Here is a 56345-nt window from a genome sequence, read left to right as displayed (position 1 = left end):
CGAGATGAACAGCGAGTTCGCGGTGCTCAACTCCGGATGCCCGATGAACGCGTAGCACCAACTCGTCGTGGTGCTGGCGCAGCCCGGCAGCACCGCTTCCGCGCCGGCCGTCCACGGGCCGGTCGGTGCCGTGGCGGTCCAGACCCGGTAGTGCCCGGCGATGGTGGTCTGCTCGATCGCGACGTAGCCGCGCCCCGGGAAGACCCGCACGTCGATCCCGAACGGGCGCGCGCCCGGCAGCGCCGACGTCGCGGCCGCCGGGTCCGCCGACCACGTGGTCCCGGTCCAGTACCGGTAGCTGCTCCCGGTGGACCAGCCGGTGCTGGACGACCACGGCGTGCGCGCGAGCGCGACGGTCCCGGCACCGCACGCACCGAACGCCGACGAGGTGCACAACGACGTGTACAGATAGAGGTACCCGTCCGCGGCGAAGGTCGGCGAGCCGAGCCGATACTGCCAGGCCAGCTCACCGGCGGCCGGGCGCGGGAAGACGGTGGCCGGTCCGACCAGCTGGTTGGTCACCGGGTCGTAGAAGGTCACCCCGTAACTCTGCGTGGTCCAGGCGTTGTTATAGACACAAACATTTGTGTACGTCAGGAAGAGCAGCCCGGAGCCGCTCCGCCCACTGATCACCCGGTTCGGTCCACGGGTGAGGCCGGTGATCCACGACGCGGCGTAGGACTGCGTGCCGCTCGCCCCGCACGCCGTGGTGGTACCCGGCAGCACCAGCCCGGACGGCGTGGGCAGGAACGGCGCCGGCCCCCGCGTGCTCGGCACCGCCGGCGCGGCGGGCGGCGTCGGCAGTTCGCTCAGCGTGGTGGGCACCTGGCCGGCCACGTACGACCCGACCGCCGCGGTCGACCCGCCGATGAACCCGATCACGGTGCCGGCCGGGTTGATGACCGCCGTGTCGCAGAACGTCCACAGCGCCTGCCCACTGGCGGACGGCAGCGGCGCGCTGTATCCGCAGTCGCGCCCGATGCTGTTGCCGCTGGCGGTCTCGTACCGTGACCCCACCTGCGCCGGTGGCGGCACGTCGGCCAGTGCCACACCGGGCACGGTCAGCGCCGCGCCCACGACGAGTACGCCCAGAAGTGCTCTGCTGATCCGCATGATCCCCCGATCATCCAATCATCATTGTCGATGCCAGGATGGCACGTGCCCGCAGCTCGCGGAACCGCCTGCGGCCGTCGCGTCGCCGACCGCAGGAGCGCGGCCCGCCGGACCAGTGACCCAGGTACTCCGAATAGAAGTTTGCTGATTTCTGTTGTCGGCGTGTTCCCCGAGCATCCACTTCCTGCAGAGCCAGGTGCGTCCTCACCTGGCGCGTCCTCAGGAAGGAGATCTCGATGTCCGGGACCTCCCCGCGACACCGACGCCGGTTGCTCGGCCTCGTTGTCGCTCTCGCTCTCCCCGCCGCGGCCGTCATCGCCGTCGCCCTGCCCTCCGCGGCGGCGACGGCACCGGCTCCGGGCGGTGTCTACACGCTCGCCTCGGGTTCCAGCGGCAAGTGCGTCGACGTGACCGGCGCGTCCACCGCCAGCAGCGCCCTGCTCATCCAGCTCGCCTGCACCACCACCGCCAAGAACCAGCAGTGGACCGCGAAACAGCAGAACACCGGCCAGTTCCAGCTGGTCAACGCCAACAGCGGCAAATGCATCGACGTACCCAGCTCCTCCAGCACCTCCGGCACCCAGCTGCAGCAGTACAGCTGCGGCGACAACACCAAGAACAACCAGCTCTGGACGTTCACCGCCTCCACCGCGGCGACCGGAAAGTACCTGGTCAAGAGCGTCGCCACCGGCCTCTGCCTCAGCAACAAGGACGGCTCCACCGCCGGCAACAACCCGATCGTCGAAGAGACCTGCTCCGACATCGCCCGCATGCAGTGGACGTTCACGCAGGTCGGCGGCGGGTCGCGCTGGTCGAATACGGCTGACGGGTTCGCGTCCACCGGCGGCGGGACCACCGGCGGCGCGGCCGGCGCGTCGGTCACGGTCACGACGTACGCGGATCTGCTGAAATATGCGACAGCGGTCGAACCGTATGTGATCAGGGTCAGCGGCACGATCACCTACCCCACCTACGGCTCCGAGCTGCGGGTGACGTCGAACAAGACGATCGTCGGGGTCGGCACGAGCGGCCGGATCAAGGCGGGCGGGTTCTTCCTGGCCACCGGCGTGCACAACGTGATCATCCGGAACCTCACCATCGGGGACACCGCGATGACCGACGACGACCCGGACGACAAGACGTATGACTACGACGGCATTCAGATGGACACCGCCGACCACGTCTGGATCGACCACAACACGTTCCAGAACATCAACGACGGCTACATCGACTCGCGCAAGGACACGTCGTATGTCACCGTCTCGTGGAATCGGCTGGGCAACCACAACAAGACGTTCGGCATCGGCTGGACCGACAACGTGACGGCCCGCGAGACCATCCACCACAACTGGTTCTTCAACACCAACCAGCGCAACCCGAGCGCCGACAACCTGCAGTACGCGCACCTCTACAACAATTACCTGCAAAACATTTCATCGTACGGAAATCTGTCGCGCGGCAGCACAAAAATGGTGCTGGAGAACAGTTACTTCGACGGCGTCGCCAACCCGTACAACATCGACGACACCTCGAAGGGACAGCTCAAGCAGAGCGGCAGCATCGTGGTCAACTCCACCGGCAAGCAGGTGACCGGCGGTTCCGCGTTCACCCCGAGCACGTTCTACGCCTACGTGCTGGACGCGGCGGCGGACGTGCCCGCACTGGTCAAGACCTACTCAGGCCCCCAGGCCGACATCACCATGTGACAAACGCCGGGCACGGCGCTCCCCTGAACGCCGTGCCCGGCGATCGCACTACCTCCGCCCACCAAAAGTCCAGCAGTGCACCTCGATGGAGTCATATCGCTCCCGGGTCAGCACCGCGCACGCCTCATCCGGACCCGGCGCGGCGATCAGTAGTGCCGTGCCCAACCAGGTCACCCCGTCGTCGGCCAGCAGCGGCCCGTAAGCGATCAGATCATCCCGGCCCGCCGGCACCTCGAGGTCGGCCGCCGCCCCCGCGCCGAAACCGAGCACCAGGTACCGATCGCCCTCGGCCGCACCACCGGGGAAGTCCCACATGGTGCGTCCGAGCGCGTTGCGCCACCGCCGCAGCAGCACGTCCCGATACACACCGGCCTGATAGGTGGGTTCGTCAAAGGCGAACGCCCGAGCCGCGGCAGGATCGGGAAGCTCGACGATGTGCAGGCTGCCGGTCGGGGTCTCACCGTCAGCGGCCAGGGTCGGACCCCGGGCGATCAGCTCCGCCTCGAACCCGTCCATGTAGGCCCAATGGGCCTCACCCAGCTCGTACCGCAGCGCCAGCGAGCCGGGCCGGTCGCGGTGATAACACAGAAACTCCATACCCACAGCCTTCCAGCCGGGCCGTCAGGTCAGCCGGCCGAGGAGCCCCGGGCGGGGGCTCGATGCGATCACGCTGAGGGCATTCGGATCGACGCTCCAGGCCGCGGCGCCCCGCATGACGTCGTCCCAGCCGGTCTCCGTGCCGTCATGGAGGCCGATCGCCGCGGCGATCTGCTCGACCGTGCCGCCCCGCACCGCCAGCCAGGTCCGTTTGACGCCGAAGCTCACCCCGGCGGGAGTGCCGGGCGGCAGGTGCTCCACCGGAAGATCCGCGATCATCCGCACCGCTGCGGCGCACACCGTGGCCAGGTCGTCGGCGCGGCCCAGCCAGGTCTGCCCGGCGACGGGCTGGTTGCCGGCACTGCCCACGCCGGTGAGCCGGACCTGACGACCGGCATGACGATCAGCCGGCCGACGGCGGAGGTGACGATCGTTGCTTGACGGATCGTCGGCCACCGTGGCGGGACCGCGTCGAGCACGCGACGGACCGTCGCGCCGAGTTCGTGCGCGACGCCTCCGGAATGACGTGAAAGACAAGCCCGAGCTGCTCAGTTGATCGCCGCCGACTCTGGGCGTCCCAGCGAAGTCGCCGGCTGTTGCTGGCCGAGGGGCGCGGTCCGCAGGAGGACGCCTCCCGCTTTGTCGTCATCCGGATCCCCCGCATCGAGCAGGGTGCCGACGGAACTGCAGCTCCGACTCGCCCATGCACATCCTCGATGCGCTCCAGGACGGCCCGAATCAATCAATGGGTGTTCGGGCCTACCAAGGCGACGAGGTCGGCGGTCTTTGGGCTACCCATGAGCCCTGTGAAGGCCGAGGTAGCAGCTTTTGTGGCGACTCGAGGCGAGATCCGCCTGCCGGACGGTCGATACCCAGAAGCGAATCTTGACCCACCGCTGTCCTAATGCGAGGCTCCCCACAGTCCAATGTCGATCTTGCGTATTGACGACCTCCCTTCTCTCGACGAGGTTCCTTTGCATGTTTTCCCTGAGCAGCGACACCGGCCGGATATGGCCGGGTCCCTGCTGATGTCCCGGCGACCCCAGCCGGGGCGGCGAGCGGTCGCCCGGTGGGCTGCGCTGCTGATGCTGGTCGGCGCCGGAACGGTGGAACCCGCCCACGCGGCAGCCGCGGCCGAGCCGGCCAGCAAGGTTTCGGGATCGGTGCCTGAGTCGTATCAACGATCCGACGAGGTGTCAGCATGGCTGGCTTCGACGGCGACGAACCACGAAATTCTGATCACCGATGCGACGACCGCGACATCCTTGACGTACGCACGGCCGGACGGCACGACGCGCACCGAGATCACGACCACGCCGGTGCGCGTGAAACAAGCCGGCGGCGCGTGGGCAGACGTCGACTACAACCTGACCGCGGTCGACGGCGGGTTCGCGCCGAAGGTGTCTCCGGTCGATGTGGTGTTCTCCGCTGGTGGCAGCGGTCCGGCGGTGAGCCTGGATCACGGGTCGCGCAGTGCCGATCTGTTGTGGGCGAAGTCGCTGCCCGCGCCGACGATCGACGGTCCGAACGCGTTCTACCAGTTGACCGATAACGAACAGCTGGTTCTGACGGCGACCTCGGACGGGTTCGAGCAGTCGCTGAAGCTACTCGCCCCGCCGGCCACGGCGCCGAAGCTGCGGCTGGGCTTCGACATGACCGGGCTGACTATGGTCGCCAACGACAACGGCGGCTACGACTTCGTACAGACCCGTGACGGTAAGGCCACCTCGACCGTGGTGTTGACCATGCCGAAGCCGAAGATGTACTCCTCGCTGGTGGTCGAGGAGGAACGCACCCAGGTGCAGAGCCTGCCGGTGACTCTGTCCGCCGACGATGACGGCACCCAGTACGTCGACCTGAGCGTGGGCATGGCGTTCCTGACCGATCCGGCCACGGTGTACCCGGTGTGGATCGACCCGGCCGTGTCGTCGGTGTCGCGCTACGGCGACACGTACGTCACCCAGGCCGATTCGGACTCGCACTGGTCCGACAGTGAGATTCGTATCGGTGCGTCGACGTCGGGCAACATCCGCCGGTCGCTGGTGCGGTTCAACACCGCCAACAGCGTGCCGAAGGGCGCGCACGTCACCTCGGCCGCGTTGAAGCTGTGGAACTTCTACTCGGGTACCTGTACGGCCCGGGCGATGAACGCCTATCCGATCACCGCGGACTTCTCCACCGTGACCTGGGCCACCCAGCCGTCGTATACGACCTCTTACGGCGCCTCGGCCTCGTTCGCCAACGGCAACGAGGACATCGGCTGCCCGAACGCCGCCGGGTCGCTGAACGTCGCCGGCATGGTGCAGGCGTGGGTGTCGGGCACGATCGCCGACTACGGCATGCTGCTCAAGGCGACCAACGAGACCGACACCACCTATGCCAAGTACTTCTGCTCGATGAACGTCGACGCCACCGCGGTGACCAGCTGCACCACCACCGCCCGGTACCCGACGTTGAGCGTCGTCTACAACACCTACCCGGGCACCCCGGCCGGCGTCACCTTCTCCCCGAAGGTGTTGGGCACAGTCACGGACACCTATACCAAGGCCGCGAAGATCTTCTCGACGTCGCTGACGCCGACGTTCGCCGCGAAGGTGACCAACGCCGACGGCGGCAAGGTGTCGCTGCAGGTGAAACTGTCGCGCGACCTGAACTTCACCGGTGAAGGCACCGGCGAGATCGCCACGTACACCTCGGCAGCGACCACCCCGGGCTCGACGGCGAAGGTGACTGTGCCGGCCGGGGTCCTGACCAACGGCTCGCACGTCATGTACCAGATGCGTTCGCGGGTGACCAACGGCGCCGGCGGATACGACTACTCGGCGTGGACCCCGGCCAGCCTGGCCTCCACCTCGACAACAAAGTTGCAGCTCAACACGGATGCCCCGGCGGCGCCGACGGTCAGCTGCGGTGCGTACCCGGCGGGCACGTGGAGCACGCAGGCCGCGGCCACGACCACCTGCTCGATCGACACCACGGCCGCGGACGGGGCCGGCTACTACTGGGGTCTCGACGACCCGGCCACCCCGAACCTGGCCAACGACACCAGTAACACCGGCGCGGCGGTCACCGCCACCGTCCCGACCACCCCGGGCTGGCACACCCTGTACGCCCGCAGCCGCGACACCGCGCTGCACCTGTCCAGCGGGGCCACCGCGTACACCTTCGGCGTCGGGCCCGGTGGAGTGCTGAGCCCGGACACCCACGCCTCGACGGCTAAGGCTGTAGCGCTGTCCGCATCGGCGAACTCCGCTCTTACACAGGTCACCTACCAGTGGGCCGCAGGCACCACCAGCGCCACCTGGAGTGACCTTCCCCTCGCCGATGTCACCCCCAACGGCTCACCCACGCCGGTCAGCGGATGGCCGCTGACCGGCGTGTCCTCCGGAAACCTGACGACCTTCGCCGGCTACAACTGGAACGTCGCCAGCACGTTGGCCGCTGCCGGACAGCCCGACGGCGCTCTGCGGATCCGGGCGAAGTTCACCACAGCGACAGGAGCTGCTTCCTACTCCACCGAGAGGATCTTCATCCTGGCTGCGACGACGTTCGGACAGAACGCCGCCACCGAAGACCTGGGTCCCGGCATGGTTTCGTTGACTACCGGCGACTTTCAGGTCGGGGCTGCCGACGCAGCTGTCGGCGGGCTCAGCATCGGGCGTACCGCGACCAGCCTGGCTCCGGCCGCTGCATCAACCGGCGCGACGGGAATCTTCGGAGCCGGGTGGCGTGCAGCGACGCCAGGTTCAGAGGCGGGTCTGGGCGACAGCGAACTCATCGACAACTCCGCGGTCGGATCGATGACGTTGCAGGCCTCCGATGGCACCGAGTCCGTCTACGTCAAGCAACCATCAGGCAGCTACCTCGGCATCGGTAACGCCGATGACGGCAGCGCTCTGATCAAGTCAACATCGATCAAGAATCCGGCCGATGCGTCCGATACCACCGCCTATACCGGCTGGCAGCTGACAGACATCGATGGCGTCGTCACTACCTGGGTCAAATCCGGTAGTGCCTGGCTGGTCAAGTGGATCGACCAAGCCGGCGACGAGGGCGAGACGACGTATGCCCGGGACAGCAACGGGCGAGTGACCACGATCCTGGCACCGACTCCGGTCGGCGTGACCTGTACCACCTCGTCGTTCACGAGCCCTGGTTGCACGGCCTTACGGGTGACCTACGCTTCGGCAACCAGCGCTACCGGTACCGAGGAGTCCGCTTGGGGGACCTACGCCGGCCTGGTCTCCGGCATGTCCTGGACCGGCTATGACCCGGCCACCGCGGCCATGACCACGAAGCAGGTTGCGGCATACCTGTACGACTCCACTGGCCACCTGCGCGTCAGCTGGGATCCTCGATTGGCCATTCCGCTGAAGACGCGTTATGCGTACGACACGGCCGGCCGGATCGCGACCGTGTCCCCACCCGGACAGAACCCCTGGGTTTTGCGGTACGACACCACTGGGCGGCTGGCCGATGTGTCACGCACCGACCCCGCACATGGAACCGCAACCCAAGCGATCGTCTATGACCTTCCGGTGTCAGGCAACGGCGGAGCCCCCGACGTCTCCGGACCTGCCACGGCGACGTGGGGTCAGGTTTCCGACCTGGCGTACTCGGGAGCCGCAACCTTCCCGTCCTCGCACGTGCCCCCGGCGAATCCGACGACCCACGCATACACCGCAGGCACCGGCGACTGGCCCTACGCGCACATCACCTACACCGACGTCAACGGGCGTGTGGTGAATACCGCCGCCTACGGTGCGGGCAACTGGCAGATCACCTCGGACCGGTACGACGACGGCGGTAACGTGACGTGGTCGCTGAGCGCCGGCAACCGGGCGCAGGCCCTCACCCCGAACGCCGACACCGATCCCTTCGTGGCGTCGCAGACCTCATCGGCGGCCCGTGCGGACCTGTTGGCCACCATCACCACCTACAGCAGTGATGGTGTCGATCTGCTCAGCTCACTCGGTTCGGCGCACCCGGCGCAGCTGTCCAACGGCAGTACCGCATCGGTACGAGTGCAGACGACGAACACCTATGACGACGGGGCACCCACCACGGACGCCTACCACCTGGTCACCAAGGTTGTCGGCACACCGATCGCTCTGGACGGCACCACCGTTCCCGCCGACGAGACGGAAACGACGGTCTACGGCTTCGACCCGATCGATGGAGCAGGCCGGACCGCTGACACGTCCGGGTGGACCCACATGGTTCCGACGACGGAAACAACCTGGATGGGAGCCACGGCCTCCTCGAACGACCTGACGACGAAGTTCCGGTTCGACAGTTCCGGACGCGTGGTCGAGGAGCGCAAGCCCGGCGGCGCGGCCACCGACGCCAACACCATCGTCACCACGTATTACACGACAGCGACGAACGCGACCTACCCTGCCTGCGGCGGCAAGCCGTACTGGGCTGGCTTGAAGTGCCGCACCGGCGCCGGCGGCGGTCCGCCGGTGCCATCGATCATCTACACCTATGACCTGTACGGGCAGGTGGCGACGATTGCGGAAACCTCCGGCTCCGTGGTGCGCACCACCACCACTCGGTACGACGAGGCTGGTCGCAGTATCAATACCAGCATCAGCGTCGCTGGCTTGCCTACGTCGACAGCGGTTCAGGCGACCAGTCTGGGCTTCGATCCGGCCACAGGTGAGTTACTCACCACCACCCAGGGCTCGACGGTGATCACCAGCACCTACGACGCACTCGGCCGGAGAATGTCCTACACGGACGCGAACGGCGTGAAGACCACCTACACCTATGACATCGATGGCGACATCACTGCGCTCGACGACGGAAAGTCGGTGACCACCTATACCTATGACTCGAATATCGAGCACCGCGGCGTGGTCACCGCGATCAATGCTGGTTTCGGGGTCCTGTCCACCTTCTCCGGCGACTACGACGCTGCGGGAAACTTGAGCAAGCAGACCTATCCCAACGGCATGACAGCCGCATACGCCTACGACAACCTCGGTAACGCCACCGCTCTGACCTACGAACTGCCCGCAGTGCCCGGTGGGAGTGCTGCCAGCCTCACCTTCTCCACCGCGAACGACGCCACCGGATCCACGGTTCGGTCGCAGTCACCGCTGTCGGTGCAGGAATATGTCTACGACAACGAAGGACGGCTGACGAGCGTCCACGACACCATCGACGGCGCCTGCACCACGCGGGTGTACGGATTCAGCCAGCAATCCGACCGCACATCGCTGGCGACCTACGGCGCCGACGACGACGGCAACTGTCAGAAGACCACCGCCACGAGCACTGTCACCAGCACCTATGACACGGCCAACCGGGTTACCAACGCCGGCTACGCCTACGACCCGCTCGGCCGGACCATCACCGTTCCGGCTGTTTCCCTCGCTTCCGGTACCGACCCGCTCAGTGTCGCCTACTACGACACTGACATGGCAGCCCGCCTGACCCAGGGTGCTGCGGCCAAGGCGTTCACCATCGACCCGGCCGGCAGGTACCGAAGCGTCACCGACACCACGGACGGCGCCGAGAAGAAGCGGGTGCTCCACCACTACGCAGCAACATCCGACTCGCCGTCCTGGACCGAGACCTCCACCGACGGCGGTGCGACGAACACCTGGCAACGCAACGTCGCCGGCATGGACGGGGCACTCGCTGCCATCCAGAAATCCAGCGGTGACGTGGACTTGCAGATCACCAACCTGCACGGCGATGTCGTCGCGACCGTCCTGAACCACACCCCCACGACCGATGACATCTCGGGTGCGGCAACCACCAGTTACTTCGAGACGACGGAGTACGGTGCGTCCCGGGACGGGGCGGTCACCCGACCGTACGGCTGGCTCGGTGGCGCGCAACGTTCCAGCGATGCTCTTGCCTCGATAGTGCTCACTGGCGTCCGACTCTATAACCCGGCTGGCGGCCGGTTCCTGCAACGCGACCCCGTCCTCGGCGGAAGCGCCAATGACTATGACTATTGTTCCGGCGATCCCGTCAATTGCCAGGATGCGAGCGGAAAGTCGAGCGAAGTAACTTACAAGAAGTCGAAGATGAACCCGGCGGAGGTAAAGCGATGCAAGAAGCGCGTAGCCGAATGCTCTACCTATCTCTCTGTCGGTAAGCAGGTCCTCGACAGAGTGGCCAAGGTATTCAAGGGCCAGAACCACACCAATGGTCGTCGCAATGCATACCGGCACTGCATCTGGCAGGGCCTTCTCACCTACTGGCTCGGCGAGTCCAGGGCCAAAGCCTGGGCCAAAGCGCATGAGAACGGCGCCACGGGTGACGATCACGATGCTGACATGTTCAACAACATCTCCGGGCGCAACATCGGAAAGGAGTCCCAGAAGTACTGGGGGCAGGAGCAGGGCGGAAAGAAGGCGTGGAAGTACATCTGTAAGTGGTGCTGGGACGTGTTGCGGCGTGGCTATCTTGATACGTCATCACCACGGGAGTGACGAGCTGGGTAACCGCTGAACACCGTCCGGACTAGTGGCGGGGTTGGCGCGCGTCAGCCGCGGCGCCAACCCCTGACCCAACAACTGCGTTCTCACCCTCCACCTAGGATGACATCCCCATGCGGCGACCGTTCTTGATAGCTATTACCGGGCTTGTCCTTGCCTGCGGCCTGAGCTCCTGCACCGGCGGCGACGCCGACGATCCGGGCGGCGAGGTGTTTTCCAAAGAGCCGTGCCTGCAGCCCGAGGAGCTCCGCGACATAGCGAAGCTGCCAATCCTTTCCCAGCAGCCCGCCGACACGCGTCTCATGAACACCTACGAGGACTGTGACATCGACGGACTGACGATCGCTGCACGGACCTTCGAGACCGGGGAAAAGGCCGGCGCTATCGCCGAGTTCTACCGCGCGAGCGCCAAGAAGTACGGATGGACCACGAACCGGCCTGACGCCTCCCCCTACCCGGACGGCCAGGTTGACGGAGATGACTTCTACTGCGCCTCCGCAAAGTGGAAAGGCTCACCTGTCTATCTGGAGGTGCAGTGGCCTGATGCCGACTCAGGGATATTGGACGGGCGTGAGGAGGGCACGGTCTTCCAACTCACGCTAGGACGGCAGCCCCGCTATCCGGCAGCATGTCCGCCACCTGCGGCGTAGTCACGTTGACGGCCACCGGCACGATCTGGCGGAGGTCGACCGACATCACGGGATAAGCCCTGTCCTCGTGGTGGAACGGGCCGGTGCCGCCGGGGAGCGGCGCCGGCCCGTCGGCCGATGGACGCGGCCGTGTTCACAGCTGCCGGAGGATGATCGGGTCTTTGATCTTCTGGTCGGCGGCCAGCAGCAGCGCCTTGCTGATGATCTCGGAGAGCCGGCTGTCGCCCTCGAACGGCAGGAACACGTCGGGTTCGGCCGCGCGTTTCGCCGACGCCGGGATGATGCACAGGTAGCGGTCCTGCGGCGCGATCAGGATGTTGCCCGAGCCGCAATGGATCCGGTACGTGTGCAGGTCGCCCCGCACCTCGAGGAACTTGTCGGTGAGAGTGCACCGCCCGGCGATCGCCAGTCGCGGGATCAGCGCGGCCAGCACCTCCCGGCGGGTCTCGCCGGTCGGGGTGAGCGCGCCGAAGCTGGTCTTGGCCCAGTAGTCGCGGTACCTGCCGTGCGGGCCGCCGTCGAACCAGTTCGGGTCGCTGCCGACCCCGGCCACGGCGACGAACAGGTCGACGTCGCGCATCACCTCGCTCAGCACGACTGCCGGGACCTGCTCCAGTGCGACGGAGGTGCCGTCCTCGTCGAGGAACCGCAGCTGGTCGGTGGCCATCGTGTCGAACACCCCGTCGTCGCGGGCGTCGATCCCGGCGATGCTCAGCTCGGCGCGCAGGCCCCGATCCGGCAGGGCCAGACGCGGTGACTCCCGGGAGTACGCGTCGTCGCGCCACTGCTGGTACGACCAGCCGCGCCGCCCGAGCAGCGCGTTGAGCCGGTGCTGCAGGACGACGTGCGCGGCGAACCGGTTCGAGTACGTGCCGGTGGCCCGTTCCGCGTCGGTGAGCAGATACTGCTCGCGGTGGGCCTGCTTGAACGGCTGGGTGATCTCGTGACGGGCCAGGAAGTCACGCCACGCGCCGACCGCGTCAGGGTGCTCGCCGGCCGGGTGCCACAGTCGTACGATCGCATCGTCCTTGACCGTCACAACCGCGTCGTCCACGGTGCGCACGGCGTCCGTGGCCCAAGCGCAGGTCACGCCGTCCACCGTCCAGATCAGGCGGCGGGCCAGGGTCCGGGCCAGCGGGTGGTCGAGGAACCGGTCCCGCCACTGCTCGCCGGTCCACTGCCGGTCGCGGCGCAGCAGCCCGTCGAGGCGGTCCCGGGTGGCGATCAGCGTGGCGCCGATGTCCTTGACCGTCGCGGTGAGCTCCTTCAGCTCCTCGCGATGGTCGGCGCGCACCTGAGCCGGGACCGCCCTGACCACCTTGCCGCCCGCGTTACGCCAGGTCACGACCGCGTCCGTGCCGTGGATCTCGACCTCGTAGGTGCCGTCGCCGAGCTTGTCGGCCAGCGGGAGCCCGTAACCGGGCAGGGCCATCTCCTCGACGTCCTCACGCGCGATGCCGAGCGCGGTCGCGCGCGCGTCCAGGCCCTTCTCGACCAGCCGCAGCGTGCTCTTGTACGTCAGCCGCGAGGCCAGCCGGGCCAGCTGCGCGACAGCGGCGGGATGATCGGTGTCGGTCAGTGCGGCAACTGCCGCGTTCGCCAGTTTCGGACTGGCCGGGCCGTGGCCGGAGATCTTGCGGGTGGCCCGCTCGGCGATCTGGCCGAGGTGCCGCACGGCGTCCGGCGTCGGCGGGCACAACGCACGGGCCCAGAGCAGCCCGGAGAGCAACCGGACGTTGTACCGGTCGGGCATCCGCGGCGAGCCCGGGGCGTGCCGGAACCCGGAGTAGCTGATGACGACGTGCGCCGGCCGGCTGCGGGGCGCGCCGGCCAGCGCGAGCCAGCCGTCGACGCGGGCGGCGAACTCGTCGGCGCCGACCGCGGCGAGCAGCGGCCCGGCCTGCTTGCGCCAGGCCGCCGACGGCCGCGCCTGATCCTTGTCGGGCACGCAGTGGGTGAGCAGCGCGTGCCAGGCGGCCCGGCGCTCCCCGGGCATCGCCTCGACCTCGGCGATGGCGCGGTCGGCCCAGGGCTCGCCCGGGCTCGGGACCGGCCACAGCATGGCGCCGGTGTCGGCCTGCCAGTACTCGATCTGCATCCGGCGCCAGGTGGCCAGCGCCCACGGGTGCGGACGGCCGGCGGCGTGCTCCGCCTTGACGAGATCACCGGTCCAGTCACCGCAGGACAGCTGGTAGAAGAGGCCGAACCGGTCCAGTCCGGCCGTGCCGTCCACGCCGCCGGCCGCCAGCAGGCTGCCGATCAGCTGGCCCAGCGAGCCGCGGCCGGGATGGTGCGGGCCGTCGGTGGCCGTCCACGCGTCGAACAGCGTCTGCCGCACCGGGGCCGGCTGCACACGCAGCAGCTGCCGGGCACGGTCGTGCATCGCCGCCGCGGCGGCGAACCACTGATCGCCGTTCGGGTAATAGGCGCTGCCGACGATGCCGGTGCTCAGCTGGCCGACCACCGTCTGCGCCGCGGCCACCCGCTGGTCGTGACTCGCGTGGTCGCTCTCCAGCACCGCCACCGCGTCGAGCAGCTGGCGCGCGAGCCGTTGCAGCTCCGGGAGCACCGCGCGCTGCGCGGGCAGAAGCGGGTACGTCACGTCCAGCTCGGCGAGCAGCCGCTCCCCCACGCCGGCCGGTGCCCAGCCGCACACCATGGCCGCGTGCTCGGCGAACTGCCGCAGCTCGTTGTCTGAGGCGCCGGACCGCCGGTGGTGCTGCTCCAGGACCGCGATGCTGCCGGCGACCAGGCGCATGGTCACTGGCGGATCGAAGGTGGCCATCAGCCACCCACCAACGGTACGAGCTTGAGGAAGGTGACCCGCGACCCGGCGCTCAGGTGGACCTCGTCGTCCAGCTCGGTCACCTGCCGGTCGTCGACGAGCACCACGAACGCGTTGCGGGTGAACGCGGCGAGCGCCGTGCTGGTCTTCTCCTGCGGGTCGGCCGCCGTGCCGGACTCGGCGACCTCCTGGAAGATCCGGCGGCGGATGAGCTCGTCCAGCCGCACCGTCTCCTCGAAGATCTCCATGGCCCAGGCGGGCGTCTTCGGCCCCGTCGTCGTCTCGTCCGAGATCGAAATGATCGGCATCGACGGAAGGTAACAGGGGCCTACGACAGAACCGCCTCGCTCAGCAGTCGCGTTCTCGTTGGTCGAGCTTCGACTCCCGTTCGTTGGCGATGTCCTCCCGGATGTCCTCCCACTGCTCGTGGTGCCGGACACTGCGCTGTCGCTCGTCCAGGAGCCGGCCGCGTTCCTCGTTGAGGAGTTGCAGGTCCCTGGCGTGTTCTTCGCGCTCGCCGACTTGTCGCTCACGCTCGTCGGCTCGCCGGTCCCGTTCGTCGGCGCGCCGGCCCCGGGCCTCGGGGGTGTCGCTCGGCGTCACCTGCGACGGTACGGCCGGGGGGTGACCACCGAGCAGCGGCGTCGTCGAGTCGAGGCGCCGCAACAGTGAGACCAGATAGGGCGATGGCCGGCGTACGGTCAGCGTGACGCCGCGCCGGGCGCCCCGGCGGCAGGCCTGCGACAACACGCGCAGGCTCGTCGCGTTGATGAAGCTGACCTCCGCCAGGTCCACATCGACGAACGGGTGGGTGCCGTCCACGGCGCCGTTGAGCAGCTCGGCCAGTGAGGGTCTGCTCAACAGGTCGATCTCACCGTTGAGTGCCAGGATCATGTGATTGCCGTCGATCTCCACGGTGAAATGCAGCGGAACGGCATCTCCGGTCATGGCTACGGTCGCCCCCCATCGCCCTCGTTGCGTAAACGCACGGCGAGGGCTGGGCCGCATCGAGCGATTAACTGTACCGCCGCGCCGACCACCAGGGCCGTGCCACCGGCACCGCTCGTTCCGGTCTTTCTGTCAGCATCTGTGTGCCGATCCGCAGGGCGGCACCGTGAGCGGTGTATCGTCCACGCCAGAATCACTAGCTATCTGACAAGCTGCTGCCCTGCTTCCCGGCGGTCCCGGTCAGGGGGAAGGCGCAGCCATGAACAGTCACTGGTATCCCCACGTTGCCCCTCGCCGGCACGGCTCAGGGACGGACACACTCCGTGGATGAGCACATCGAGCGGGTCCTGCGCCTGATCGCCGATGAACCGGGGCGCACCACCGACGGCGGCGGCGTGGTGGGCACGTTACGGCGGTTGTGCAGTGCCGCCGCACGGTCGCTGCCGGCGTCGGGAGTGGGTGTGAGCATGATTGCCGAGGCCGGCATGCGCGGGGTGGCGGCGGTGTCCGGACCACCCTACGAGCAGATCGAGGAGTTGCACTTCACCCTCGGTGAAGGCCCTTGCCTGGACGCGTTCGCCTCCCGCCGGCCGGTGCTGGTGCCCGATCTGACCGACGGCGCGACACACCGATGGCCCGGTTACACGGCCGCCATTCATGAGCACGGGCTCCGGGCGGTGTTCGCGTTCCCGTTGCAGATCGGCGCCGCCCGTCTCGGTGTCCTCGACGTGTTCCGCGTCGAGCCGGGCTCGCTGCCGGCGAACAAGTTCCGTGAAGCGCTGACCTTCGCCGACGTGGCCGTCACCACGCTGCTCGACGGCCAGGAGCAGGCCGGGCCGGGGGCGGCGGCCGACGGCCTCGACGAGGTGATGGGTCAGCGAGCCGAATTGTTTCAAGCCCAGGGCATGGTGGCCATGCAACTCGGCGTCTCGCTGAGTGACGCGCTGGCGCGGCTACGAGCTCACGCCTACACCCAGAACATCCCCTTGGGAGACGTGGCTCGCGACGTTACGGCGCGTAGGCTCATCTTCGACAGTGACCAGTCGTGACCGCCGTTGGCACGGAACCCGGAGAAAGGCGGTAGGCCACCGATGTCCACTGTTTCCACCGAACGTCTCGCTGCGGTGTTCGTCGAATTCGCTGACACGCTCATCGACGACTTCGACGTGATCGAGTTCCTGCAGATGCTCACCCAGCGCGTCGCCGGGCTGTTCGCCACCGGTGAGGTGGGGTTGATGCTCGCTGACCATCGGGACCGGCTCACCTTCATGGCCGCCTCCGACGAGAGCGCACGGCTCATGGAACTCTTCCAGCTGCAGTACAACGACGGCCCGTGCCTGGACGCGTTCCGCACCGGCCGGCCGGTCACGAACGTCGATCTCGCCGCGGCCGCCGACCGATGGCCCCGATTCGCCCCCCGCGCCACCGAAGCCGGCTTCACGTCCGTGCACGCCTTCCCGCTGCGACTACGCAAGCAGGTCATCGGCGCGATGAGCATCTTCGGTGGCGCCAGCGAACTGATGGAAGCCGACACGCGCATCGTGCAGGCGCTGGCCGACGTCGCGGTCATCGGGCTGCTGCAGGAACGCGCCATCCGTCGCGGTGAGCACCTCACCGAGCAGCTTCAGGGAGCGCTGACCAGCCGGATCGTCATCGAGCAGGCAAAAGGCATCATCGCCCAAGCGCACGGTGTCACCCCCGACGAGGCGTTCCACCTGATCCGCGACTATGCCCGCAGCCACAACCGCCTTCTCAGCGACGTCACCGGCACGATCGTCAGCGACCTGCCCCGCTCCGCCAGGCTTCTGCGCCAATGACGCACGCCTGATCCCGGTTGCCCCGTCCGGAGTACAGACATTCGGCGGGGAACCGACTAACGTCGATGCCGCGATCGTCGGCTCAGACCCCGCCACGTATCGCCGACGTGTCTGTCCCGGCGTCGGGAGTTTTCCCGGCACGGCGACGCCCGAGCGGCGAAAGGGGTCCCTACTGTGACGTTGCCAGGTGCTGAAAATTTCGACGACCGAGTCGTACTGCAGATGATCCTGCGAGAGGACACCGATCGTACGACGGTGGAACTGACCGGTGAGCTCGACCGTTTCAACGCCCCCCGGCTGGCCGAGCTGTTCGGCGCCCTGGCGGATCGCCGAGTCCGCCACGTGGACGTGGACATGGCACGGGTCAGCTTCATCGACGTCGGCGGTCTGCGCACCCTGGCACAGGCGTTCCACCTCGCGGCGCGGCGGGGCGCGACACTGGCCCTGCGCCGGCCGTCACCGCAGATCGTCTGGCTGATGCGCGCCACGGACACGACAGCGCTGTTGCTCGGCGACGCTCCGCCGGCCGATGGCGCCGCGTGGTCGCCGCCCCGGACGAGTTCTGCGCCCTCCTGAGCAGCCGTCGGCGGCGTACGGGATCGGTGTTCCGCATCACAGCAGTGGCCTCACCGGACGACCTGTGCGACTACCGACATGGAGCCGGCCGGATAAAGATGGTCAAGTGTCGTGCGTCCATGCGTACCCATCGATCACTGTCTAGGATCGCGGCAGTATCCGTCGTTCGTCTGTCCGGTGTCACTCGCGCCCGAGCCGCGCCAGCCGAATTCGCTGATTCGGGAGACACCTGCTGTGGACAACACCCATCTCGTCGCGGGCACAGCTCAGGTCAGCGCGGTCAACACCATCGAGGACGGTGTGACCGTGGTGAGCGTGAGCGGCCGGTGGAGCAACCACCTGCGCTACACCGCGGCGCGCCAGCTCAAGGCGTGCATCGCCGAGACGCCCCGCGCCATCATCGTGGACCTTGCCCAGCTGTCCGATCCGACCGGCGCATCGCTCGCCACGTGGCGCGACGCCGGCCGGTCAGCCGCCACTCAGGCCTGGGGCGTCGACCTGATCCTCGCCGCCGTGCCGGCACCGCTGCTGAGCCGCCTGCAGGACACCCTCGTCGAGGCCACCACCGCCGCCTCCGTCGCCACCGCCCACGCCCGGCTGGAACAGCCACGATGGGCCCACCGGCGCCGGATCGCGCTGTCCCCCGACGGGATCTCGGCCGCTCGGGCCCGCATGATGGCCGGTGACGCGTGTCTGGCCTGGGCTCTGCCCCACCTGTTCATCTCCGCGATGCTGATCGTCTCGGAACTCACCGGCAACGCCGTCGACCATGCGGGTACCGACATCACTGTCGCGGTGTCGCTGCGCGGGCACCTGTTGCACCTCGCCATCCACGATCAGGATTACGACCTGCCGCGACTGATCGAGGCTCAGACCCACGTGCCCGGCGCCCTGGTCGAGCAACGCGGCGCGGGATTGCGGCTGATCCGCAGCGTGGCCGAGGCATGGGGCGCCGTCGCATGCCAGGACGGCAAGGTCGTCTGGGCCACACTGGACATCCGCACCACACCGACCTGGCTGGACAGATAGACACCGGGACGTGCCGACGCGTGGCACTCCATTCGTACAAAAAAGGATTTGTTGAATTGGCTCTCCGGGTGTGACAGTCGCCGGGTGAAAATGCATGCCGGCCAGGTCGACATCACCGCGGACACCGTCGCTGCCCTGGTCGGGAGCCAATTCCCGGGCTGGCGTGGCCTGCGGGTGCGGCCGGTCGCCTCGGGCGGCACGGTCAACGCGCTGTTCCGGCTCGGTGACGACGTCGTCCTGCGGTTCCCGCTGCAGCCGTCGCCGGCCGACGCGCACCGGCAGGACCTCCTCGACGAACAGGTCAACGCGCACCGCCTCGCCGGCCGGGTGCCCGCCGCCGTGCCCGAGCCGCTGGGCATCGGTGAGCCGGGGCCTGGCTACCCCGGGCCGTGGACGGCGTTCCGCTGGATCCCCGGCGAGATCGCGGACGGTTCCACGATCGGCGATCCGGACGTCTTCGCCGCCGACCTGGCCGCCTTCGTGACCGCGGTGCACACGCTCGACACCGGTGGCCGGCCGTGGAACGGCGAGACCCGCGGCGGCCCGCTCGCCGACCAGGACGACGAGGTCCGTCAATCCCTGGCGCTGAGCGCCCACCTCACCGACACCGCCCGGCTCGCCGTGATCTGGCGGGAGTGCCTGGACGCGGCCCACGACGACCGGCCGCCGGTCTGGCTGCACGGCGATCTCATGCCGGGCAACCTGCTGACCACCGGCGGGCGCCTCACCGCGGTGATCGACCTCGGCGCGATGGGCATCGGCGACCGCGCGGTCGACCTGATGCCCGCCTGGAACCTGCTGCCCGCGCCGGCCCGGAACACCTACCGCGACGCACTCGGCGCCGACGACGCGACCTGGCAGCGCGGCCGGGGCTGGGCGCTGGTCCAGGCGATCGGCGCGCTCCCCTATTACGCCGACACCAACCCGTCGATGGCCGCGACCGCCCGATTCACCCTCAACGCCCTGATGGAACAGGTCTGATTAAACCCCATTTGGTACGAATACCGGGCGCACGTCCGTAGGCTACAAGCCACGTCCCGTGACAGTCTCGCGCCAGGTCCGCGCCACCCCGGACCGTGACGCGCCTCCGGCGGCGATCACACGCCCTCACCGGGGTCCTTCAGGGAACGGATCATGCCCTGCAGGAGGGTGTACGCGGCCGCCCGCTCCGCCTCGCTCATCCCGCCGAGCATCCGGACCTCGACGGACCGGACCGCCGCCGAGGCCGCCGCGAGGCTTCGCCGGCCGCGTGCCGTGAGCCGCGTCGGCAGCACCTTGCCCACCGGCGCCGCCGCCGGCCTGCTCACGTACCCGTCTCTTTCCAATGCCTGCAGCAGCACGTTCATCGACTGCCTGGTCACGAACGCGCCCCGGGCCAGCTCGGAGTTCGACAGGCCCGGCCGCTGCGCCAGCAGCTCGAGGCAGGAGTAGTGCGTCACGGTCATCCCCAGCGGCCGCAGCACCGCCTCCATGGCGGCACGGAGGGCGCTCGACGCCTCCTTCAGCAGGTAGCCCAGTGACGTTTCCAGGTCCACCGCGGCGTCGTCTTGACTCATGTCAGCAGTCTGACATACCTTGGTGCGTGTCAGAATACTGACACGAACCGAAGGAGCAGCATATGCCCGTCACCGGCCCCGACTTCATCTCCCTGCAGGCCCGCGACCTCACCGCGTCGCAGGCGTTCTACGAGCAGTACCTCGGCCTGGTCCGCTCGCCGGCCGGCCCGCCGCACGCCGTGGTCTTCGAGACGAAACCGATCGCGTTCGCCCTGCGCGACATCGTTCCCGGCACCGATCTCGCGTCCGTCGCCCAGCCCGGCATCGGCGCGGCGATCTGGCTGCACGCCACCGACGTCCAGGACATCCACGACGCCCTCGCCGCCGACGGCCACACCATCGTCAGCGCCCCGATCGACGGCCCGTTCGGCCGCACGTTCACCTTCGCCGACCCGGACGGCTACCAGATCACCCTCCACGACCGCGCCTGACCCGGCGCACCACCACGACGGGCGGCGCGCCCGGCGCCCGCGAATCGCCGGACCTGCCGCACGTCAGCGCGTCCGCTCCCAGAGGGGCAGGCGGAAGGTCGCGTAGGTGAACTTGCTGGTGATCTGGCCCGCGCTGTTGAAGTGGAAGACGTCCAGGCCGTGCCACTGCATCCGGCCGCCGTAGCGGAGCCGGGCGAACCAGCGCACCGCCGGCATCGCGCGCCGGCCGTGGTCGCCAGTCAGGTCCAGCCGGCACGCCCACCGGATCGTCGCCCGGCGACGGGATTCGTCGATCACCTGGTCGTACACGTCGAACGTCATCGCTCCGTACCGGCCGGCGAACTGCGGGGCGAACTCTTTCCGGATCGCGGCGTGGCCGTGCAGTTCGGGGCCGTGCCCGGGCAGGTACCGGGCGTCGTCGGCGAAGAAGGACATGACCCGGTCGAGGTCGGGGGCCGGGTCGTTGAACGCGGCCACGAAGGCGTCGATGGTCTGGCTGAGGTCGGTCATGGGCCTGCCGATGGTGAGAAGGACGAGTAGCGCGGTCGATGGCCGACCTTATAAGAACATCGTTCTCTTAACAAGGGAACGATGTTCCTTTAAGTGGCGGGCTATGGTGATGGCTGCCATGGAAGCGTCGTTTCAGCGGGCCCGGCGCCCGGAACAGAAGACCGAGCGGCGCGAGCACATCCTCGCCACCGCCGCCGAGCTCGCTCAGCACGCGGGCGTGGCCCGGGTCAGCCTGGGCGACATCGCCGTGGCCGTCGGGCTGGCCAAGTCCGCCGTCCTGCGGTATTTCGGGACGCGCGAGGAGATCTACCTGCAGCTGGCCGTGCGGGAGGGCACCGCGTGGTCGGCCGCCGCGGGTGCCGCGCTGAGCCGGGCGAGCGGATACTCCGCGGCGGCGACCGCGCTCGCCGACGCGTACGCCGACCGGCCGCTCTACTGCGACCTCACCACCCACGCCGAGACCATGCTGGAACACAACGTCTCCGTCGCGGCCCTGCGCGTCTACAAGGTGTGGGCCATCGACACCTACTTCACCGTCGGCCGGCAGATCACCGTCGCCTGCCCGCAGTTGTCCGACACCGACGGAGCGTCCCTGGTCATGGCCGCCAGCGCGTTCGTCGCGAAACTGTTCCCGCTGACCCGCCCCCCGGAGGCGCTGCGGCAGCTGTACGACCGCGAACCGGAGATCGCCCGGGTCTTCCCGCCGTTCCGGCCGACGCTGCAACGCATGATCGCCGCCACCGCGGCCGGGCTGCCGTCCACACATTGACGCCTGGACGGCAGCATCGGCGCACGCGCGGCTCAGGAATATAAGTATTTCGATATCTTGTGCCCGATGGCCCGTTACTGATCTCCTACGGCAAGCCGTGAATCGGCCTCGACCCTAGGAGCCCCCCACATGAGACTCAGAACGGTGACGGCAGGACCTGCCCTAGCTGTTTTCGTCGCGGCGACGGTGGCGCTCAGCGCGCTGCCGGCCACAGCCTCGACCGGCATGCGATCGGCCGGCTCACCCGTGTCCGCGAGCAGCGCTGCCCTGTTGGCCGCACCGACCGTCAGTGTCGCCAACGTCAACACCCACCTGCAGCAGCTGCAGACCATCGCCACCAGCAACGGCGGCAACCGGGCGACCGGCACGGCGGGGCACACCGCGACGACGACGTACCTGCAGCAGAAGCTGCAGGCGGCCGGGTACACCGTCACCGTGCAGACCTGCACCACGTGCAGCGGCGGCTCGGCGAAGAACATCATCGCCGACTGGCCGGGCGGCAACACCAGCAACACCTACATGTTCGGCGCGCACTCCGACAGCGTGTCGGCCGGTCCGGGCATCAACGACGACGGCTCCGGCACGGCCACGCTGCTCGAGGCCGCGCTCGTGCTGGCCGCGAACAACCCGACGATGACCAACCACGTCCGGTTCGGCTGGTGGGCCGGCGAGGAGCAGGGGCTGATCGGCTCCAAGTTCTACGTCAACTCGCTGACCACGGCGCAGAAGACCGCGATCAAGGCGTACGGCACGTTCGACATGATCGCGTCGACGAACGGTGGCTACTTCGTCACCGGCACCGACGCGGTCGCCGTGAAGCTGCGCGACTACTTCACCTCGATCAGCGTGCCGACCGAGACGTCGACCGAGTGCTGCAGCGACGACGGCTCGTTCCGCAACGCCGGCATCCCGTCGTCGATCAACTCGACCGGGGCCAGCTACACCAAGACCAGCGCCCAGGTGACCAAGTGGGGCGGCACGGCCGGGTCGGCGTACGACCCGTGCTACCACAAGGCGTGTGACTCGTACCCGTCGAACATCAACAGCACCTCGCTGGGCCGCTGGGCCAACGCCGAGCTGTACGCCGCGTGGACGCTGACCACGGCCACGTCGACGGCCAACGACTTCTCGGTGGCGCTGAGCCCGAGCACGGCCACGGTGACCCCGGGCTCCTCGGCCACGACCACGGTGAGCACCGCCACCACCTCGGGTAGCGCGCAGACCGTCGCGCTGACCAGCTCCGGCGCGCCCACCGGGGTCACGGTGAGCTTCAGCCCGGCGTCGGTCACCTCCGGCGGCTCGGCGACGATGACCGTGGCGACCACCACGGCCGCCGCCTCCGGTTCGTACACCATCACGGTGACCGGGACGGGCTCCGCGACGCACACCGCCGCGTACACGTTGACGGTCGGCACCACCGGCGGGTGCACCGGCGCCGGTCAGAAGCTCGGCAACCCCGGCTTCGAGACCGCGACGACGCCGTGGACCGCGTCGACCGGCGTGATCGGCGCGAACACCGGTGACGGGGCGCCGCGCACCGGCACCCGTGACGCGTGGCTCAACGGCAACGGCTCGACCAACACCGAGACCCTGTCGCAGTCGGTGACCATTCCGAGCGGTTGCACCGCGTACACGCTGTCGTTCTACCTGAAGATCAGCACGTCGGAGACGACCTCCAGCACCCAGTACGACAAGCTGACCGTGCAGGTCGGCACGACCACGCTGCAGACGTTCTCCAACCTCAACGCGAGCGCCTACACCCTGCGCTCGTACAGTCTGGCCGCCTTCGCCGGGCAGACCGTGACCCTGAAGTTCACCGGGGTGGAGGACTCCTCGCTGAAGACGTCCTTCGTCATCGACGACACCGCGCTCACCGTCAGCTGACGGTGACCGGTGCGGCGCCGTGGGGCTCTCCACCCCGCGGCGTCGCGCTGCGGTGCCAGCGGATCCAGGCGGCCTGACCGCCGTCGATCAGGACGTCGGTGCCGGTGATGTAGAGCGACGCGGGACCGGTCAGGAACGCCACCACGTCGGCGACCTCGGCGGGTGTTCCGGTACGGCCGGCCCCGCAGGCGTCGAGCATGGCCAGCATGTGCTCGCCCGACGCGGACTCGGCCTCGGACCTGGCCATCGCGGTCGCGACGACGCCGGGGCTGACCGTGTTGATCCGGGCGCCGCGCCGGTTCCAGGCGAGGGCCGCGGCCTGGACCCGGACCTGGTTGGCGCGCTTGGCGATGATGTACGCCGCCACCGGCTCCGCCCCGGCCGCCGCGGTCACCACGTCGAGTGACAGCAGCTCGGCGCTGGGCGCGGTGGCCAGCGCCAGCTCGTCGGCCTGGCTCAGCGTCGCATAGTGCCCGGCCATGCTGGCGATGCAGACCAGCGCCGTGCCGCGGGTCGCGACCGGTTCGAAGGCGTCGATGACGTGCGCGGTCCCGGCCAGGTCCACCCGCATGATCTTCTCGACCGTGGCGGTGGCCGCGGAGACCCCGGCGGTGTGCACCACGGCGGTGATCCGGCCCTCGGACGCGGCCGCCTCGGCGAGCGTGACCACGGCGCGGGCGTCGGCGACGTCGGTGAGGTGGCCGACGGCCGCGTACCCTTCCGCGGTCAGGGCGGCGACCGCCCGATCCAGCGGCGCGGCGAACGCGTCGGCCAGGATGACGGTACGGCCGCTGCCGATACGCCGGGCGACCGCCAGGCCCATCCCACCGGCGCCGGTCACGACGACGACATCACGGTTGATCATTGGAGCTCCTGGGTGATCAGGGCCTGCCGCCAGGGGCGCAGCGCCTTGGGTGACAAACCGACGGCGAGCGCGCCGACCAGCCGGCCCTGCTTGCGGTAGGTGGCCAGGAACCGCCGCCCGGCGAGGTCGCCCTCGGTGATCTCGACGGTGTCGTGGCCGCGCAGGTAGCCGTACGCCTGGATCTTCATGTCGTACTGGTCCGACCAGAAGTACGGCACCGGCGTGAACGGTGTGCGCGCGTCGGGGTGCAGCAGGTTGCGGGCGGCGGCCATGCCCTGTTCCGCGGCGTTGGTGCGGTGCTCGATGCGCATGCTCACCCCGAACCGCGGGTTGTGCCAGCGGGCCACGTCACCGGCGCCGTAGATCTGCGGGGCGGCGGCGCTGAACGCGTCGCAGACCAGCCCGTCGTCGATCGGCAGACCGCTGTCGATCAGCCATTCGGTGTTGGGTACCGATCCGATCGCGATCAGCACCTCGTCGGCGGCGACCAGCTCTCCGCCGGACAGGGTCACGCCGAAATCGGTCACCTCGGTCACTGCGACACCGGTGCGCAGGTCGACGCCGTGCTCCCGATGCGCCTCGGAGAGCACCCGGCCGACCTGCTCGCCGACGGCGTGCGCCAGCGGAACCGGTGCGGGTTCCAGCAGCGTCACCTCGCAGCCCAGGCCGCGCGCCACCGCGGCCACCTCGGCACCGAGGAAACCCGCGCCGACCACCACGAGCCGCCGGCCCGGTCCGAGCCGTTTGCGCAGCTCGACGGCGTCGCGCAGGGTTCGCAGCACGTGTCCGCCCCGGCCGGGCAGCCGGCGCGGCCGCACCCCGGTGGCCACGATCAACCCGTCGTAGCCGAGCTGCTCACCGCCGACCAGCCGCACCAGGCGCGCGCCCGGGTCGAGGCCGACGGCGACCGCACCGAGGCGCAGGTCGAGATCGAGCCGATCAAAATCTTCTTTGGTACGCAGTACCAGCCGCTCGGCCTCCCATTCCCCGGCGAGGATCTGTTTGGACAGCGGCGGACGGTCGTACGGAAAATCAAGCTCCTCGCCGACCAGCGTGACCGATCCGGAATGCCCTTCGCGGCGCAGGGTCTCGGCGGCCGCGAGACCCGCAGCCGACGCGCCCACGACGACGATCCGGTTCACGGCTCGACCAGGCGGATCGCGGCGGCCGGGCACACCGCCGCCGCCTCGCGCACCTCGTCGTGCAGCTCCGGGCCGGGTTCCGCGTCGAGCACGATCGCCACGCCGTCCTCGTCACGCTGGTCGAACACGTCGGGCGCCACCATCACGCACTGCCCGGCGGCGACGCACTTGGGCTCGTCGAACTCGACTCGCATCGTCAGTCCTCCAGGGGAGAGAGTCGCCATCGAATGGCGCAAAACGTCGATGAACCCATACAAACAGGTGTGCCTGACACCGGTCGGACACCAACCGGACAATTACCGGACGTGACCGTCGTCACCCCGGGGCGAGATGGTTAGCTCAGAGCCGTGACAACCCCACAGGCGATCACGCGTTCCCTGGTGACCGGAGCGTCGCGCGGTATCGGCCGGGCCATCGCGGTCGCCCTCGCCGCGCGCGGCGACCGGGTCGCGGTGCACTACGGCTCCGCCCGCGCGGAGGCCGAGCAGACCCTGGCGCGGCTGTCCGGTTCGGGTCACACCCTGGTGCACGGCGACGTGAGCGATCCCGATCAGGCCGCCGGCATCGTGGACGCCGCCGTGGCCGCGCTCGGCGGCATCGACGTCCTGGTCAACAACGCGGCGGTGGCCCCCGCGGAGAGCAACCGGCACGCCGTCGCCGACGTGTCCTACGCGGACTGGCAGCACGCATGGCGCCGGATGCTCGACGTCGACCTGATCGGCGCGGCCAACGTCACGTACCTGGTGGCCCGGCACCTGATCGACCGGGGCGCGCCCGGCCGCGTCGTCAACGTCGGCTCCCGCGGTGCGTTCCGCGGCGAGCCGGACTATCCCGCGTACGGCGCCGCGAAGGCCGGCCTGCACGCTTTCGGACAGTCGATGGCGGTGGCGCTCGCCCCGTACCAGATCGCGGTGACCTCGGTCGCGCCCGGTTTCGTCAGCACCGACCGGCAGGCGGCGAAGCTCGCCGGAACGGCGGGCGAGGCGTTGCTGGCACAGAGCCCGTTCGGCCGGGTCGGCACTCCGGAGGAGGTCGCCGCGGCCGTGGCCTACCTCAGCTCCCCGGAGGCGACGTGGTCCTCGGGCGCGATCCTGGACCTCAACGGCGCATCCCACCTACGCACCTGATGCCCGACCGCCGCATCCTCATCGCCGCGGCCCTGGGGGTCGCCGGCTGGCGCGCCGCTCGCCGGTCAGCGGGGTAGCACGCCCAGCAGGGTCGCGGTCAGCGCCATCTTCAACGAGTCCGCCAACGGCATGTGGAAGCGGCCCAGCTCGGGCTCGGCCAGATACGCCGCCTGCAGGCTGGGCGGCGGCGTGCTGTACGCCGACAGCGCACCGGCCAGCACCATGGCCTGCAAGCTGACCAGGGTGGCGTCCTCCCCCAGCTCCGGCAGGTACTTCCCGAGCAGGCCGGACATCGTGGCCAACCGCTCCAGCGACGCACGCTTGTAGCGGGTCACCACCTCGACCGAGACGTTGCGCTCCAGCACGCTGCCCTGCGCCCCGAACAGGTCACACAGCACCACCCGGCCGGAGAGCGACCGGCTGAGGATCTCGGCCACCGCCGTCGCCCGCTCCGCCATCGGCAGATCCTCACCGACCCCGGCGGCCAGCTCGCCGGCCAGCTCCGCCAGCCACTCCCGCAGGAAGAGATCCAGCAGTTCCAGCAGCACCGCCTCGCGCGACTCGAAATAACGCAACACGTTCGGCTTCGCCAGCCCCACCCGGCGACTGAGTTCGTTCAGGGTGACCGCGGCCACCGGCATCTCGTCGAGCATCGCCGACGCCCCGTCGAGGATCGCCCGCCGGCGGATCTCCCGCTGCTCTTCGGTCCGCGCCCGCTGGAATGTCACGGCCGCCAGCCTAACTTAAGTACCCGCGCGGTACGTTGACAACATACCGAAGGTACTTTAACGTCGTCGGCACAAGATACCTTCGGTACGTTAGTGAACGAGGAGCCCGACATGAGCGAGCAGTGGACGACGGCGAACATCCCCGACCAGCACGGACGGGTCGCGGTGGTGACCGGCGCCAACACCGGACTGGGGTTCGAGACCGCCAAGGCCCTCGCCGAGCGCGGAGCATCCGTGGTGCTCGCGGTGCGCAACACCGACAAGGGCGAGCAGGCCGCGGCCCGGATCACCGGCGACGTGAGCGTGCAGGCGCTCGACCTGACCTCACTCGACTCGGTCCGTACCGCGGCCGCCGCGCTGCGGTCCCGGCTCCCCCGGATCGACCTGCTGATCAACAACGCCGGCGTGATGTACACCCCGCAGCAGACCACCCGCGACGGCTTCGAGATGCAGTTCGGCACCAACCACCTGGGCCACTTCGCGCTCACCGGCCTGCTGCTGGACCTGATGCTGCCGGTGCCCGGCTCCCGCGTGGTCACGGTCAGCAGCACCGGTCACCGCATCCGGGCCGCGATCCACTTCGACGACCTGCAGTGGGAGCGCTCGTACAGCCGGGTCGGCGCCTACGGCCAGTCCAAACTGGCCAACCTGATGTTCACCTACGAGCTGCAACGCCGCCTCGCCACCCACGGCACCACCGTCGCGGTCGCCGCACACCCCGGCGTGTCCAGCACCGAGCTCGCCCGCAACACCCCCGCGGCTCTGCGGCTCCCGCTCACCGCGCTCGCGCCGCTGATCACCCAGACCCCGGCGATGGGCGCCCTGCCCACCTTGCGCGCCGCCACCGACCCGGCCACGCTCGGCGGCCAGTACTACGGCCCCGGCGGCCGCTTCGAGATCAAGGGCAACCCGCGACTCGTCATTTCAAGCCCTGATTCGTACGAGGTGGCCGTCCAGCAACGCCTGTGGACCGCCTCGGAGAACCTGACCGGGGTGACGTTCCCGTCGTTCATTCCGGCCACTCAAGAACCGTGAGCTCGGGCCACTGCCGAGCCCACCGCGCCGCCTTCGTCTCGTAGGCTTCCCGCCGCCCCTCCCCCGGATTGGGCCGCAGCACCAGGTTGAACACGTCCCCGAGCCCGTGCGGCGCGTAGATCCGCCACCGCCCGCCCTGCTCCACCCGGACCCCGACGGAGCAGGTGGTGGCGACGAACGAGTCGATGGCCGCCTCGGTCGAGTCGTAGGGCGGGCAGGCCGCCCCGAACTTCTGCTCGTACCAGAGGTGCACCCGCGCCTCGTTCCGCACTTCCACGCTGACCCCGACGTCCGCAAAGGCCACCGCCGCCGCGGTGATGACCCGGTCCTCGGCTTCCCAGGACAGGTCACTGCCGTCGAAGTAGAACAGGTCGTAGTCCCTGATCCCGGCGGTGGCCGGCTGCCCGGTGACAACGTTCCAGACGGTCTGGAACACCGCGCCACCGGTCAGATACCAGCCGGGCAGGTCCAGCACCGCGGCCCGCTCCAGCACCGCGAGCAGCGAGGCGTTCCGAGCCAGAGCCGCGCGAAGCGCAGCGCTCTCCTCATCCACGGTGTCGTTCATACGAGCACAGGGTTGCTGAAGACGACGCGGCCGCGGTCGTCGTCGTGGCTGCGGTCCGGACTCATCCCCGATTGATCCTTTCCACGTGCGACCGTCAGCACGATAGCCGCGAAACGCACCCAGCACAGCCCTACCGGCAGGAGCGCCAATCCCCATGCTCGACGCGACCCGCCAGCTCCGGCCGGGCTCGCACCCCGCTCCTACCATGGGCCGTGGGCCCGTGGGAGGACTGATGACCGGACCGGATCCCGAGCAGGTGCGCCAGACCGTCGTGCAGGCAGCCATTCCGCTCATGGAAGATCTGCACACGCTGACCACCGCGCAGATCGCTCAGGCAGCAGGCGTCAGCGAAGCTGATCTACTGACCGCCTTCGCCGACACGGAGGCTGTCATGCAGGCGTGTTTATTCGCGCTGATGGACGCCGTGAGCGCGATCGCCAACCCCGCCGAGGAAATACGGAAGCTCCACGCGATCCGCACCGATCAGCCGCTCGCCGCACGCCTCGTCGAAGTGATCGACGTTCTCGACGCCTACTACCGTCGCCTCCGCACCGACCTCGACGCCCTGCCGCACACCACCCGTCCGGCCACCGGTGCAGAGAACGATCTCCGCCCGTTCAGCACACTTCCCGAAATCCGGCAAGCCGTCGCGCGAGTGCTGCAACCAGATGAGCCGGACCTACGCCTGCCCTCCCCCGTCCTGGCGGAGGCATTCGTCGGCATGATCTTCGGCGGTATCCGGCCGGCGACCCCCAACCGGCCACCCCTGCCAGCCGACCAGGCGGTCCACCTGTTCCTGCACGGCGCCCTGCACACCGGCTGAGGCGGCAGCGATCCGCGGTGGGTCGGATTCGGGGCGGTGGCGGTCCGCGATCGGGGTGTGCGTGCGCCTACCGCCCGCGGGTGGGCTCCAAACGCACGCGATCTGGTTATGCGGACTCTCACCGCCCTCCCCGGAGCGGGCCACCCGGCCGGCGGGTGCACCGCCGCGCACCCGCTGACACCCGGTCACCCACCCCACTGCCCACACCACCGCCCGGACCGCCCGCAGGCTCCGCGTTCCCGGCTGGTGGTCAGGGGTGTCTCGAGGGCGGGGAGGCACCCCTGAGCGCCAGCCGGGGACCGGAACGCACGCCGGATCCGGTGAGCACGTTGCGGCCGTCGTCGTTCACGCCTGCGGCGGGCGCCGGCGGCCGCAGCACGTTCCTGACGTCCGCCCACGAGCGGAACGGCACCTCGAACGCCTTGGCGAAGAACCACGCCCCGATCAGCGAGAACCCACCGGCAAGCACCGTCGTCACCACGAACGCCACAGTCCCGTGACCCAGCTGCGGCGCCACCACCTTCTTGTCGATCACCACCACGATCGGCAGATGAATCAGATAGAGGCTGTACGAAATCGACCCCAGGCCCCGCAACGGCGCCGAGTCGAGCAGCCGGACCAGCCCGGCGGGCCGCCCGCTCACCACCGCCAGCAAAAACAACGTCATCGCCGGGACAACCGCCAGATCGACCCAGTAATAGTGGGTGACCATCCACCGCGACCCCTGATAGAGGATGAGCGCCCCGGCCGGAATCGCGGCCAGCAGCGCCAATCCGGCCCACGGCAAACGGCGCAGACGATCACCCGCCGCGACCACGCCCGCCGCCACCACCCCGGCCGCGAAAGCCGGCACGAGATGCGGGGCCAGCCAATTGTCGGCCTGCGGCGGCGAACCGTCGAAAACCACAAAACCGACCACGACCACCGGCAGGGTGACGACGCCCAGCATCACCGCCGGGCCGACCCGGCGACACAAAATCAAAAGCAGCGGGAGTACGCCGTACAAAAGCACCTCCACCCCGATCGACCAGAACGCGCCGTTCGGGGTGGGTCCGGCGAACAGATCCTGAAGCAGCAGCGTGTAGACCACCACCGACCCGGCGTCCGGCTCCGCGGAGTGCGGCTGGCGCACCACGGCCCACGCGACGACCAGGCTGAACGCCAGCGCGGCCCAGTAGGCGGGCAGGATCCGCCAGGCCCGCCGCCGGGCATACCGGGCCAGCCCGCCCAGCCGCCAGCCGTTGTGCGCGGCGCCCAGCGCCAGCGAGAACCCCGACAACACCAGGAAAAGCACCACGCTGAGCCGCCCGAATCCGAGCCAGCTCAGCCAGTCCGGCCCGCGATAACGCGGAAACCCCCGAAATGTGTAAGCCCAGCAGTGGAACAGCATCACATAGAGGGCACAGAGCCCACGCAGACCGTCAAGACCGGCCACCCGTTTCCGGTTCACGACACAGCTCACGCACAGCCAGCTCAAAAAGTTCGACTACCCCGAAACATTATCCGTACGGTGGGCACGGTCCCCGAACAGTCCATCCACCTGGCCGGTATCAGAGCGGCGCCGGCTCCGGTGACGACTGTCGATCAGCTCCGGCGGTGGCCGTCACCAGGTGGGTCGGTCCCCATGGGCCCGTCCACCACATTCGGGGTCCCAGGTTGCGGCGGCCGGCCGTGAGGCCGTGGTGTCGCAGGCGCGCGAGGTAGTCGCCGGTGTGCGCCAGGTCGGCGATCAGCAGGCGGCCGCCGGGACGCAGTACGCGGACCGCCTCGTCGAGTGCCGCCCGCCGGCCGTCGGCGTCGGGGATGTTGTGCAGGACCAGACTGCTGACGATGACGTCGAAGCTGTGGTCGTCGAAAGGTAGCCGGCGGATGTCACCGGTGAACAGACGAACCCGGTCGGCAACCCCCTCGCTCCGGGCGTTGCGGTGGGTGGCGTCGGCGCAGTTGCCGGTCTGGTCGGCCTGCCACCGATCAATACCGGTCGCGTGGCCTCGTGGCAGGAGTCTGGCCGCGGCGAGCAGGACGGCGCCGCGGCCGCAGCCGAGGTCGAGCAGTTCCTCGTCACCGTCCAGCCGCAGGCCGGTGAGCAGTGCGGACCAGACCCGGAACTTGCCGACGCGGGTCGTATAGGCGTACGTGGCGATCGCGAACAGCAGCCCGAGCGCGACCACCCCAGCGAGGACGGCGACGACGATCCAGCCCCGGGCGAGGGCGGTGACCGTGAGAGCGACCAGCCCGAGCCAGACCAGGACAACGATCGTGAGCTGCGTGCCCGCGGACACCCGGCTGAATTCGCCGTCGACCCCGTAGGCGCCTCGCCCTGCGCCGGCCATCGGACGACTCGGGGACGCCCGCCGACGCGAGCGCCAACACCCGACCGGGATCGCGAGAGTCGCCGCCAGGAAGACCAGCTGGATGAGGGTCCGGGGCAGCAGCGAGTCGCCGGGACTGGTCGAGATGCCGGCGCGGGCGGCGTGGACGTTGGCCGGGAAGACCGCGAGCAGCAGCAGGAACAGGCCGAGGCCGGCCCAGGGCCTGGTACGCGACCAGAGCAGGCCGACCGCACCCAGCAGCTCGAGTGCCCCGGAGATCGAGACCAGCGCGGCCGGCGCCGGGAGGCCGGGCGGCACCATGGCGATCATCGTGTCGCGCAGGCCGACGAAGTGCGCCGTCCCGGTCATGACGAACATCGCGGCGAGGCCGTCGCGCAAGGGTAGGGACCACGGTCGGCTCCGTCGGACGACGGACTGGATCGCGGTCACGGCGACGAGAACAATCAACGGCTCCATCAACGAACCCCCGCTATCTCTGACATCGCTGTCCAAGATAAGCGCGTCCGCTATCCTTGACAACTGTGTCAGAGTTAAGAGCTCGTCGGGCGGACGCCGAACGGAGCCGCGCAGCCGTGCGGCAGGCCGCAATCGATCTGCTGGCCGAACGGCCGCAGGCCAGCATGCGTGACATCGCGACCGCAGCGGGGGTAGCCCGCCAGACCGTTTATGCCCACTATCCGACCCGCGAGGAACTGATCGCCGCGGTGATCGGCCACATCGCGGCCGACGTGACGTCCCAGGTGGACCGGCTCGATCCGGAGAAAGGCCTGCCGACTGAGACCCTCGGACACTGGCTGGATCTCCTCTGGGAGATCCTCACGAAATACCCCATCCTGCACACCGACGCGTTGAACGGGGCACCCGAAGTCGATCCGCAGCGACACGCGCCGATCACCGACCGGTTGACCCGCTTGATCGAACGCGGCCAGGCCGCCGGCGAGTTCGACGCCCGGGTCCCACCGGCATGGCTCGGCGCAGCGGTGATCGGCCTCATCCACGTGGCAGCCGCCGAGGTGGCGGCCGGCCGGCTTTCCGCCACGGACGCCCGCCGGGCATTTCACACCAGCGCACTACACCTCTGCCGACCAGACCGATAATCCGCTCCGGCAATCCGCGCGGGCCATGCGTGCCGGTTCCCCCAGGTTTCAGCCGACGAAGGGCTCAGTGCGGGAAGGCGCGTGGAATCCGTGGCGAGACCTCGTTGCGGTACGCCTCGATGCGGCTGATCACCTGCCGCCTGCCGATGGTGTTCTCGATGCGGTCCAGATACAGACATCGGGCCGCCAGCTTGTCCAGGCCGACCGTGAAGTAGATGGCCATCAGCGGATTGACGAACAGCGCGCTCCCACTGGTCCGCCGGCTGAACTGAACATCGCCGAACGCCCCTCGGGTCGCGGCCTCGATCTGCCCGTGCACGATGCTCGGCCGTGCCGGCGTAGCCGCCTGAGCATCCGCGACGGCGTCGCGATACAACACCGCCTCCCGACTCGCATTCGGAATGGACAGCGCGCCCAGATAACCGCCCTCCCGGTCCAGCGCGGCGATGTTCTCCAGCACCTGCACATGGTTGACGCCGTCGAAAGCGTCGATCCCGAATCCGAGGCAGGTGACCAGCTTGACCGGCACGTCCAGGCCCGCCACCGCACCCAGACTGGTGATGTCCTCCACCGGCGTGCCGAGGTTGCTCTCGTCGCCGCGCAGCAGGACGTCCGTGCCGCCGTCGACCAGCACGATCGCGTCGATGCCCAGGCTGTCGATCAGGTGCCGGTACGCCTCGCGCAACGTCTGGACACCGAGCGGCGGGAAGGCGTAGACCGTCGACGGCAGGTCGTGAGCCGCCAGCCAGCGGGCGAGCGTTCCCTCCGGGAAATACCAATCCGGGCTGGTCGTCTCCGGTGAGATCGCCGCGACGTGCTCGGTCATCCACGCGTCGCGGTCGATCAGTTCGAGTTCGGAGAAGGACAGGTTGGCCAGGTGGACCCGCACGCCGCTGTTCCACAGCGCCACGGCCAGCGGCAGACCCGCGTACACGTCAAAACCGCCGCCCGCACCGGCGATCAGAACGTTGCGGGATGAACCGAGAGCCGCGAACAGCGGCGGAATCGACAACGAGAAAATGCCCACCCCATGATGATCAAGAACCTGCGCTGTCGCTAATGCAGCGGATCACCCGGCGACGGCATGGCCACCGAGCGGTCCTCCTGAACGCGGATCTCCTGATGGATCCGATACGTGTCCGGACGATAGATCAGGTCCACCGGCCCCATGATGTCCCGGCCCACCCCGCTACGACGGACCCGGGCCGCGAGCCACGTCAGGCCGCCCAGAACTGCCGCCAGCACGGCGACGAAGGTCAACCACGGCACGATCGCTCCCACCAGAGCAGGTTACGCCGCGGAGACTTTAGAGTGGCACTACCGCACTCAATCTCTGTCAGGAGCGCACCATGTCCTTCCAGGCATACCTCGACGCGATCGAGGTCAAGACCGGCAAGATTCCCGCTGATCTCGTTGCCGAGGCGCACGCGCGTGGCTACGACGCCGACACCAAGGCGGGCGTGATCGTGCAGTGGCTCAAGGACGACTACGAGCTCGGCCGCGGGCACGCCATGGCTCTCGTCCACGTGATCAAGAACGGGACGACGATCGGTGACAAGCACGTCAACAGCGGCACCGCGCACAGCGACCCCAGCAACGAACTGCGCCTGGACGGCAAGGCCAACCGCGACACGTGACGCCCTTCAGCCGCCGCGCGCGCGAGCAGCGCAGCGTGGGCACCGCGTCGGGCAGGGGGTCAGGGCCGCGGTTTCGGCCAGGCCGCTGGTGTGCAGGATCGTCGAGACCACCTCTTCGTACGTACGGGCCTCCGCGATCACCTGCTCACCGGGTAGGCCGAGCAGGTCGAGTTCGGTGTACCACTCGCGCATCCGTTGCGCGGTGACCGGGATCGGTTCGGCGCGGCGCGCGTGCCGCCGTACCGTCTCGTCGAAGGAAACCTGCAGCCGGAAGACGGCGCTCGGCCCGGCATGGTCCTCGACGAGTGCGCACCACGAGGGTCGGGACGCGGCCGGGGGTCACTGGGCGAGCGGGCGGTACCGCAGGCGCACCACGCCGTTGCTGAACCGGCGCTCGTCGATCAGCTCGGCGCGCATGCCGGCCGGCAGCCCTGGTTTGCCGGCGCCGACGACGATCGGCTGGATGAACAGCTGGCACTCGTCGATCAGCCCGGCCTGGTACGCCTGCCGCGCGAGGTCGGCGCCGCCCACGGCGAGATCGCTGCCGGCCGTGGCCTTCAGCTCACGCACCGCGGCGGGGTCGAAACGGCGTTCGATCCGGGTGCCGGCGGTTTTCACCGTGTCGAGAGTGGTGGAGTAGACGACCTTGTCGGCCGCCTGCCAGGCGTTCGCGAAGTCGGCCCGGAGCTCGGACTGCGCGCCCAGGGACGGGTCGGTCTCCCAGAGGGACATCGCCTCGTAGAGGCGCCGGCCATAGAGGAACGTGCCCACCGACCGCACGTGCTCGGTGTGACACACGAACACCTCGTCGTCGACCGGGAACCAGTTGAACGAGCCGTGTTCGTCCTCGATGAAGCCGTCGAGCGACACGTTCGTCACGTAGATCAGCTTGGCCATGCCTCTCCCCTCTCGATGATCAGCCGCAATTCCGCCCCACGATCCTGCACCGTTCCCGGTGGACCTGCGAGCCAGCCACGCCGGTGCGGAACGGGGCGGCGGGCGTGCAATCGATCGGGGAAACTGAGTCCCTTCAGGCTCAGCACACCGAGGGGACCCATGACAGAAGCGACCACTCAGTCCGCCGGAACCGGCAGTGGCGATGTGGAGGGTCGGACAGCAGCCTTGCGACTGACCGGGTTGCACAAGCAATTCGGCTCGAAGACAGCGGTCGAGCACGTCGACCTCGTGGTGCCGCAGGGTTCGTTCTTCGGGCTGGTCGGCCCGAACGGCGCGGGCAAGACCACCCTGCTGTCCATGGCCGTCGGGCTGCTGCGCCCGGATGCCGGCGACTCGCAGGTCTTCGGTGCCGGTGTCTGGACCGATCCGGCCGAGGCGAAGGCGCTGACCGGGGTGCTCCCCGACGGGCTGTCGATGCCGGAGCGGCTGACCGGGCGGGAGCTGCTGACGTTCATCGGCGAGCTGCGCGGCATCAACCCCGGCGTGCTGGCCGGGCGGGTGCAGGAGCTGCTCGACGTGATGGAACTCGGGTCGGCCGAGCGGACCCTCGTGGTCGACTACTCCACCGGTATGCGCAAGAAGATCGGGCTGGCCACGGCGTTGCTGCACGGGCCGCGGCTGCTGGTGCTGGACGAGCCGTTCGAGGCGGTGGACCCGGTGTCGGCGGCGGCACTCAAGGCGATCCTGAACGGGTTCGTGGCCGGCGGCGGTTCGGTGGTGCTGTCCAGCCACGTGATGCCGCTGGTCGAGCAGCTCTGCGACACGGTGGCGATCATGGCGCGGGGCCAGGTGGTCGCGGCGGGCCCGCTCGGCCAGGTCCGCGGTGACGCGACGTTGGAGCAGACTTTCGTACGACTGGTCGGCGGCGACGAGCACGCCCGGAAGGGGCTGTCGTGGCTGGCGTCCTGATCCGGATGAAACTGGCGGTCATCAAGAACTCGATGACCGGTGGCCGGGCCGCGTGGATGCTGGTCGGTGCCGTGTTCGGGCTGCTGTTCGCGGCGGCCACCATCGGGTTGACGCTCACCGACGTACCCCATAGATCGGTGTTGGGTGATCTGCTGGCCTGCGTGTTCGTGATGTGGACGCTCGGCTGGCTGATCGGGCCGCTGTGGGGTGGCTCGGCGGTGCTGCGTGCCGACCACTTCGCCCTGTTGCCGATGCCGCGGCGCCAGCTCGCCGTGGGGTTGCTGGCGGCGGCGTTCGTCGGCATCACCACCGCGGTGACCGCGATCGGGTTCCTGGCCCTGGTCATCTACGGCGCGCGGCAGGGTGTCGTCCCGGCGCTGGTCGCGGTGCCGGCCGCGGCGCTGCAACTGGTGTTCGTGGTGCTGCTGTCCCGGGTGGCCTACGGGCTGTTCGGGATGGTCGCGGCGTCGCGGGCCGGGGCGGCGATCACCGGCGTGCTGTTCGCGGCGATGCTGGTGCTCACCCAGTCCGGCTGGATGATCGTCGTCGCGATCATGTACTCCGACATCCTCACCACCGGTTTCTCCTCCTCGATGACAACCACGCTGCGGGCGATCCCGTCGAGCTGGGGTGTGGTCGCGGTGGACGCCGCCGGGCGCGGTGACTGGCCGCTCGCGATCGGCGCGCCGGCCGGGCTGGCCGTGCTCTGCGGGTTGCTGCTGCTCATCTGGTCGGCCGAGCTGGGCAATCCCCGCCGCGCCCGCGTCACCATCCGCGGCAGCGAGAACCATCTTCCCGCTCACGGTGGTCCGTTGTCCGGGCCGACGACCGCGATCGTACGCAAGGAGCTGCGCACCTGGTGGCGCGATCCGCTGCGCACCACCACCGCCGTCGTGCCGATCGTGTGGGCGCTGGGCACCGTACTGCTGCCACTGACCTTCGACGCCCGGGTCCTGCTGCCCTGGGCCGGCCCGGCGCTCGCCCTGTTCGCCATCACGTCGGCCTGCAACCTGTACAGCCAGGACGGCACCGCGCTCTGGCAGACGCTGACGATCGGCACCGAACGCGCCGACGTCCGCGGGCGGCAGTGGGCGTACCTGATCGTCTTCGGTCCCCTAGCGATCGCCCTGAGCGTCGGCTTCACCTGGTGGAGCGGTTACACCTGGGCCTGGCCGTGGGTGGCCGCGCTCGTGCCGGCCCTGCTCGGCGGCGGCGCCGGCCTGATCGTCTACTCGTCGGTGTTCGGCCTGGTCCCCGGCCCGGACGCGCACAAACGCCCGAGCAACCCGCTCGAACGCGCCGACACCACCGGCCAGTCCACCGTGCTGTTCTGGGTCGGTTTGCTGCCCGCGGTGCCCGCGGTCGCCGTGGTGCTGCTCGGCGAGCGCCTGGACCTGCCGTGGCTGACCTGGGCAGGGCTGCCGGTCAGCGTGGTGACCGGCGTGCTCGCCGGCCGGCTGCTGGGCAGTCTGGCCATCGGCCGGCTCACCAGCCACGGACCCGACCTGTTGCACACCATGCGCAGCGGCCGGCCCACCGCTGCCGCCCGCAAGGCCGGTGCGCCGAAGAAGGGTGGCCTGGTCGCCGGGTTGTACTGGACCTTCGGCCCGATCCTGCTGCTCCCGCAGGGGCTGATCCCGCTGGTCTTCATCCTGACCGGCGTCGAGGCCAAGTCCTGGTTCCTGGCCATGTACCTGCCACCGGCGTACGGCGTCGCGGTCGCCGTGACCAGCATGCTCGGCGGCCTCTACCTGCTGGCCCGCGCCCTGCGGACCACGGTGGACGACCGTGCCGAGGCCGCGTCCGCCTGACCGACGACGACGGTCACGGTGCACCGCGGTCCAGCGCGCCCGGCGGCAGGCTCGGCAGCGGCCACTCGGCGGGCACCTGCCACGTCGACCAGTCCTGCGACAGCGGGCCGGAGCGTGTCTCGACGAACGCGACGGCCCGCTCCCGGGCCTGCTCCACCCGGCGATGACCGGCGTCGGTGATCATGCCGAGGCGCCGGGCCTGCGCATACTCGTCCTCGTCCTTCCACTGCCACCGCAGAGTGTCCGGCTCGGCGACGAGATCCAGCAGCAGGTCGCACGTGTCGATACCGAATGCGGTGCGGGTGACCGGCCCCTCGAAGTTGACCTTCCAGTGGCCGGGGCCGCCGGTGACCGGCAGGTAGCGCTGCACGGTGAAGCCGGGGTCGAGACCGACCCAGGACAGCACGACCGTGTCACGCCAGACCCACTCACCGAGCTCGCCGCGCCCGGCGGCCAGGTCGGGAACGGATTGCTCGCGGCTGGCCTCGGCACCGGTCCGGAGCCAGGCGATCCAGGAGGTCAGCGCGTAGGTGACGACCCCGGGCCAGGAGACCAGCGTGAGGCGGTCACCGTCGTCGTCGAGGGCGCGGTGCGCGGTCACGCCCCAGACGCGGCCGTCCAGCACGTCCCGGCGCACCACCGTCGCGCCGGGCGCGAAGATCGACGGTTTCATGGCGTCTCCGTTCAGCGTTCCGGTCAGACAACGGTGTCATGAAACGTCGGTGACCGGCAGCCATGTTGATCATGGCCGTCTGAAAAGCACCGGCGGGCCGGCCGTTGCCCGAGGCAACGGCACGTCCCGCCGGTTCGACGTAGGCGCTATACCTTCCGGCTACATGTGCGCGGCCGGGGCACCGTCCGGGTCGGCGTCGAGAGGGCCGGAGCGCAGCAGCAGACCGCAGATCACCGCGCCGGCGATGAACACGCCCGCCGCCCAGGTGAACGCGGACGTGTAGCTGTGGATGCTCGCCCCGGCCAGCACGTCCGGCGAGACCTGCTTGCCCGCGAGGAAGTCGGTCATGGCGCTGGCGGCGACCGTGCTGAGCACCGCGGTGCCGATCGAGCCGCCGACCTGCTGTGCGGTGTTGACCAGTGCGGAGGCCACCCCCGCGTCGTGCGGCTCGACACCACTGGTGCCCGCGGTCATCGACGGGGCCATCGCCAGGCCGAACCCGATGCCGGTGACGATCAGCGGGCCGACCACGTCCGCCGCGTAGGTGGAGGCGGCGTCGATCTGGGCCAGCCAGAGCAGACCGGCCGCGCCGATCAGGAAGCCGGCCGGGACCAGCGGCCGCGGGCCGGTGCGTGGCAGCAGCACGGTGCTCGACACGGTGGCCGTGGTGGCCAGGGCGAAGACCATCGGCAGGAACGCGACCCCGCTGCGCACCGGCGAGAATCCCAGGTTCTGCTGCAGGTAGAACGTCAGGAACAGGAAGATCGCGAACATACCGACGCCGGTGAGCAGCACCGCGACGATGGCACCGCCCCGGGTGCGGTCGAGCAGCACCCGCATCGGGATCAGCGGCTGCGACACCCGCGTCTCGATGACGCCGAACGCCGCCAGCAGCAGCACCCCGGCGACCAGCCAGCCCCAGGTGCCGGCAGCGCCGAAGCCGTCGGTCTCGGCGTTGGCGAAGCCGTAGACAACAGCGAACAGACCAGCCGAGACGGTCAGCGTGCCGGGCACGTCGATCCGGTGACTGCGCCCGTCGGCACGCTGGTTGTGCAGCAGCACGGCGGCGCCGGCCGCGGCGATCGCCGCAAAGATGATGTTGACGTACATGCACCAGCGCCAGTTCAGGTACTCGGTGAGCAGACCACCGGCGAGCAGGCCGATCGCGCCCCCGGCGCCGGCCAGCGCACCGTAGATGCCGAACGCCTTGGCACGCTCCCGCGCGTCGGTGAACGTCGTGGTCAGCAGGGAGAGCACGGCCGGGGCCAGCAGGGCGCCGAAGACACCCTGGCCGGCCCGGGCGAGCACCAGGGTGCCGAAGCCGGTGGCCGCGCCACCGACGCCGGACGCCAGCGCGAAGCCGATCAGCCCGATGATCAGGGCGGTCTTGCGACCGATGAAGTCGCCCACCCGGCCGCCGAGCGGCAGCAGGGCGCCGAACGCCAGTGCGTACGCGGTGACGATCCACTGCCGGTCGTCGGTGGAGAAGTTCAGTGCCGTCTGGGCCGACGGCAGCGCGATGTTCACGATGCTGGCGTCGAGGATCACCATCAGCTGGGCCAGGCCGAGGACGGCGAGGATCGCCCAGCGGCGGCTGTGGTGCGGATTGTGCGCGGCGGGTGCTGCCCCGGCCTGTGGCCGAGCGCCCAGGTCCACGTTTGTCACGACAGATTCTCTTCCCAGGAGGTACGCAAGACTGGAGAGGTCTCCTCCAGATAGCGTCACGCTACAGGAAACGGAGATTTGTTCTCCATATGGAGAAGGTCACTCCACGTACGCTAGATTTCCGGCGTGTCACCAGCTCTCGAACCCGCCGCGCCGCGTCCGCTCCGCAAGGACGCCGAGCGCAACCGCCAGCGCATCCTGCAGGCCGCCCGGGAGGTCTTCGCCGCCCGTGGGCTGGACGTCACGCTCGACGACATCGCGCATCACGCCGATGTCGGTGTGGCCACCCTCTACCGCCGCTTCTCCAGCCGCGACGAGCTGGTGCAGGCGCTCTTCGACGACAAGCTCGACAACCTGGCCGCCTGGGCGCAGGAGGGGCTGCAGAACCCGGACCCCTGGGCCGGGTTGAACGGCTACTTCGTCAAGGCCATCGAGGCCATCGCCGGCAACCACGGCCTGCGCGACGTGATGTTCAGCCGCGCCTACGGCCAGGAGCAGATCGACGAGAAGCGACGCCGCCTGCAGCCGGGCGCCGACGCGCTCATCGCCCGCTGCCACGCCGCCGGACTGCTGCGACCCGGCGTCAGCGGCACCGACATCGCCATGATCCACTACATGATGGGCGCGGTCCTGGAGTACACCGAGTACACCGAACCCGACCTGTGGCGCCGCTACCTGGCAACGCTTCTCGACGGCCTGCGCGCCGCTCCCGGCACGGGCCCGCTCCCCCACCCGGCCCCGGCACCCGAGACCATCGACGAACTGGCCATGAACTGGAAACCACCCCGCCGCGGCACAGCAGGCACCAGGTGAACGGTTCGGACCTGACGCCACCCTCGACGGACGCCGCCGCACAGCGCCGCGCCCGGGCCAACAGATCGACGGCGTCATGCTGGAGGCGTGACCCCTATCGTGCTCGATCTTCCATTCCGGGTGTGGCGCTAGAGGATCGGGCATTCCCAGCTGGCGCGCGCCCCCTCCACAGCCTCACCCAACGCGGCTTGTCCGAGACCGATCAGCTGGGCTCCTGACCGATGCACGAGGTGTCACGTCGCTACCAGAACCAGGACTGGTTGGTGCCGCCGTTGCAGGTGAACTGGAGCAGCGTCGAGCCGTTGGCCGTGCCGCGGTTCTTCACCGTGAGGCATTTGCGGCTCTTATGGTTGATGATCTCGTAATAGCCGGCCGTCTGACCGGAGCGGTGATTGACGTACCACTCCTCGTTGTCGCCGCCGTTGCAGTCGAACTGGATGATGGCGGCGTTGTCCGCAGTCGATGCGTTCAGCACGGTGAGGCACTTCTCGACGGCACCGTAGAGCGTGAAGATGTTGTAGTAGCCGGGCTCGCTCCCAGTGTCCCACCACAGCTGATTCGGCACCTGCGGGAACTGACAGGTGTAGATGGTCATAACGACGTTGTTGGCCGGGTTGGCGTGCGGGACGTCGATGCACTTCTTCGACTGCTCCCCCATGTACATGTACGGCCCGAAGACGACGCCGGTTGGGCACCGGACTTCCGAGCGTCTACACCCTGCGGAACCGCCACAGCGGCAAGTGCCTGGCCATCGGCGGCGGCGCGGCGGCCGGCGGCGAACAGGCCATCGAATGGACCTGCGAGGCAAACCATCCGGAACAGCAATGGCGCATCCTCGACGACCGCTAAACGGTCACCACGACTGTCAGCAGCCAACAGCGCCGTCAGAGAACATAAAAACTTATTTTGTACGGATCGACGACCCGAAAACCGGTAGTCCCATCAAGATTTGACTCCGCCGTCAACCGTGTTCATGATCTTGGTTCCCTGATACCAAGGCAGATCAGCCGCGTTCTCGTGGAGATAGAAGTATGGCTATGAGTAGCAGTCCCACGAATCCGCTGTGGAACGGCGTGGTGAGCGCCGCGGTCCCGTTCGCCGGCGTTGGCGTTTTCGCCCTGTGGCGGGACGCGGGCTCCCACTTCTGGATCTGGGCGGCACCGATGTGCGTGGTGGGCGGCATCTTCTCCGCCGTCTCCCAGGCGCGCCGCAACCAGCGGCTCGACCGCATGGTCAAGCAAGCCCACGAGTGGGACAGCAGATCAGAGGCCGAGCAGACCGCACACTGAGCCGCAGGCACGATCCGGCACGATGGGTCCGGATCAGGACTTCCCGCTGATCCACCGCGGCAGCGTCGTCACTGGCCAGCGACCCGCAACGGGTGGGGTCGCCACGAAGGCGACCCGGTGCGCTGCCCACGCGAGCAGGCCGGGACCGTGGCCCGCTCGATCACGCACGGGAATCGTGGTACGACATGCCTGCGGGCCGCCCGTCCGGCAACAGCCGAGAGGATGCTCCGTGAGACTGGTGACGACGGCCGAGTTCAGGCTGCCGGGCAGGGCGGCCGGTCCGATACGCGCGGGGTCGTGTCTGATATCCGGCGCCGGGGTGTTCTACGCGGTCGTGTGGTGGGACGGCGGCGCTCGGTACGCGTTGGTGTCGATCGCGGACCGGGTGGTTCAGTCGGTGCTGCTCGACGAGTTGGGTGAACCGTTCGACGTCGCCTATGACGCGCCGGCGCCGGTGCTGCTCGACGACGGCGCTTTGGGCGTGATAGTCGATGCCAGCACGCTGCGGGTGTACGGAACCGATCTGCAGATGCGGCACGAGATCGCGATCGTCGGCGGCGACGTGCTGGATCGCTTCGCCAGACACGGGCAGCGACCGCGGGTGACCGCCCACGCGAGCCGAGGCGCATTCGCGGCCGAGCACGTGGTCGTGCTCGATGAGCCGATCGCGGTGGGCAACCCGCGATACCTCGCATTCCTGCGCATCGGCGAGACCGACGCGACATGGACGCGGATCAGAACTCTCGGCCCGGACGGGTTTCCGGTCGACCGATTCGGCGATGACGAGCTGAACGAAAGCCCCGACGTGTCGGTCAACGGCTGCATCGTCGGTGACGCGGTCGGCTACGGCGACAGCCTGCTGGTCTGCGTGGAAGGCTCGGACGCTTCGAGCGTGCGCAAGTACGGGGCCGACTTCTTCGCCATCACCCGGATCACGACGGACGGGACGGTGACCGAGCCGCTCTATCAACAGTCGGGATGGAAGCGCCAGCCGGGCAAGCACGGCATCACCGGCAAGGTCACCTCCTCGGGTCGCTATGTGCTGCTCACGCCGGTGTTCGCGGCCGGCGAGTGGAAGGGCAGGCAACGCCTATTCGATCTTGAGACAGGCGACGTCATCGAACCCGTCCTACCCCGCGGTGCCGCAAAGATGCGGATCGTCGACCATCACGAAGCAGCCTTCTGGCTCAGCGACGGCGCGCAGCGAATCCTGTGTGCTGAGGCTGAGGAACCGCACGGATAGGTCGTCGCGGACGATCTTTATGCCTGCTTGCCCCGGGCAAGCTCGGTGAGTTGGTCGAAGGTCCGGACGAGGACGGCACGTCGTTCCCTCTTGTGACCAGCCGCGGGTTCCAGCTCGTCGATGCTCTCGTCCCAGACGGCCAGGAACTTGGCTTTCCACCCGGCCAGGGTGTCAGGGTCGACCAGGCCGGCCCCGACGTAGTTCTGCTTCGCGATGAGGTGGAGCAATTCGAGGTTGCAGGGCACGGCGACGCCCCAGTACTCGTCAGGCTCGATCTCGACAGGATCGCCGGACATCGCCTCGGCGACTTCAGCGATGAGCCGGCTGGTCAAGATTTCCAGGTGGTCGGAGGCGGTATCGCTGTCGAAGTTGCCGTGGCCCCAAGTACCCATTAACTCTCCGCCTGCCGCGCTTATGTCCGGGAGAGCTCGAGAGCTCATCGGCGCGGCCAGCGCACTGGTGATGGGCGAATTCCGTAGGCGTCATGGCGAGGACGAACTGCTGGAACGCGTTCTTGCCCACCTCGAGCGGAAAGGCGAGGACGAGCGGAAGGTCCGGAACAGAATCGAGAGCCTTGAAGACACCGGACAGCCGGATGTTCGCCGACAGCGGATGTGACGCCGAGCGCGCGATGTGCAACATTTCCCTGGTCAGCGCCGGTTCGCGGGGGGTCGTTACGCTGAACTCATGCTGATCGCCCGACAGAAGAGCATGTGGCGTGGCAACTACGCGATCGAGTCGGACGGCCGGCCGGTCACCGACTGGGATGCGTCCTGGTGGCGCAGCGGCGGGGACTTCGAGATCGACGGGCAGCGGTTTCAGGTCCGGGCCAAGGGCTGGGGTACGACGTACCGGATGGTCGACGCGGCCGGGACCGAGGTCGCCCGGGTCGAACACGCCGGCCGCAAGCACTGGAGCGTGCAGGCCGACGGCCGTACCTATGATTTCCGCCGCGCCTCCTTCTTCGGCAACCGGCAGGAACTGCTGATCGGTGGCGTGCCGGCCGGCTCGCTGCGCCGCACCAGTGCCTGGTCCGGCGCCATCGAGGCCGACCTGCCCGGTCTGCCGCTGCCGGTGCAGGTCTTCGTCGTCGGCGTACAGATCGCCCGCTGGCAGGCCCAGCAGGCCGCCGCCTCCTCCTCCAGCGGCGGTTCCTGACCAGGGCCGGGCGTGACGAAACCCAGGCCAGGCGTGACGAAGAAAAACGGGTCAGGCGCGGCGGAAGGCCCGCACCGCCAACGGTACGAAGATGAGCAGCAGCCCGGCGAGCCAGATCAGTGCCTGAACGGTCGGACGGCCGGGCGGGGGCGCCCCGACGGTCAGCCCGCGCACGGCGTTGACGACCAGCGTGACCGGGTTGTGCTCGGCGAACGCGCGGACCGGCCCGGGCATCGTGCTGGTGGGCACGAACGCCGACGACGCGAACGTCAGCGGGAACACCCAGATGAAGCCGGCCGACTGGGCCGTCTCCGGGTTGCGCACGGACAGCCCGATCCACGCGCTGATCCAGGAGAAGACGTACGAGAACGCGAGCACCAGCAGGAACGCCGCGCCGAGCTGCCACGCCGGCTGGGTGGGGCGGAACCCGACCAGCAACCCGACCACGGTCATCACGAGCAGGGTGAAGACGTTGACGACCAGGTCGGCCGCGGTCCGCCCGATCAGGACCGCGGATCTGGCGATCGGCAGCGACCGGAGCCGGTCCACCACCCCGGATGCCAGATCCTCGGTCAGGCCCAGGCCGGTGACGAGAGCGCCGAAGATCGCGGTCTGCACGATGATCCCGGGCATCAGGAAGTTCACGTACGAGGTCGCGCCGGTGTCGATGGCCCCGCCGAAGATGTAGCGGAACAGCAGCACGAAGATCACCGGCTGCACGAACGAGAAAATGATGTACGTCGGGCGGCGCAGGGTCTTGCGCAGTTGCCGGGCGGCCAGCACCCCGCCGTCGGACAGCACCGCTGCGGCCGAGAGCCGATGCCGGCCGCCGCGGGTGACCAAGCCGGTCCTGTCGTGCACGGTGGCGGTGCTCATCGGGACTCCTTGGCGGGAACGCTCGTGGTGTGGCCGGTCAGCGACAGGAAGACGTCGTCGAGGCTGGGCTGGGTGAGCTGGATCGTGGCGACCCGCAGGCCACTGCCGTCGAGGCGGCGCAGGGCTTCGGCGGAGGCGTCCGGGCGCGACACCCGGATCGCCAGCTCCCCGGTCACCGGGTCCGGCGCGACCGCGGTGCCGTCCGCGGCGAGATCCTCGAGGATGGTCGCCGCGGTGGTCAGCACGGCGGGTTCGTTCAGCCGTACGCGAAGAATGTCGGTGCCGACGCCCGCCTTGAGCTCGGCGGCCGTGCCGTCAGCGATGACGGCGCCGTCGTCGATGACGACGATCCGCTGGGCGAGCCGGTCGGCCTCCTCGAGGTACTGCGTGGTCAGCAGCACGGTGCTGCCGGACGCGCGCAGTTCGTCGACGATGGTCCACAGCTCCTGCCGCGAGCGCGGGTCGAGCCCCGTGGTCGGCTCGTCGAGCAGCAGCACCGGCGGGCGGCCGGTGAGGCTGGCGGCTAGGTCGAGCCGGCGTTTCATCCCGCCCGAGTAGGTGCCCACGCGCCGGTCGGCCGCCTCGGTCAGGTCGAAGCGGTCGAGCACCTCACCGGCTCGCCGGCGGGCCTCGGCCCGGGGCAGCCGGTAGAGCCGGCCGACCATCTCCAGGTTCTCCCGGCCGGTGAGTTCCTGGTCGACGGCGGCGAACTGGCCGGCCAGGCCGATCGCGAGGCGCACCGGCAGCGGGTCGCGGACGACGTCGTGGCCCAGCACGCGCGCGGCGCCCCGGTCCGGGCGCAGCAGGGTCGCGAGCACTCTGACCAGTGTCGTCTTGCCGGCCCCGTTGGGACCGAGGACGCCGATGACGGTGCCGGACGCGATGCGCAGGCTCAGACCGGTCAGGGCGGTGACCTTGCCGTAGCTGACGACGAGATCCTCGACCTCCACCGCATGGTCTTCATGATCCGTGTACGTATGCATGTACGTAGTCCTACACGTATGCGTACACTGCTGTCCAGGGGGAGACAGATGCCGAACAAGACGATTTACATCGCCGACGACGACCTGCCGGTGCTGCAACGAGCTCAGGAACTGACCGGCGGCAACCTGTCGGGCGCCATCGTCACCGCCCTGCGGCGGCTGGTCACGATCGAGGAGGCCAAGCACGCCGGGTACGCCGAGATCACCGTGAAGGTCGGGCTCGCCAACTCCTCGATCAAACGGTTCCTCGGCGTGGCGCTGGGCGAGTGGACCGCGTCGAGCAACGACGGCGAGGAGACCTACTCGCTGTTCCGCACGGCCAAGGGCCGCTTCGCGGTGCACCATTCCCGGCCCGAGCTGCACATCCCGGCCGGCCCGAACGCCGAACGCGGCCAGAAGTGGTCCAGCGGCTGGCGCGGCTGGATCGGTGACTGGTCCCCCGACCAGGCCTGGATGCGCACGCCGGCCCAGGCCACCTTCGCGGTCGTCGACACCGTCGAGGAACTCGAGCCGCTGCTGCCGGCCGAGCTCTACCGGCTAGCACTGCAGACCATCCACGACGAGCCCGAAGTCGAGGACCTCGACATCTGACCCACCGCCGCCCCGGACAGCGGGAACAGCGCCATCGACCGGCACTCGCCGGCTTCGGTGTCCTTCGCCTCTGTCGACGGGCGGCCGCCGCCTCCGACCGTAGGGGCATGGACCCCGGCCGCGACGCTGGATGCCCCGGGGCCATCGGCAACCCCGCGGCGTCACATCTGACGGGGTGGAGGGAGGACACCGATGGTGATGCCGGACGGCACCGAGGACCGCAGATCGTTGGCGATGAGCGAGGTGATGTTGCCCGGCGTCGGTCTGCGGTACGAGTTCACCACCCGCAATGGCGATCACCTGGGCCTGATCGCCCGCCGGGACGGCTACGTGGAGGTCGTGCGGTACGACGCCGGCGATCCCGACGAGTGCGAGCCGCTATTTCGCCTGACCACCGAGGAAGCCGAGGCGGTCGCGGAGATCTTCGGGGCGCCTCGCATCGCCGAGCGGTTCGCCGATCTGTCACGCGCGGTGCCCGGGCTCGACGCCGGGCAGGTCGACGTCCCGGCCGGCTCGCGCTATGCCGGGCGCCGGCTCGGCGACACTCGTGCCCGCACCCGCACGGGGGCCTCCATCGTGGCCGTCGTGCGCGGGAAACGGGTGCTGGTGTCGCCGGGTCCCGCGGACACGATCGAGGGCGGTGACGTCCTGGTGGTGATCGGCACTGAGGACGGCATTGCCAGGGTTCGCCGGATCATCGAAGGCTGAGCCGTCATGCACGCGTCTCTGGCTCTCCTGCTCGAGCTGGGGATCGCCCTGGCCGGCTTGAGCATGCTGGGGTCCGCGGCGCGGTGGGCGGGCATTCCGGTGATCCCGCTCTACCTATTGGCCGGACTCGTCCTGGGTGGCGGGGGATTCACGACCGCTCACGCGGCCGGGGGATTCGTACGGACCGGCGCGTCGATCGGCGTGGTGCTCCTGCTACTCACGCTCGGGCTGGAGTTCTCCACCGAGGAGTTCCTGGTCAGCGCCCACCGGCACTTGCCGAGCGCCGCCGTGGATCTGGTGGCCAACGCTGTCCCCGGCGCCGTGGCCGGCCTGGTGCTCGGGCTGGACGCGGCCGGCGTGGTGGCACTCGCCGGCGTCACCTGGGTGTCGTCGTCCGGGATCGTGTCACGACTGCTCGCGGATCTGCGGCAGCTCGGCAACCGCGAGACACCGGCGGTGCTGTCGGTGCTGGTCATCGAGGACTTCGCGATGGCGGTCTACCTGCCGCTGCTGGCCGTGCTCGGATCCGGGGGCACCTGGTGGCAGGCGCTCATCGGGGTCACCGTGGCCGTCACCGCGGTCGCCGTCGCATTCGCCGGATCCCGTCGGTGGGGGCATCATGTGAATCGATGGCTGGTGCATCCGGACCCGGAACAGCTGATGCTGCGGGTGCTCGGGGCGACCTTGGTGGTGGCGGCGCTGGCCGAGATGGTGAACGTGTCGGCCGCTGTCGGTGCCCTGCTGATCGGTTTGACGCTGACCGGGGAGAGCGCGGCTCGGGCCCGGGCCGTGTTGTCACCGTTGCGCGATCTGTTCGCGGCGGCGTTCTTCCTGTCCATCGGTTTGACGGTCCGGCCCGCAGAGCTGGTCGCCGCCATGCCCGTGGCGACCGTGCTGGCAACCGCCGGTGTCGCGACGAAGATCCTTACCGGCTGGTACGCCGCCGCCCGCGACGGATCCGGCACGCGTGGACGGCTGCGGGCGGGCGCCGCGCTCATCGCCCGCGGCGAGTTCTCCGTCGTCGTGGTAGGCACCGTCGCGGCGGACGAGTCCGCGCTGGCCAGCACGGTCGTCGCCTACGTGCTGGTCCTGGCGATCGCCGGGCCGCTGCTCGCCCGGTACCTCCCCGCTTGGGCCGATCGGCGCGGATCAACGGAACGACACGACCGACAGGTGGCCCGCAGCCGCAGGGCCAACGGCCTCGGCGGAGCCCCGCGGTCGGGGGGAGGATCGAGCTGGCACTACGTCGAATCGCGAGAAGGGTGAAGGCATTGACCTACGGCAAAGCAGTACGCGACGCGCTCAGAACACCCACCCGCGCCCTGCGTAGCGCGATCCCCGATGTGTACGGCGGATATCGGGAGCTGCACGACGCGGCCCTGTCGCCGGGTGCCCTCGACGCCAAGACCAAGGAACTGATCGCGCTCGCGATAGCGGTCAGCAAGGAGTGCGACGGCTGCATCGCCGCCCACGCCCACGCTGCTGTCCTGCGCGGGGCCTCCCCCGCCGAGGCCGCCGAGGCCATCGGTGTCACGTTCCTGATGAACGGCGGCCCGGCCACGGTCTACGGGGCCCGTGCGTACGACGCGTTCCAGGAGTTCCGCGAGCAGCGCGGCAAAGAGGACGTGGCCTGACCCACTGCGTCATCCGCCCGGCCGCCACGGTGGTCCTGGCCACGGCACGTCGTCCCAGGACCATCGGCCCGCACCCCAGGGCCGATACGCCATGTCGCCCCGCCTGTTCCCATCCGACGCTGAACGGTGGAGAACCCGGTGGGAGAGGAGTCGTGATGAGCTACGAAACGGCGCCACGGCAGGCCACCACCCCGGCAGTCCGCGCGGTGGGGGTGGAGAAATCGTTCGGGTCCGGTGATGCCCGGGTCGTCGCGCTCCGCGACGTGAACCTCGCGATCGAGGCCCGCCGACTCACCGCGGTGATGGGGCCCTCCGGGTCCGGCAAGTCGACGCTGCTGCACTGCATGGCCGGCCTGGACGCGGTGACCAGCGGTGAGATCTGGATCGGCGAGACCCTGCTGACCGGATTGTCCGACGCCGGACTGACCCGGCTGCGCCGCGATCAGGTCGGTTTCGTCTTCCAGCAGTTCAACCTGCTGCCGACCTTGAGCGCCCGGGAGAACATCCTGCTGCCGCTGACGATCGCCGGGCGCAAACCGGATCCGTCGTGGTTCGACGAGGTAATCGCCACGATGGAGTTGGGCGACCGGTTGCGGCACCGCCCGGCCCAGCTCTCCGGCGGCCAGCAACAACGGGTCGCGTGCGCCCGCGCGATCCTCGGCCGACCGGCCGTGGTCTTCGCCGACGAACCGACCGGCAATCTGGATTCGCACGCCGGGGCCGAGATCCTCCGGCTGCTTCGCGAGGCGGTGCACCAGCACGGCCAGACCGTCGTGCTGGTGACTCACGATCCGCACGCCGCCGCGTACGCCGACCGGGTCGAGTTCCTGCTGGACGGCCGGATCGTGAGTGAGCTGCGCGACCCCACCGCCGACCGGATCCTCGAGCGCCTCGCGCACCTGGCCGGCACCACACCGATGGGGAGCCGGTGATGATCCGCGCCACGCTGAGCAGCCTGCGGGCGCACAAGATGCGGCTGCTGATGTCGGCGATAAGCGTTGTTCTCGGTGTGCTCGCGGTGACCGGATCGTTGGTCCTCACCGACACGCTGCGGCGTTCGTACAGCGCCATGTTCAACGACGTGTACGACTACGTCGACGTCTCGGTGTCGGTGCCGCCCAGAGTGGACACCGGCTATCTGGCGGCCCCGGCGACCATGCCGGCCTCGGTGCTGGACCAGCTGCGGGACCTGCCCCAGGTGGCGAAGGCGACCGGCAACGTCTCGACGCAGGACGGTGCCCGCGTCGTGGGCCGCGACGGCAAGGTGGTGACCACCTTGGGCGCTCCGCGTATCGGGCTGAACTGGACCGGTGACGACGAATTCGTCGATCTGCGTACCGGGCGGGGCCCGATCGCCGAGGACGAGGTGGCCATCAACGCGGGGCTGGCCGAGACCACCGGCTACACCGTCGGCGACCGGATCGGGGTGCTGACCCTCGCGCCGCGGCGCACCTTCACCGTCGTCGGCGTCTTCGGCTACAGCGGCAACCGCGACTCCCTGGCCGGCGAGACGATCGTGGCCTTCACCCTGCCGGCCGCTCAGCAACTGCTCGCGGGCGAGAAGAATGTGCTGACCTCGATCGACCTGGTCGCGGCTGCTGGGGTCAGCTCCGACCAACTGCGCGCCGTGGTGGCCGGCCGACTCGGGCCGTCGTACCGGGTCCAGACGGCTGCGGAACTGTCCCGGCAGGCGAGCGAGAGCGTCGATCAGGGGTTCCGGTTCTTCGACTACATCTTGCTCGGGTTCGCCTTCGTCGCCCTGTTCGTCGGGGTTTTCCTGATCTTGAACACGTTCTCCATCATCGTGGTCCAGCGGCTGCGCGAGCTTGCCCTGCTGCGAGCGATGGGGGCGAGCCGGGCCCAGGTGATCGGCTCGGTCGAGACCGAGGCACTCATCGTCGGAGTGGTCTCGTCCGTTACCGGTGTGCTGCTGGGCGTGGGCGTCGGGCGGCTGCTCGCGTGGCTCTACTCCACGTATCTGGGAGGCGGTGTGGACCTCGCGCCGCTGAACGTCCCCCCAGCCGCCGTCCTGGCCGGCCTGGGCATGGGCATCGCGGTCACGATGCTGGCCGCGCTCGCGCCGGCCCTGCGTGCCGCCCGTATCCCGCCGGTCGCCGCATTGCGTGAGTCGGACGCCGGTGCTGACCGGCTGAGCCGGATCACGGTCGCTGGTGCCGTCCTCACCCTTGCCGGCGCCGCGCTGCTGGCTGCCGGTCTCACCGACCACGCCGGCCCCGGCAACCCCCTGGTCGTCCTGCTGGGCGGAGTGCTGTTGATCCTTTCCGGCGTCGCGCTGCTGACCCCGGCCCTGGTCCGTCCGGTCCTCGTGGCGCTCGGAACGGTGTTCGCCTGGTGGACGCCGGGGCGGTTGGGCGCCCGCAACTCGGCGCGCCAGCCGCGTCGCACGGCGATCACGGCTGCCGCGCTGATGGTCGGCATCAGCCTGGTAGTGGGTATCGGCGTGGTACTCACCTCGGTCAGCAAGAGCTTCGACCAGGCGCTCGGGAACCGGATCAAGGTGGACCTGATCATCGCCGGGGAGCAGACCGGCCCGCTGCCGCCGACCTTCGACGGCTCGGTGCTCGACCGTGCTAGGCGGATGCCGGACGTCGCCACCGTACTCGGGTTCGCCACCGACATCGCACTGCTCGACGGCGAGCAGGCGACGATAGGAGCAGTCACCGACAGCACGGCCATGCGGTCCACGTTCGGCATGCGGACGGCAGCCGGCACCATCGACGGGCTCGGTGCCGGGCAATTGCTGGTCGATGAACGCACCGCCGCGGCCGCCGCGCGCAACGTCGGCGACCGGGTGCGGGTGCAGTTGACCAAGGGCGACGCCCGGACGTTCACCATCGTCGGGATCTACACTCAGACACCGGGCCTCTCCGGCTGGTTGACGGGTGACGCTGAGCGGAAGAACTTCCGCACGGCGAACCCGAGCACGGGTTTCGTCAGACTCGCACCGGGCGCTTCGGAGCCGGCGGTTCACGCGCGGATCGCTGACCTGCTGAGCGACAGCCCGGAGGCGACCGTGTCGGATCGCAGCGGCTATCTGCGCCAGCAGACCCGGGTGCTGGACTCGCTGCGGGCGATGGTCCAGGTCCTCATGGCGCTGGCGATCATCATCGCGGTGCTGGGCATCGTCAACACACTCGCCCTGTCGGTCATCGAACGCACCCGGGAACTGGGGCTGCTGCGGGCCATCGGGCTGCGTCGCGGCCAAGTGGTCGGGATGATCGGCGTGGAGAGTGTGCTCATCTCGGTCTTCGGTGCGCTGCTCGGTGTGGTCCTCGGGGTGCTACTGGGTGCGGCCACCGTGCAAGGCCTGCATGACCAGGGCATCGACGCGCTCGGGCTGCCGTGGGGTCAGATGGCCGCCTACCTGGTCCTGGGCGTCGCCATCGGGGTCGTCGCGAGCATCGCCCCGGCGGTGCGGGCGGCCCGGCTCAACGTGCTCACCGCCGTCGCCTACGAGTGACGGCACGGATCGTGGCAACGGGGCGGGTCGCGTGGTAGTGGCCCGGTCCGCTCCGCCGGCCGACGGCGCGGTCAGCTCCCGAACCGACGCGCGAAGAGCGGGGCTCTCGGCGTCCAGTACGGACGGGACCGATCAGCGGTGGCGGGCCGTTCCCCGCATCGCACCCGCCACCGGGCTTGCCGGGTTCTCGTATGCCGGTCAGACCACGGTGCAGGGCAGGCCGTTGAGGGTGAAGGTGGTCGGTTCGGCGGTGTTACCGGTGTGGGTGGCCTGGAAGCCGATGTCGACGGTGGCCCCGGGGGCGAGCGTGCCGTTGTAACTGACGTTGGTGGCGCTCACCTGGCCGGTGGCCGGTGTGTAGGTGGCGCTCCAGCCCGACGTGACGGCCTGCCCCGAGGGCAGCGTGAAGACCAGCCGCCAGCCGTCGATCGTGGAGGTGCCGGTGTTGGTGATGCTGATGGTGGCGGTGAAACCGGAGCTCCAGGTGCTCATCGTGTAGGCGACCCTGGGCCCCGAGCCGGCGGTGGGAGTGATGCTGGGTGACGCGCTGACCGACGGGCTGGATGACGGGGTGCCGCTCACACTGGTCACGAACGTCATCGCGCTGCGAGCCGGGAGCACGACGGTGAGCGAGCCGTTCGCCATGACGAATGCGGTCTGCGGCGCGACGTTGCGGCCGGCGTCGGTCAGCCAGTTCGCGACGCTGCCGGAAGCGGTGGTGTTCGCCAGGGTGAACTGCTGACTCACCGACGAGGTGTTCTTGTTGACAGCGACGATGACGACGGTGTCGCCGCTGCGGTAGGCCGAGACGAAGACGTTCGACGCCGGGTTCGCCGTCGCGTCGACCCGCACGTATCCCGGGCGGACGAACCTCGCGAAGTGCGCCATCATGGCACCGCGCTTGCTGATCTGGCCGTCCTCGCGCATCGGCCCGTAGCTGCGCCGCAGATACCACCAGACGTACGCCTGGAACTCGGCATCCACCATGGCATGGTGGATGTGCTCGGCCACGTCGAGCGCCCCGGGCCAGGAATCTCCCGCATCGGTGCTGTTGGGGTAGTAGACCTCGGTCATCCACAGCTCCTTGCCCGCACCCTTCTGCTTGAAGAGCGGGTAGGAGAAATTCGCGTACGGCGTGCCGTACAGATGCGCCCCGATGATGTCCACGTTGGCGAGCGCCGCAGCGTCGTTGAGGATCGGATCCGACATCGACTTCACATACTGGAACGACTCCGGCGCCATGACCCTGGTGCCGATCGAGCCGGCGTTCTGCTTGAGGAAGGTGACCATCTCGGCGGACGTCCACCACGTCCAGTCCGTCGCGTAATCGGGTTCGTTCTGCACCGAGATGGCGTACAAATTCACCCCGTTGTTCTTGAGATGGGTGGTGAAGTCGTTCAGGTGCTGGGCGTAGGCGCCGTAGGAACCCGCCTTGAGGCGTTTCGCGTTGGTCTGGCCACCGCGGGTGAAGGTCTCGGTCATGCTCGCCGGCGGGTTCCACGGCGACGCGAAGACCGTCGCTCCGAGCGCTACCGCACGCTGCGCCGTCGCCAGGTCGCGGCTCCAGTCCGCCTGGTTCTCGCCGACCGGGATCCGCAACAGGGAGAAGCCCAGCTTGCCATCGCCGGTGCCGAACGCGGTGTCCCGCTGCGCGGACGTCAGGTCCCCGATCCATGCGGCGTGGGTCATGGCGCCGAAGCCCTTGATCACCTGCTTCGGCGACGACGGGTTGATGTTCGCCGCCGCGGCCGATGCCTCCGTGGCCGCCACGATCGACCCCGCGACCGTAAGGGCACCCATCGTCGTCAGGACGGTTCGCCGGCTCAGCAACCGTCGCTCGGTGTTCACCGGCTCATACTGATCTTGTGTCACGTTTCGCCCTTCCGCCTGTAGTGCCGGTCCGGGCCTTCTCGATGCCGTCGGGCCGGTCGTCACCGGTCTCCCTGCGTCGATATCGGGACCCCCTGCCGACACCCGCTAAAATTGACCTTCACCTATCAGTTCCCGCTCCGGCAAACCGGCTTTAGCGACCTACCGGGGACGTGAAAATTCGATTTTCCGAAGAAGGTCAACAACCGCTTCTGGCATGTTACGGCAACCACCCGCGCGCATTCAAGGAACGCTGCGAGCTCCTTCCCGATCCCACCGACCGGCCTACATCCACACTCCGAGAGGGTGAATGTTTTCGCAGGTGGAGGCGGCCCTGTTCGCTCGTATCAGTTTTTCGAGCATGAGTTTTAGATAATGATGTAAAACGTAGCAGTAAACGACTCCACGAATCACCCACGCAAGTTCGACGCACTTCTCGAGAAAGTTGCCGACCGTTCTCGTTAGTTACCGACGTCAATGTCAGGACTGATGTCGGCCACCGGTC

Annotated in this window: 55 protein-coding genes (1 of these 55 running past the window's edge); 29 read left to right on the top strand and 26 right to left on the bottom strand. The window is 69.1% G+C overall.

The features are described 5' to 3' along the window. Nucleotides 1–1113 carry the 5' portion of a hypothetical protein gene (locus ADL15_RS44880; protein ID WP_157441983.1) on the bottom strand. Its footprint begins 51 nt before the window's first position, so only the first 1113 of its 1164 coding nucleotides appear in the window; the start codon lies at nt 1111–1113; its stop codon lies beyond the left edge, outside the window. Nucleotides 1114–1349: 236 nt separating this feature from the next. On the opposite strand from ADL15_RS44880, the gene ADL15_RS44875 reads away from it, so the two are divergent. Further along, nucleotides 1350–2819, top strand: coding sequence for an RICIN domain-containing protein (locus tag ADL15_RS44875; RefSeq protein WP_067705737.1), 1470 nt, complete (start codon nt 1350–1352; stop codon nt 2817–2819). A 48-nt stretch (nt 2820–2867) separates the two neighbouring features. Here ADL15_RS44875 and ADL15_RS44870 read toward each other — a convergent pair whose 3' ends face one another. Both ADL15_RS44870 and ADL15_RS44865 read right to left on the bottom strand, forming a co-directional pair. Further along, complete coding sequence (locus ADL15_RS44870; RefSeq protein WP_067705732.1) at nt 2868–3416, bottom strand: YciI family protein; 549 nt, start codon at nt 3414–3416, stop codon at nt 2868–2870. Nucleotides 3417–3440: 24 nt separating this feature from the next. After that, the gene (locus tag ADL15_RS44865) at nt 3441–3785 is read right to left on the bottom strand and encodes a hypothetical protein (protein ID WP_067705730.1); all 345 of its coding nucleotides are present in this window, start codon (nt 3783–3785) and stop codon (nt 3441–3443) included. A gap of 566 nt (nt 3786–4351) precedes the next feature. Here ADL15_RS44865 and ADL15_RS44860 point away from each other — a divergent pair. Further along, nucleotides 4352–10867 (top strand): DNRLRE domain-containing protein, encoded by a 6516-nt coding sequence (locus tag ADL15_RS44860; RefSeq protein WP_198171283.1) that lies wholly within the window; start codon nt 4352–4354, stop codon nt 10865–10867. 119 nt (nt 10868–10986) lie between these two features. Further along, nucleotides 10987–11523, top strand: a complete 537-nt coding sequence (locus tag ADL15_RS44855; RefSeq protein ID WP_067705726.1) for a hypothetical protein — start codon at nt 10987–10989, stop codon at nt 11521–11523. A gap of 133 nt (nt 11524–11656) precedes the next feature. On the opposite strand, the gene ADL15_RS44850 is transcribed toward ADL15_RS44855, so the two are convergent. Genes ADL15_RS44850 through ADL15_RS44840 form a run of 3 tightly spaced genes read right to left on the bottom strand, consistent with a single transcriptional unit; the run spans nt 11657 to nt 15256 of the window. After that, nucleotides 11657–14308: a DUF4132 domain-containing protein gene (locus ADL15_RS44850; protein ID WP_067705724.1), complete on the bottom strand. Its 2652-nt coding sequence runs from the start codon at nt 14306–14308 to the stop codon at nt 11657–11659. Beyond that, nucleotides 14308–14616, bottom strand: a complete 309-nt coding sequence (locus ADL15_RS44845) for a hypothetical protein (protein WP_067705722.1) — start codon at nt 14614–14616, stop codon at nt 14308–14310. The genes ADL15_RS44850 and ADL15_RS44845 overlap by 1 nt, the downstream gene beginning before the upstream one ends. A gap of 40 nt (nt 14617–14656) precedes the next feature. Beyond that, entirely contained in the window at nt 14657–15256 is a 600-nt protein-coding gene (locus ADL15_RS44840; RefSeq protein WP_067705719.1) for an STAS domain-containing protein, read from the bottom strand. A gap of 323 nt (nt 15257–15579) precedes the next feature. Between ADL15_RS44840 and ADL15_RS44835 the strand changes: the two genes are divergently transcribed. From ADL15_RS44835 to ADL15_RS44815, 5 genes are all read left to right on the top strand, one after another. Continuing rightward, nucleotides 15580–16305 (top strand): GAF and ANTAR domain-containing protein, encoded by a 726-nt coding sequence (locus tag ADL15_RS44835; protein WP_067705717.1) that lies wholly within the window; start codon nt 15580–15582, stop codon nt 16303–16305. Nucleotides 16306–16347: 42 nt separating this feature from the next. After that, on the top strand, nt 16348–17073 hold the full coding sequence (locus ADL15_RS44830) for a GAF and ANTAR domain-containing protein (protein ID WP_067705715.1): 726 nt from the start codon (nt 16348–16350) through the stop codon (nt 17071–17073). A gap of 222 nt (nt 17074–17295) precedes the next feature. Further along, nucleotides 17296–17649 carry an STAS domain-containing protein gene (locus tag ADL15_RS44825; RefSeq protein WP_067705713.1) on the top strand — a complete coding sequence of 118 codons (354 nt, stop codon included), beginning with the start codon at nt 17296–17298 and terminating at the stop codon, nt 17647–17649. Nucleotides 17650–17883: 234 nt separating this feature from the next. Next, nucleotides 17884–18678 (top strand): hypothetical protein, encoded by a 795-nt coding sequence (locus ADL15_RS44820; RefSeq protein ID WP_067705711.1) that lies wholly within the window; start codon nt 17884–17886, stop codon nt 18676–18678. 90 nt (nt 18679–18768) lie between these two features. Further along, a complete protein-coding gene (locus ADL15_RS44815; RefSeq protein ID WP_067705709.1) occupies nt 18769–19659 on the top strand; it encodes an aminoglycoside phosphotransferase family protein in 891 nt (296 codons plus the stop codon). Between the two features lie 116 nt (nt 19660–19775). Here the strand turns inward: ADL15_RS44815 and ADL15_RS44810 are convergent, their stop codons facing one another. Further along, nucleotides 19776–20234 (bottom strand): MarR family winged helix-turn-helix transcriptional regulator, encoded by a 459-nt coding sequence (locus ADL15_RS44810; protein ID WP_067705707.1) that lies wholly within the window; start codon nt 20232–20234, stop codon nt 19776–19778. Nucleotides 20235–20296: 62 nt separating this feature from the next. On the opposite strand from ADL15_RS44810, the gene ADL15_RS44805 reads away from it, so the two are divergent. Beyond that, nucleotides 20297–20665, top strand: coding sequence for a VOC family protein (locus ADL15_RS44805; protein WP_067705706.1), 369 nt, complete (start codon nt 20297–20299; stop codon nt 20663–20665). A 63-nt stretch (nt 20666–20728) separates the two neighbouring features. Here ADL15_RS44805 and ADL15_RS44800 read toward each other — a convergent pair whose 3' ends face one another. Then, the gene (locus ADL15_RS44800; protein ID WP_067705704.1) at nt 20729–21175 is read right to left on the bottom strand and encodes a YybH family protein; all 447 of its coding nucleotides are present in this window, start codon (nt 21173–21175) and stop codon (nt 20729–20731) included. A 118-nt stretch (nt 21176–21293) separates the two neighbouring features. On the opposite strand from ADL15_RS44800, the gene ADL15_RS44795 reads away from it, so the two are divergent. Next, nucleotides 21294–21944 carry a TetR/AcrR family transcriptional regulator gene (locus ADL15_RS44795; protein ID WP_067705792.1) on the top strand — a complete coding sequence of 217 codons (651 nt, stop codon included), beginning with the start codon at nt 21294–21296 and terminating at the stop codon, nt 21942–21944. Between the two features lie 129 nt (nt 21945–22073). Beyond that, on the top strand, nt 22074–23828 hold the full coding sequence (locus tag ADL15_RS44790) for a M28 family peptidase (RefSeq protein ID WP_067705702.1): 1755 nt from the start codon (nt 22074–22076) through the stop codon (nt 23826–23828). Here ADL15_RS44790 and ADL15_RS44785 read toward each other — a convergent pair. The 3 genes from ADL15_RS44785 to ADL15_RS44775 are packed head-to-tail and all read right to left on the bottom strand — an operon-like array spanning nt 23821 to nt 26029. After that, a complete protein-coding gene (locus ADL15_RS44785) occupies nt 23821–24693 on the bottom strand; it encodes an SDR family oxidoreductase (RefSeq protein ID WP_067705698.1) in 873 nt (290 codons plus the stop codon). The genes ADL15_RS44790 and ADL15_RS44785 overlap by 8 nt on opposite strands. Then, nucleotides 24690–25835, bottom strand: coding sequence for an NAD(P)/FAD-dependent oxidoreductase (locus tag ADL15_RS44780; protein WP_067705695.1), 1146 nt, complete (start codon nt 25833–25835; stop codon nt 24690–24692). Before ADL15_RS44780 ends, ADL15_RS44785 begins: the two co-directional genes overlap by 4 nt. Beyond that, nucleotides 25832–26029, bottom strand: a complete 198-nt coding sequence (locus ADL15_RS44775; protein ID WP_067705693.1) for a ferredoxin — start codon at nt 26027–26029, stop codon at nt 25832–25834. The genes ADL15_RS44780 and ADL15_RS44775 overlap by 4 nt, the downstream gene beginning before the upstream one ends. A gap of 153 nt (nt 26030–26182) precedes the next feature. Between ADL15_RS44775 and ADL15_RS44770 the strand changes: the two genes are divergently transcribed. Then, on the top strand, nt 26183–26962 hold the full coding sequence (locus ADL15_RS44770) for an SDR family NAD(P)-dependent oxidoreductase (RefSeq protein WP_198171282.1): 780 nt from the start codon (nt 26183–26185) through the stop codon (nt 26960–26962). A gap of 65 nt (nt 26963–27027) precedes the next feature. On the opposite strand, the gene ADL15_RS44765 is transcribed toward ADL15_RS44770, so the two are convergent. Further along, nucleotides 27028–27690 carry a TetR/AcrR family transcriptional regulator gene (locus tag ADL15_RS44765; RefSeq protein WP_067705690.1) on the bottom strand — a complete coding sequence of 221 codons (663 nt, stop codon included), beginning with the start codon at nt 27688–27690 and terminating at the stop codon, nt 27028–27030. A gap of 111 nt (nt 27691–27801) precedes the next feature. Between ADL15_RS44765 and ADL15_RS44760 the strand changes: the two genes are divergently transcribed. Further along, on the top strand, nt 27802–28725 hold the full coding sequence (locus ADL15_RS44760; protein WP_067705790.1) for an SDR family NAD(P)-dependent oxidoreductase: 924 nt from the start codon (nt 27802–27804) through the stop codon (nt 28723–28725). Here ADL15_RS44760 and ADL15_RS44755 read toward each other — a convergent pair. Continuing rightward, on the bottom strand, nt 28700–29290 hold the full coding sequence (locus ADL15_RS44755; RefSeq protein ID WP_067705688.1) for a nucleotidyltransferase family protein: 591 nt from the start codon (nt 29288–29290) through the stop codon (nt 28700–28702). The genes ADL15_RS44760 and ADL15_RS44755 overlap by 26 nt on opposite strands. A 232-nt stretch (nt 29291–29522) precedes the next feature. Here ADL15_RS44755 and ADL15_RS44750 point away from each other — a divergent pair, with 232 nt between their 5' ends. Further along, the gene (locus tag ADL15_RS44750) at nt 29523–30113 is read left to right on the top strand and encodes a TetR/AcrR family transcriptional regulator (RefSeq protein WP_067705686.1); all 591 of its coding nucleotides are present in this window, start codon (nt 29523–29525) and stop codon (nt 30111–30113) included. A gap of 250 nt (nt 30114–30363) precedes the next feature. On the opposite strand, the gene ADL15_RS44745 is transcribed toward ADL15_RS44750, so the two are convergent. Both ADL15_RS44745 and ADL15_RS53690 read right to left on the bottom strand, forming a co-directional pair. After that, entirely contained in the window at nt 30364–31575 is a 1212-nt protein-coding gene (locus ADL15_RS44745) for an acyltransferase family protein (protein WP_198171281.1), read from the bottom strand. Between the two features lie 88 nt (nt 31576–31663). Then, complete coding sequence (locus ADL15_RS53690) at nt 31664–32824, bottom strand: methyltransferase domain-containing protein (protein WP_232344939.1); 1161 nt, start codon at nt 32822–32824, stop codon at nt 31664–31666. 194 nt (nt 32825–33018) lie between these two features. On the opposite strand from ADL15_RS53690, the gene ADL15_RS44735 reads away from it, so the two are divergent. Further along, entirely contained in the window at nt 33019–33543 is a 525-nt protein-coding gene (locus ADL15_RS44735; protein ID WP_083972512.1) for a TetR/AcrR family transcriptional regulator, read from the top strand. A gap of 64 nt (nt 33544–33607) precedes the next feature. Here the strand turns inward: ADL15_RS44735 and ADL15_RS44730 are convergent, their stop codons facing one another. Both ADL15_RS44730 and ADL15_RS44725 read right to left on the bottom strand, forming a co-directional pair. Beyond that, complete coding sequence (locus ADL15_RS44730; RefSeq protein ID WP_232344938.1) at nt 33608–34570, bottom strand: DUF1152 domain-containing protein; 963 nt, start codon at nt 34568–34570, stop codon at nt 33608–33610. 29 nt (nt 34571–34599) lie between these two features. Beyond that, nucleotides 34600–34824, bottom strand: coding sequence for a hypothetical protein (locus ADL15_RS44725; protein ID WP_067705681.1), 225 nt, complete (start codon nt 34822–34824; stop codon nt 34600–34602). Nucleotides 34825–34892: 68 nt separating this feature from the next. Here ADL15_RS44725 and ADL15_RS44720 point away from each other — a divergent pair, with 68 nt between their 5' ends. Then, complete coding sequence (locus ADL15_RS44720; protein WP_067705679.1) at nt 34893–35180, top strand: DUF4287 domain-containing protein; 288 nt, start codon at nt 34893–34895, stop codon at nt 35178–35180. A 6-nt stretch (nt 35181–35186) separates the two neighbouring features. Here the strand turns inward: ADL15_RS44720 and ADL15_RS44715 are convergent, their stop codons facing one another. Both ADL15_RS44715 and ADL15_RS44710 read right to left on the bottom strand, forming a co-directional pair. Beyond that, nucleotides 35187–35372 (bottom strand): P-loop NTPase family protein, encoded by a 186-nt coding sequence (locus ADL15_RS44715; protein ID WP_067705678.1) that lies wholly within the window; start codon nt 35370–35372, stop codon nt 35187–35189. A gap of 147 nt (nt 35373–35519) precedes the next feature. Then, nucleotides 35520–36077, bottom strand: a complete 558-nt coding sequence (locus ADL15_RS44710) for a dihydrofolate reductase family protein (RefSeq protein ID WP_067705676.1) — start codon at nt 36075–36077, stop codon at nt 35520–35522. A gap of 204 nt (nt 36078–36281) precedes the next feature. Between ADL15_RS44710 and ADL15_RS44705 the strand changes: the two genes are divergently transcribed. Continuing rightward, nucleotides 36282–37046 (top strand): ABC transporter ATP-binding protein, encoded by a 765-nt coding sequence (locus tag ADL15_RS44705; RefSeq protein ID WP_394326993.1) that lies wholly within the window; start codon nt 36282–36284, stop codon nt 37044–37046. Beyond that, nucleotides 37031–38857, top strand: coding sequence for a hypothetical protein (locus ADL15_RS56725; protein WP_067705672.1), 1827 nt, complete (start codon nt 37031–37033; stop codon nt 38855–38857). Before ADL15_RS44705 ends, ADL15_RS56725 begins: the two co-directional genes overlap by 16 nt. A 13-nt stretch (nt 38858–38870) precedes the next feature. Here the strand turns inward: ADL15_RS56725 and ADL15_RS44695 are convergent, their stop codons facing one another. Together ADL15_RS44695 and ADL15_RS44690 are read right to left on the bottom strand one after the other, a co-directional pair. Beyond that, entirely contained in the window at nt 38871–39530 is a 660-nt protein-coding gene (locus tag ADL15_RS44695; protein WP_067705670.1) for a DUF402 domain-containing protein, read from the bottom strand. Nucleotides 39531–39689: 159 nt separating this feature from the next. Further along, nucleotides 39690–41195 carry an MFS transporter gene (locus ADL15_RS44690; protein ID WP_067705668.1) on the bottom strand — a complete coding sequence of 502 codons (1506 nt, stop codon included), beginning with the start codon at nt 41193–41195 and terminating at the stop codon, nt 39690–39692. 126 nt (nt 41196–41321) lie between these two features. Here ADL15_RS44690 and ADL15_RS44685 point away from each other — a divergent pair, with 126 nt between their 5' ends. Then, nucleotides 41322–42008 (top strand): TetR/AcrR family transcriptional regulator, encoded by a 687-nt coding sequence (locus ADL15_RS44685; RefSeq protein ID WP_067705667.1) that lies wholly within the window; start codon nt 41322–41324, stop codon nt 42006–42008. A 241-nt stretch (nt 42009–42249) separates the two neighbouring features. On the opposite strand, the gene ADL15_RS44680 is transcribed toward ADL15_RS44685, so the two are convergent. Further along, nucleotides 42250–42666, bottom strand: a complete 417-nt coding sequence (locus ADL15_RS44680) for an RICIN domain-containing protein (protein ID WP_067705665.1) — start codon at nt 42664–42666, stop codon at nt 42250–42252. A gap of 29 nt (nt 42667–42695) precedes the next feature. Between ADL15_RS44680 and ADL15_RS52260 the strand changes: the two genes are divergently transcribed. From ADL15_RS52260 to ADL15_RS44670, 3 genes are all read left to right on the top strand, one after another. Then, complete coding sequence (locus ADL15_RS52260; protein WP_083972510.1) at nt 42696–42857, top strand: RICIN domain-containing protein; 162 nt, start codon at nt 42696–42698, stop codon at nt 42855–42857. 188 nt (nt 42858–43045) lie between these two features. Beyond that, complete coding sequence (locus tag ADL15_RS44675) at nt 43046–43297, top strand: hypothetical protein (RefSeq protein WP_157441982.1); 252 nt, start codon at nt 43046–43048, stop codon at nt 43295–43297. Between the two features lie 229 nt (nt 43298–43526). After that, complete coding sequence (locus ADL15_RS44670) at nt 43527–44540, top strand: hypothetical protein (RefSeq protein WP_157441981.1); 1014 nt, start codon at nt 43527–43529, stop codon at nt 44538–44540. 17 nt (nt 44541–44557) lie between these two features. Here the strand turns inward: ADL15_RS44670 and ADL15_RS44665 are convergent, their stop codons facing one another. Then, on the bottom strand, nt 44558–44932 hold the full coding sequence (locus tag ADL15_RS44665; protein WP_067705660.1) for a DUF4259 domain-containing protein: 375 nt from the start codon (nt 44930–44932) through the stop codon (nt 44558–44560). 295 nt (nt 44933–45227) lie between these two features. On the opposite strand from ADL15_RS44665, the gene ADL15_RS44660 reads away from it, so the two are divergent. Continuing rightward, nucleotides 45228–45698, top strand: coding sequence for a hypothetical protein (locus ADL15_RS44660; protein WP_067705658.1), 471 nt, complete (start codon nt 45228–45230; stop codon nt 45696–45698). Nucleotides 45699–45749: 51 nt separating this feature from the next. On the opposite strand, the gene ADL15_RS44655 is transcribed toward ADL15_RS44660, so the two are convergent. Beyond that, nucleotides 45750–46574 (bottom strand): ABC transporter permease, encoded by an 825-nt coding sequence (locus ADL15_RS44655; RefSeq protein WP_067705655.1) that lies wholly within the window; start codon nt 46572–46574, stop codon nt 45750–45752. Further along, a complete protein-coding gene (locus ADL15_RS44650) occupies nt 46571–47557 on the bottom strand; it encodes an ATP-binding cassette domain-containing protein (RefSeq protein WP_067705653.1) in 987 nt (328 codons plus the stop codon). Before ADL15_RS44650 ends, ADL15_RS44655 begins: the two co-directional genes overlap by 4 nt. A 48-nt stretch (nt 47558–47605) precedes the next feature. Between ADL15_RS44650 and ADL15_RS44645 the strand changes: the two genes are divergently transcribed. From ADL15_RS44645 to ADL15_RS44620, 6 genes are all read left to right on the top strand, one after another. Further along, nucleotides 47606–48148, top strand: a complete 543-nt coding sequence (locus ADL15_RS44645; RefSeq protein WP_067705652.1) for an EXLDI protein — start codon at nt 47606–47608, stop codon at nt 48146–48148. Nucleotides 48149–48340: 192 nt separating this feature from the next. Further along, on the top strand, nt 48341–48856 hold the full coding sequence (locus ADL15_RS44640) for a cation:proton antiporter regulatory subunit (protein ID WP_198171280.1): 516 nt from the start codon (nt 48341–48343) through the stop codon (nt 48854–48856). Nucleotides 48857–48862: 6 nt separating this feature from the next. Next, entirely contained in the window at nt 48863–50122 is a 1260-nt protein-coding gene (locus ADL15_RS44635; protein WP_067705650.1) for a cation:proton antiporter, read from the top strand. A 5-nt stretch (nt 50123–50127) separates the two neighbouring features. Further along, nucleotides 50128–50490 carry a carboxymuconolactone decarboxylase family protein gene (locus ADL15_RS44630; protein WP_067705783.1) on the top strand — a complete coding sequence of 121 codons (363 nt, stop codon included), beginning with the start codon at nt 50128–50130 and terminating at the stop codon, nt 50488–50490. A 155-nt stretch (nt 50491–50645) separates the two neighbouring features. Further along, nucleotides 50646–51422, top strand: a complete 777-nt coding sequence (locus tag ADL15_RS44625) for an ABC transporter ATP-binding protein (RefSeq protein ID WP_067705647.1) — start codon at nt 50646–50648, stop codon at nt 51420–51422. Beyond that, entirely contained in the window at nt 51422–53971 is a 2550-nt protein-coding gene (locus ADL15_RS44620; RefSeq protein WP_067705782.1) for an ABC transporter permease, read from the top strand. The genes ADL15_RS44625 and ADL15_RS44620 overlap by 1 nt, the downstream gene beginning before the upstream one ends. A gap of 198 nt (nt 53972–54169) precedes the next feature. Here the strand turns inward: ADL15_RS44620 and ADL15_RS44615 are convergent, their stop codons facing one another. After that, nucleotides 54170–55819 (bottom strand): cellulose binding domain-containing protein, encoded by a 1650-nt coding sequence (locus ADL15_RS44615; protein ID WP_338025618.1) that lies wholly within the window; start codon nt 55817–55819, stop codon nt 54170–54172. Nucleotides 55820–56345: the final 526 nt, after the last annotated feature.

Source organism: Actinoplanes awajinensis subsp. mycoplanecinus (genome assembly GCF_001509495.1).
Lineage (GTDB): Bacteria > Actinomycetota > Actinomycetes > Mycobacteriales > Micromonosporaceae > Actinoplanes > Actinoplanes palleronii.
Note: the sequence above shows the minus strand (reverse complement) of the source record. Positions and strands in the feature narration are given on the sequence as shown.

What these genes read in the sequence shown, in the direction of transcription:
- ADL15_RS44875 (WP_067705737.1), top strand. Translation starts at nt 1,350, where the DNA reads ATGTCCGGGACCTCCCCGCGACACCGACGCCGGTTGCTCGGCCTCGTT.
- ADL15_RS44870 (WP_067705732.1), bottom strand. Translation starts at nt 3,416, where the DNA reads ATGGAGTTTCTGTGTTATCACCGCGACCGGCCCGGCTCGCTGGCGCTG.
- ADL15_RS44855 (WP_067705726.1), top strand. Translation starts at nt 10,987, where the DNA reads ATGCGGCGACCGTTCTTGATAGCTATTACCGGGCTTGTCCTTGCCTGC.
- ADL15_RS44850 (WP_067705724.1), bottom strand. Translation starts at nt 14,308, where the DNA reads ATGGCCACCTTCGATCCGCCAGTGACCATGCGCCTGGTCGCCGGCAGC.
- ADL15_RS44845 (WP_067705722.1), bottom strand. Translation starts at nt 14,616, where the DNA reads ATGCCGATCATTTCGATCTCGGACGAGACGACGACGGGGCCGAAGACG.
- ADL15_RS44840 (WP_067705719.1), bottom strand. Translation starts at nt 15,256, where the DNA reads ATGACCGGAGATGCCGTTCCGCTGCATTTCACCGTGGAGATCGACGGC.
- ADL15_RS44830 (WP_067705715.1), top strand. Translation starts at nt 16,348, where the DNA reads ATGTCCACTGTTTCCACCGAACGTCTCGCTGCGGTGTTCGTCGAATTC.
- ADL15_RS44825 (WP_067705713.1), top strand. Translation starts at nt 17,296, where the DNA reads ATGATCCTGCGAGAGGACACCGATCGTACGACGGTGGAACTGACCGGT.
- ADL15_RS44815 (WP_067705709.1), top strand. Translation starts at nt 18,769, where the DNA reads ATGCATGCCGGCCAGGTCGACATCACCGCGGACACCGTCGCTGCCCTG.
- ADL15_RS44810 (WP_067705707.1), bottom strand. Translation starts at nt 20,234, where the DNA reads ATGAGTCAAGACGACGCCGCGGTGGACCTGGAAACGTCACTGGGCTAC.
- ADL15_RS44805 (WP_067705706.1), top strand. Translation starts at nt 20,297, where the DNA reads ATGCCCGTCACCGGCCCCGACTTCATCTCCCTGCAGGCCCGCGACCTC.
- ADL15_RS44800 (WP_067705704.1), bottom strand. Translation starts at nt 21,175, where the DNA reads ATGACCGACCTCAGCCAGACCATCGACGCCTTCGTGGCCGCGTTCAAC.
- ADL15_RS44795 (WP_067705792.1), top strand. Translation starts at nt 21,294, where the DNA reads ATGGAAGCGTCGTTTCAGCGGGCCCGGCGCCCGGAACAGAAGACCGAG.
- ADL15_RS44790 (WP_067705702.1), top strand. Translation starts at nt 22,074, where the DNA reads ATGAGACTCAGAACGGTGACGGCAGGACCTGCCCTAGCTGTTTTCGTC.
- ADL15_RS44785 (WP_067705698.1), bottom strand. Translation starts at nt 24,693, where the DNA reads ATGATCAACCGTGATGTCGTCGTCGTGACCGGCGCCGGTGGGATGGGC.
- ADL15_RS44775 (WP_067705693.1), bottom strand. Translation starts at nt 26,029, where the DNA reads ATGCGAGTCGAGTTCGACGAGCCCAAGTGCGTCGCCGCCGGGCAGTGC.
- ADL15_RS44760 (WP_067705790.1), top strand. Translation starts at nt 27,802, where the DNA reads ATGAGCGAGCAGTGGACGACGGCGAACATCCCCGACCAGCACGGACGG.
- ADL15_RS44755 (WP_067705688.1), bottom strand. Translation starts at nt 29,290, where the DNA reads ATGAACGACACCGTGGATGAGGAGAGCGCTGCGCTTCGCGCGGCTCTG.
- ADL15_RS44750 (WP_067705686.1), top strand. Translation starts at nt 29,523, where the DNA reads ATGACCGGACCGGATCCCGAGCAGGTGCGCCAGACCGTCGTGCAGGCA.
- ADL15_RS44720 (WP_067705679.1), top strand. Translation starts at nt 34,893, where the DNA reads ATGTCCTTCCAGGCATACCTCGACGCGATCGAGGTCAAGACCGGCAAG.
- ADL15_RS44715 (WP_067705678.1), bottom strand. Translation starts at nt 35,372, where the DNA reads ATGCGCGAGTGGTACACCGAACTCGACCTGCTCGGCCTACCCGGTGAG.
- ADL15_RS44710 (WP_067705676.1), bottom strand. Translation starts at nt 36,077, where the DNA reads ATGGCCAAGCTGATCTACGTGACGAACGTGTCGCTCGACGGCTTCATC.
- ADL15_RS44695 (WP_067705670.1), bottom strand. Translation starts at nt 39,530, where the DNA reads ATGAAACCGTCGATCTTCGCGCCCGGCGCGACGGTGGTGCGCCGGGAC.
- ADL15_RS44680 (WP_067705665.1), bottom strand. Translation starts at nt 42,666, where the DNA reads ATGGGGGAGCAGTCGAAGAAGTGCATCGACGTCCCGCACGCCAACCCG.
- ADL15_RS44675 (WP_157441982.1), top strand. Translation starts at nt 43,046, where the DNA reads ATGAGTAGCAGTCCCACGAATCCGCTGTGGAACGGCGTGGTGAGCGCC.
- ADL15_RS44665 (WP_067705660.1), bottom strand. Translation starts at nt 44,932, where the DNA reads ATGGGTACTTGGGGCCACGGCAACTTCGACAGCGATACCGCCTCCGAC.
- ADL15_RS44660 (WP_067705658.1), top strand. Translation starts at nt 45,228, where the DNA reads ATGCTGATCGCCCGACAGAAGAGCATGTGGCGTGGCAACTACGCGATC.
- ADL15_RS44655 (WP_067705655.1), bottom strand. Translation starts at nt 46,574, where the DNA reads ATGAGCACCGCCACCGTGCACGACAGGACCGGCTTGGTCACCCGCGGC.
- ADL15_RS44650 (WP_067705653.1), bottom strand. Translation starts at nt 47,557, where the DNA reads ATGCATACGTACACGGATCATGAAGACCATGCGGTGGAGGTCGAGGAT.
- ADL15_RS44645 (WP_067705652.1), top strand. Translation starts at nt 47,606, where the DNA reads ATGCCGAACAAGACGATTTACATCGCCGACGACGACCTGCCGGTGCTG.
- ADL15_RS44640 (WP_198171280.1), top strand. Translation starts at nt 48,341, where the DNA reads ATGGTGATGCCGGACGGCACCGAGGACCGCAGATCGTTGGCGATGAGC.
- ADL15_RS44635 (WP_067705650.1), top strand. Translation starts at nt 48,863, where the DNA reads ATGCACGCGTCTCTGGCTCTCCTGCTCGAGCTGGGGATCGCCCTGGCC.
- ADL15_RS44625 (WP_067705647.1), top strand. Translation starts at nt 50,646, where the DNA reads ATGAGCTACGAAACGGCGCCACGGCAGGCCACCACCCCGGCAGTCCGC.
- ADL15_RS44620 (WP_067705782.1), top strand. Translation starts at nt 51,422, where the DNA reads ATGATCCGCGCCACGCTGAGCAGCCTGCGGGCGCACAAGATGCGGCTG.